The 42,055-nt window shown below is 35.3% G+C and carries 56 protein-coding genes (1 of these 56 cut by a window edge); 39 read left to right on the top strand and 17 right to left on the bottom strand.

The window, feature by feature from the left end; all coding sequences use genetic code 11:
- The 3 genes from ACX9YW_RS10360 to ACX9YW_RS10350 all read right to left on the bottom strand — a co-directional run.
- Positions 1 to 221: hypothetical protein (locus tag ACX9YW_RS10360; protein ID WP_460345880.1), on the bottom strand; the 221-nt coding region annotated here is incomplete at its 3' end.
- Positions 222 to 299: 78 nt separating this feature from the next.
- Positions 300 to 1,211: a nuclease-related domain-containing protein gene (locus ACX9YW_RS10355; protein ID WP_460345876.1), complete on the bottom strand. Its 912-nt coding sequence runs from the start codon at positions 1,209 to 1,211 to the stop codon at positions 300 to 302.
- Between the two features lie 123 nt (positions 1,212 to 1,334).
- The gene (locus ACX9YW_RS10350; RefSeq protein ID WP_460345873.1) at positions 1,335 to 1,706 is read right to left on the bottom strand and encodes a small peptidoglycan-associated lipoprotein; all 372 of its coding nucleotides are present in this window, start codon (positions 1,704 to 1,706) and stop codon (positions 1,335 to 1,337) included.
- Between the two features lie 199 nt (positions 1,707 to 1,905).
- Between ACX9YW_RS10350 and ACX9YW_RS10345 the strand changes: the two genes are divergently transcribed.
- Complete coding sequence (locus ACX9YW_RS10345) at positions 1,906 to 2,145, top strand: hypothetical protein (protein ID WP_460345870.1); 240 nt, start codon at positions 1,906 to 1,908, stop codon at positions 2,143 to 2,145.
- Positions 2,146 to 2,166: 21 nt separating this feature from the next.
- Here the strand turns inward: ACX9YW_RS10345 and ACX9YW_RS10340 are convergent, their stop codons facing one another.
- Positions 2,167 to 2,601 (bottom strand): DUF1885 family protein, encoded by a 435-nt coding sequence (locus tag ACX9YW_RS10340; RefSeq protein WP_460345867.1) that lies wholly within the window; start codon positions 2,599 to 2,601, stop codon positions 2,167 to 2,169.
- Positions 2,602 to 2,759: 158 nt separating this feature from the next.
- On the opposite strand from ACX9YW_RS10340, the gene ACX9YW_RS10335 reads away from it, so the two are divergent.
- Together ACX9YW_RS10335 and ACX9YW_RS10330 are read left to right on the top strand one after the other, a co-directional pair.
- Complete coding sequence (locus ACX9YW_RS10335; protein WP_460345864.1) at positions 2,760 to 3,062, top strand: DUF3055 domain-containing protein; 303 nt, start codon at positions 2,760 to 2,762, stop codon at positions 3,060 to 3,062.
- 188 nt (positions 3,063 to 3,250) lie between these two features.
- Positions 3,251 to 3,373 carry a GapA-binding peptide SR1P gene (locus tag ACX9YW_RS10330; RefSeq protein WP_460345861.1) on the top strand — a complete coding sequence of 41 codons (123 nt, stop codon included), beginning with the start codon at positions 3,251 to 3,253 and terminating at the stop codon, positions 3,371 to 3,373.
- Between the two features lie 53 nt (positions 3,374 to 3,426).
- On the opposite strand, the gene ACX9YW_RS10325 is transcribed toward ACX9YW_RS10330, so the two are convergent.
- The gene (locus tag ACX9YW_RS10325) at positions 3,427 to 4,896 is read right to left on the bottom strand and encodes an aminotransferase class I/II-fold pyridoxal phosphate-dependent enzyme (RefSeq protein ID WP_460345858.1); all 1,470 of its coding nucleotides are present in this window, start codon (positions 4,894 to 4,896) and stop codon (positions 3,427 to 3,429) included.
- A gap of 202 nt (positions 4,897 to 5,098) precedes the next feature.
- Here ACX9YW_RS10325 and ACX9YW_RS10320 point away from each other — a divergent pair, with 202 nt between their 5' ends.
- The gene (locus ACX9YW_RS10320; protein ID WP_460345855.1) at positions 5,099 to 6,061 is read left to right on the top strand and encodes an NAD(P)H-dependent flavin oxidoreductase; all 963 of its coding nucleotides are present in this window, start codon (positions 5,099 to 5,101) and stop codon (positions 6,059 to 6,061) included.
- A 10-nt stretch (positions 6,062 to 6,071) separates the two neighbouring features.
- Positions 6,072 to 6,344 carry a UPF0223 family protein gene (locus ACX9YW_RS10315; protein ID WP_460345852.1) on the top strand — a complete coding sequence of 91 codons (273 nt, stop codon included), beginning with the start codon at positions 6,072 to 6,074 and terminating at the stop codon, positions 6,342 to 6,344.
- Positions 6,345 to 6,386: 42 nt separating this feature from the next.
- On the opposite strand, the gene ACX9YW_RS10310 is transcribed toward ACX9YW_RS10315, so the two are convergent.
- Positions 6,387 to 7,007, bottom strand: a complete 621-nt coding sequence (locus tag ACX9YW_RS10310; protein ID WP_460345849.1) for a YktB family protein — start codon at positions 7,005 to 7,007, stop codon at positions 6,387 to 6,389.
- Positions 7,008 to 7,172: 165 nt separating this feature from the next.
- Here ACX9YW_RS10310 and ACX9YW_RS10305 point away from each other — a divergent pair, with 165 nt between their 5' ends.
- Both ACX9YW_RS10305 and ACX9YW_RS10300 read left to right on the top strand, forming a co-directional pair.
- On the top strand, positions 7,173 to 7,367 hold the full coding sequence (locus ACX9YW_RS10305) for a YkzI domain-containing protein (protein WP_460345846.1): 195 nt from the start codon (positions 7,173 to 7,175) through the stop codon (positions 7,365 to 7,367).
- Positions 7,368 to 7,495: 128 nt separating this feature from the next.
- Positions 7,496 to 8,287: an inositol monophosphatase family protein gene (locus ACX9YW_RS10300; RefSeq protein WP_460345843.1), complete on the top strand. Its 792-nt coding sequence runs from the start codon at positions 7,496 to 7,498 to the stop codon at positions 8,285 to 8,287.
- A gap of 45 nt (positions 8,288 to 8,332) precedes the next feature.
- Here the strand turns inward: ACX9YW_RS10300 and ACX9YW_RS10295 are convergent, their stop codons facing one another.
- Positions 8,333 to 8,518: a YlaF family protein gene (locus ACX9YW_RS10295; protein ID WP_460345839.1), complete on the bottom strand. Its 186-nt coding sequence runs from the start codon at positions 8,516 to 8,518 to the stop codon at positions 8,333 to 8,335.
- A gap of 152 nt (positions 8,519 to 8,670) precedes the next feature.
- Here ACX9YW_RS10295 and typA point away from each other — a divergent pair, with 152 nt between their 5' ends.
- From typA to ACX9YW_RS10280, 3 genes are read left to right on the top strand one after another with little or no spacing between them, the layout of a single operon-like run.
- Positions 8,671 to 10,509 (top strand): translational GTPase TypA, encoded by a 1,839-nt coding sequence (gene typA / locus ACX9YW_RS10290; RefSeq protein ID WP_460345836.1) that lies wholly within the window; start codon positions 8,671 to 8,673, stop codon positions 10,507 to 10,509.
- 20 nt (positions 10,510 to 10,529) lie between these two features.
- On the top strand, positions 10,530 to 10,862 hold the full coding sequence (locus ACX9YW_RS10285; RefSeq protein WP_460345833.1) for a YlaH-like family protein: 333 nt from the start codon (positions 10,530 to 10,532) through the stop codon (positions 10,860 to 10,862).
- A complete protein-coding gene (locus ACX9YW_RS10280) occupies positions 10,859 to 11,158 on the top strand; it encodes a hypothetical protein (RefSeq protein WP_460345830.1) in 300 nt (99 codons plus the stop codon). Before ACX9YW_RS10285 ends, ACX9YW_RS10280 begins: the two co-directional genes overlap by 4 nt.
- Positions 11,159 to 11,211: 53 nt before the next feature.
- On the opposite strand, the gene ACX9YW_RS10275 is transcribed toward ACX9YW_RS10280, so the two are convergent.
- Positions 11,212 to 11,412 (bottom strand): YlaI family protein, encoded by a 201-nt coding sequence (locus ACX9YW_RS10275; RefSeq protein ID WP_460345827.1) that lies wholly within the window; start codon positions 11,410 to 11,412, stop codon positions 11,212 to 11,214.
- A gap of 109 nt (positions 11,413 to 11,521) precedes the next feature.
- Between ACX9YW_RS10275 and ACX9YW_RS10270 the strand changes: the two genes are divergently transcribed.
- The gene (locus ACX9YW_RS10270; protein ID WP_460345824.1) at positions 11,522 to 11,977 is read left to right on the top strand and encodes a pyridoxamine 5'-phosphate oxidase family protein; all 456 of its coding nucleotides are present in this window, start codon (positions 11,522 to 11,524) and stop codon (positions 11,975 to 11,977) included.
- An 18-nt stretch (positions 11,978 to 11,995) separates the two neighbouring features.
- On the opposite strand, the gene ACX9YW_RS10265 is transcribed toward ACX9YW_RS10270, so the two are convergent.
- Positions 11,996 to 12,586, bottom strand: coding sequence for a YhcN/YlaJ family sporulation lipoprotein (locus ACX9YW_RS10265; RefSeq protein WP_460345821.1), 591 nt, complete (start codon positions 12,584 to 12,586; stop codon positions 11,996 to 11,998).
- 172 nt (positions 12,587 to 12,758) lie between these two features.
- Here ACX9YW_RS10265 and ACX9YW_RS10260 point away from each other — a divergent pair, with 172 nt between their 5' ends.
- Positions 12,759 to 14,087, top strand: coding sequence for a PhoH family protein (locus ACX9YW_RS10260; RefSeq protein WP_460345818.1), 1,329 nt, complete (start codon positions 12,759 to 12,761; stop codon positions 14,085 to 14,087).
- Between the two features lie 27 nt (positions 14,088 to 14,114).
- Here the strand turns inward: ACX9YW_RS10260 and ACX9YW_RS10255 are convergent, their stop codons facing one another.
- Complete coding sequence (locus ACX9YW_RS10255; RefSeq protein WP_460345815.1) at positions 14,115 to 14,612, bottom strand: peptidyl-prolyl cis-trans isomerase; 498 nt, start codon at positions 14,610 to 14,612, stop codon at positions 14,115 to 14,117.
- A gap of 177 nt (positions 14,613 to 14,789) precedes the next feature.
- Between ACX9YW_RS10255 and ACX9YW_RS10250 the strand changes: the two genes are divergently transcribed.
- Positions 14,790 to 15,071, top strand: coding sequence for an Fpa/YlaN family protein (locus tag ACX9YW_RS10250; protein ID WP_460345919.1), 282 nt, complete (start codon positions 14,790 to 14,792; stop codon positions 15,069 to 15,071).
- Between the two features lie 96 nt (positions 15,072 to 15,167).
- Entirely contained in the window at positions 15,168 to 16,373 is a 1,206-nt protein-coding gene (locus ACX9YW_RS10245; RefSeq protein ID WP_460345812.1) for an FtsW/RodA/SpoVE family cell cycle protein, read from the top strand.
- A 29-nt stretch (positions 16,374 to 16,402) separates the two neighbouring features.
- Here the strand turns inward: ACX9YW_RS10245 and ACX9YW_RS10240 are convergent, their stop codons facing one another.
- Positions 16,403 to 17,308 (bottom strand): COX15/CtaA family protein, encoded by a 906-nt coding sequence (locus tag ACX9YW_RS10240; RefSeq protein ID WP_460345916.1) that lies wholly within the window; start codon positions 17,306 to 17,308, stop codon positions 16,403 to 16,405.
- Between the two features lie 615 nt (positions 17,309 to 17,923).
- Between ACX9YW_RS10240 and cyoE the strand changes: the two genes are divergently transcribed.
- The 7 genes from cyoE (at position 17,924) to ACX9YW_RS10205 (ending at position 24,511) form a co-directional block, all read left to right on the top strand.
- A complete protein-coding gene (gene cyoE, locus ACX9YW_RS10235) occupies positions 17,924 to 18,835 on the top strand; it encodes a heme o synthase (RefSeq protein WP_460345913.1) in 912 nt (303 codons plus the stop codon).
- A gap of 118 nt (positions 18,836 to 18,953) precedes the next feature.
- Entirely contained in the window at positions 18,954 to 20,024 is a 1,071-nt protein-coding gene (gene coxB, locus ACX9YW_RS10230) for a cytochrome c oxidase subunit II (RefSeq protein WP_460345807.1), read from the top strand.
- 36 nt (positions 20,025 to 20,060) lie between these two features.
- Entirely contained in the window at positions 20,061 to 21,929 is a 1,869-nt protein-coding gene (gene ctaD / locus ACX9YW_RS10225) for a cytochrome c oxidase subunit I (RefSeq protein ID WP_460345799.1), read from the top strand.
- Positions 21,929 to 22,558: a cytochrome (ubi)quinol oxidase subunit III gene (locus tag ACX9YW_RS10220; protein ID WP_460345796.1), complete on the top strand. Its 630-nt coding sequence runs from the start codon at positions 21,929 to 21,931 to the stop codon at positions 22,556 to 22,558. The genes ctaD and ACX9YW_RS10220 overlap by 1 nt, the downstream gene beginning before the upstream one ends.
- A gap of 4 nt (positions 22,559 to 22,562) precedes the next feature.
- Positions 22,563 to 22,895: a cytochrome c oxidase subunit IVB gene (ctaF, locus tag ACX9YW_RS10215; RefSeq protein WP_460345793.1), complete on the top strand. Its 333-nt coding sequence runs from the start codon at positions 22,563 to 22,565 to the stop codon at positions 22,893 to 22,895.
- Positions 22,896 to 23,039: 144 nt separating this feature from the next.
- Positions 23,040 to 23,945 carry a cytochrome c oxidase assembly factor CtaG gene (ctaG, locus tag ACX9YW_RS10210; protein ID WP_460345790.1) on the top strand — a complete coding sequence of 302 codons (906 nt, stop codon included), beginning with the start codon at positions 23,040 to 23,042 and terminating at the stop codon, positions 23,943 to 23,945.
- A 104-nt stretch (positions 23,946 to 24,049) separates the two neighbouring features.
- A complete protein-coding gene (locus ACX9YW_RS10205; RefSeq protein WP_460345788.1) occupies positions 24,050 to 24,511 on the top strand; it encodes a DUF420 domain-containing protein in 462 nt (153 codons plus the stop codon).
- Positions 24,512 to 24,534: 23 nt separating this feature from the next.
- Here ACX9YW_RS10205 and ytvI read toward each other — a convergent pair whose 3' ends face one another.
- Both ytvI and ACX9YW_RS10195 read right to left on the bottom strand, forming a co-directional pair.
- Positions 24,535 to 25,593, bottom strand: coding sequence for a sporulation integral membrane protein YtvI (gene ytvI / locus ACX9YW_RS10200; protein WP_460345785.1), 1,059 nt, complete (start codon positions 25,591 to 25,593; stop codon positions 24,535 to 24,537).
- 136 nt (positions 25,594 to 25,729) lie between these two features.
- Positions 25,730 to 26,089 carry a YugN family protein gene (locus ACX9YW_RS10195; protein WP_460345783.1) on the bottom strand — a complete coding sequence of 120 codons (360 nt, stop codon included), beginning with the start codon at positions 26,087 to 26,089 and terminating at the stop codon, positions 25,730 to 25,732.
- A gap of 181 nt (positions 26,090 to 26,270) precedes the next feature.
- On the opposite strand from ACX9YW_RS10195, the gene ACX9YW_RS10190 reads away from it, so the two are divergent.
- Positions 26,271 to 26,702, top strand: coding sequence for a CBS domain-containing protein (locus ACX9YW_RS10190; RefSeq protein ID WP_460345780.1), 432 nt, complete (start codon positions 26,271 to 26,273; stop codon positions 26,700 to 26,702).
- A gap of 174 nt (positions 26,703 to 26,876) precedes the next feature.
- Positions 26,877 to 27,887 (top strand): CAP domain-containing protein, encoded by a 1,011-nt coding sequence (locus ACX9YW_RS10185; RefSeq protein WP_460345777.1) that lies wholly within the window; start codon positions 26,877 to 26,879, stop codon positions 27,885 to 27,887.
- Between the two features lie 8 nt (positions 27,888 to 27,895).
- Here ACX9YW_RS10185 and ACX9YW_RS10180 read toward each other — a convergent pair whose 3' ends face one another.
- Positions 27,896 to 28,264 (bottom strand): hypothetical protein, encoded by a 369-nt coding sequence (locus ACX9YW_RS10180; protein ID WP_460345774.1) that lies wholly within the window; start codon positions 28,262 to 28,264, stop codon positions 27,896 to 27,898.
- A gap of 123 nt (positions 28,265 to 28,387) precedes the next feature.
- Here ACX9YW_RS10180 and ACX9YW_RS10175 point away from each other — a divergent pair, with 123 nt between their 5' ends.
- The 7 genes from ACX9YW_RS10175 to coaD all read left to right on the top strand — a co-directional run bounded on the left by ACX9YW_RS10175 (position 28,388) and on the right by coaD (position 31,868).
- Positions 28,388 to 28,798, top strand: coding sequence for a YlbD family protein (locus tag ACX9YW_RS10175; RefSeq protein WP_460345771.1), 411 nt, complete (start codon positions 28,388 to 28,390; stop codon positions 28,796 to 28,798).
- Positions 28,799 to 28,827: 29 nt separating this feature from the next.
- Positions 28,828 to 29,070, top strand: a complete 243-nt coding sequence (locus ACX9YW_RS10170) for a YlbE-like family protein (protein ID WP_460345768.1) — start codon at positions 28,828 to 28,830, stop codon at positions 29,068 to 29,070.
- A gap of 80 nt (positions 29,071 to 29,150) precedes the next feature.
- Entirely contained in the window at positions 29,151 to 29,564 is a 414-nt protein-coding gene (locus ACX9YW_RS10165) for a hypothetical protein (RefSeq protein WP_460345765.1), read from the top strand.
- Positions 29,565 to 29,626: 62 nt separating this feature from the next.
- Positions 29,627 to 30,073, top strand: a complete 447-nt coding sequence (locus tag ACX9YW_RS10160; RefSeq protein WP_460345762.1) for a YlbF/YmcA family competence regulator — start codon at positions 29,627 to 29,629, stop codon at positions 30,071 to 30,073.
- 115 nt (positions 30,074 to 30,188) lie between these two features.
- Positions 30,189 to 30,464 carry a YlbG family protein gene (locus ACX9YW_RS10155; protein WP_460345759.1) on the top strand — a complete coding sequence of 92 codons (276 nt, stop codon included), beginning with the start codon at positions 30,189 to 30,191 and terminating at the stop codon, positions 30,462 to 30,464.
- A 348-nt stretch (positions 30,465 to 30,812) separates the two neighbouring features.
- Complete coding sequence (gene rsmD / locus ACX9YW_RS10150; RefSeq protein ID WP_460345909.1) at positions 30,813 to 31,370, top strand: 16S rRNA (guanine(966)-N(2))-methyltransferase RsmD; 558 nt, start codon at positions 30,813 to 30,815, stop codon at positions 31,368 to 31,370.
- 15 nt (positions 31,371 to 31,385) lie between these two features.
- Positions 31,386 to 31,868: a pantetheine-phosphate adenylyltransferase gene (gene coaD, locus ACX9YW_RS10145; RefSeq protein WP_460345756.1), complete on the top strand. Its 483-nt coding sequence runs from the start codon at positions 31,386 to 31,388 to the stop codon at positions 31,866 to 31,868.
- A gap of 56 nt (positions 31,869 to 31,924) precedes the next feature.
- Here the strand turns inward: coaD and ylbJ are convergent, their stop codons facing one another.
- Complete coding sequence (ylbJ, locus tag ACX9YW_RS10140; protein WP_460345753.1) at positions 31,925 to 33,148, bottom strand: sporulation integral membrane protein YlbJ; 1,224 nt, start codon at positions 33,146 to 33,148, stop codon at positions 31,925 to 31,927.
- 219 nt (positions 33,149 to 33,367) lie between these two features.
- Between ylbJ and ACX9YW_RS10135 the strand changes: the two genes are divergently transcribed.
- The 4 genes from ACX9YW_RS10135 to ACX9YW_RS10120 all read left to right on the top strand — a co-directional run bounded on the left by ACX9YW_RS10135 (position 33,368) and on the right by ACX9YW_RS10120 (position 36,781).
- Positions 33,368 to 34,156 (top strand): patatin-like phospholipase family protein, encoded by a 789-nt coding sequence (locus tag ACX9YW_RS10135; RefSeq protein WP_460345750.1) that lies wholly within the window; start codon positions 33,368 to 33,370, stop codon positions 34,154 to 34,156.
- Positions 34,157 to 35,179 carry a SepM family pheromone-processing serine protease gene (locus ACX9YW_RS10130; protein WP_460345747.1) on the top strand — a complete coding sequence of 341 codons (1,023 nt, stop codon included), beginning with the start codon at positions 34,157 to 34,159 and terminating at the stop codon, positions 35,177 to 35,179. It begins immediately after the preceding gene.
- A 231-nt stretch (positions 35,180 to 35,410) separates the two neighbouring features.
- On the top strand, positions 35,411 to 36,634 hold the full coding sequence (locus ACX9YW_RS10125) for a helix-turn-helix domain-containing protein (protein ID WP_460345744.1): 1,224 nt from the start codon (positions 35,411 to 35,413) through the stop codon (positions 36,632 to 36,634).
- A 12-nt stretch (positions 36,635 to 36,646) separates the two neighbouring features.
- Complete coding sequence (locus ACX9YW_RS10120; RefSeq protein WP_460345741.1) at positions 36,647 to 36,781, top strand: hypothetical protein; 135 nt, start codon at positions 36,647 to 36,649, stop codon at positions 36,779 to 36,781.
- 39 nt (positions 36,782 to 36,820) lie between these two features.
- On the opposite strand, the gene ACX9YW_RS10115 is transcribed toward ACX9YW_RS10120, so the two are convergent.
- Positions 36,821 to 38,038: a nucleotidyltransferase gene (locus tag ACX9YW_RS10115; RefSeq protein WP_460345738.1), complete on the bottom strand. Its 1,218-nt coding sequence runs from the start codon at positions 38,036 to 38,038 to the stop codon at positions 36,821 to 36,823.
- Positions 38,039 to 38,205: 167 nt separating this feature from the next.
- On the opposite strand from ACX9YW_RS10115, the gene ACX9YW_RS10110 reads away from it, so the two are divergent.
- From ACX9YW_RS10110 to ACX9YW_RS10095, 4 genes are all read left to right on the top strand, one after another.
- On the top strand, positions 38,206 to 38,730 hold the full coding sequence (locus ACX9YW_RS10110; protein ID WP_460345735.1) for a YceD family protein: 525 nt from the start codon (positions 38,206 to 38,208) through the stop codon (positions 38,728 to 38,730).
- 83 nt (positions 38,731 to 38,813) lie between these two features.
- A complete protein-coding gene (gene rpmF / locus ACX9YW_RS10105; RefSeq protein WP_040204800.1) occupies positions 38,814 to 38,987 on the top strand; it encodes a 50S ribosomal protein L32 in 174 nt (57 codons plus the stop codon).
- Between the two features lie 81 nt (positions 38,988 to 39,068).
- Positions 39,069 to 39,830 carry an enoyl-CoA hydratase/isomerase family protein gene (locus ACX9YW_RS10100; RefSeq protein WP_460345732.1) on the top strand — a complete coding sequence of 254 codons (762 nt, stop codon included), beginning with the start codon at positions 39,069 to 39,071 and terminating at the stop codon, positions 39,828 to 39,830.
- An 87-nt stretch (positions 39,831 to 39,917) separates the two neighbouring features.
- Complete coding sequence (locus tag ACX9YW_RS10095) at positions 39,918 to 40,544, top strand: RsfA family transcriptional regulator (protein WP_460345906.1); 627 nt, start codon at positions 39,918 to 39,920, stop codon at positions 40,542 to 40,544.
- 40 nt (positions 40,545 to 40,584) lie between these two features.
- Here ACX9YW_RS10095 and ACX9YW_RS10090 read toward each other — a convergent pair whose 3' ends face one another.
- Positions 40,585 to 41,034, bottom strand: coding sequence for an N-acetyltransferase (locus ACX9YW_RS10090; RefSeq protein WP_460345729.1), 450 nt, complete (start codon positions 41,032 to 41,034; stop codon positions 40,585 to 40,587).
- A gap of 171 nt (positions 41,035 to 41,205) precedes the next feature.
- Between ACX9YW_RS10090 and ACX9YW_RS10085 the strand changes: the two genes are divergently transcribed.
- On the top strand, positions 41,206 to 42,055 hold the 5' portion of the coding sequence (locus ACX9YW_RS10085) for an acetyl-CoA carboxylase biotin carboxylase subunit (RefSeq protein ID WP_460345727.1). The gene runs 497 nt beyond the window's last position; only the first 850 of its 1,347 coding nucleotides appear in the window; the start codon lies at positions 41,206 to 41,208; its stop codon lies beyond the right edge, outside the window.

Here is a 42,055-nt window from a genome sequence, read left to right as displayed (position 1 = left end):
AAGTGGGAGAGTCGAAATCGGTAGCCAAGAGCCAATCTTGTCGCCCGATTTTTGTGTGAAGAGCTGAAATCGGTAGCTAAGAACCAGTCTTGTCGCCCGATTTTAAGTGGGAGAGTCGAAATCGGTAGCCAAGAGCCAATCTTGTCGCCCGATTTTTGTGTGAAGAGCTGAAATCGGTAGCTAAGAACCAGTCTTGTCGCCCGATTTCCGAAGAAGAACATAATACGGTCACCAAGAACTACTCTAGGTGACCGATAAATACAATGAAAGCCCAGTGATCTGGACTATCTCTCAAGAAATTATTTTTTGACATAATAAGTATGCATCCCATGTCCCTTTTTCTCAAAATTTCTATCCAAGATCTTCTGAATTGTTTTTGTGGATTGTATTACACCACACCATTCATAGATTAGCTTTGTAGTAATTTTCATATTAGGGAAAAGAAGAATCAATTCATTTACACTCCGTAAAACGCCGGATACTACTGTCTCGACCGAGCCACACTGACACATTAATTTGTTGCTTATTTCACACATCACCGAATGGCACTTTGGACACAATATCAATTTTTTTAGCTGGGCATAGTCATATTTAGGTAGCTTCGAATAAGGCGATTCCTTTATGTTTAATGACATCAGTTTTTCGGATAAATGAACATTATGTGGTCTAATAACCGTTCCGCTGTTATTTAATTTGTTTACAAAGCGCCAAAGTTGTGATGGAAGAATGTATGGGAAGTTCAAAGGAGCTTGAAATAATGCAAATTGAGGGTTGATAAAAACAATATAGGCTTTCAGCTTGTAGTTAAGTCCGTGGTCTTGAAGCAGTCTTCTTAGTAAGGATTCACAGCGATTCAATTGTAAAAAAGGATTCTTAACTTCAATCTTTGATGGGTATGCACGCCATATGTCGCCGTCTACAAAGTAATCACCTTCACTGTTTTTTACATCAAATACATGAATTGTTTCACCAGAGTGAAGAGCAGAGTCAATCTGAAAATGATTATTGTTACTTTCAAGAAGTAAATCATTTAAGATATGGCAGTCCATCTTTAAATTTTGCTCTAGAAATAAATCAAAATTCTTTTCACCGTCGAACCCTTTTTCTAGATTGTGATAGTAATTTTTTTGCTCTGGAGTTAATCTCAACCGTTGGTTTAGTATTCGATAAATAATCAATTCGAGTGACTCAAATCGTGGTTTTATGATCATATAAGCAATTCTCCTATCATAATATTCTCCTCCTATTACAGTTTACTAAAAAAACCATTATGCATTTGTGTCGAAAATCGGACAAAATAAAAATCACCCGGTAAAAAGGGTGATTAAGGAAATTTATTGTAAGACTTTTGTAATGGGCTCCAAGATTTGGTCCTTTGAGGCCATACCATTAATACTAGCAACTACTTTATTGTTGTAAACTACGATCATCGCAGGTGATTTTTTTACTTGTAAACTGTCAAAATATTTTTTTCCTTCTTCTTTTGTTAATACCATCATGTTTTCAACTTCATTAGGGAAGTCCTTTTTCAATTCGATAATGGCATCGTAGTAAGCCGCTTCCTGTTGTACATTTGTTTCATCCGAAACGAAAATGATTTGCTTTACATTTTCTTTTATTACTAAGGAATCAACAGAATTATGTTTTTGACAAGAGGCTATAAAAAATAATAAGGAAAATATGGAAACAGTAGCTAATCCCTTCATTTCATTGCCTCGCTTTTTAATGAAATATAACACCTACAATTTACCTATATTCTATCATACAAATTTTATGAACAATGGCTTGTCACTTAAATGTTACATAAATGAAAAATATGCTGATAAAAAACTCAAAACGAGGTGCCTAACTGACTGTTTTTATTCATATATTAGTGAATAAGACAAGTTGAATGCGAGGGGTATTATGAAGGTATATGTAGTGATTTTGTTACAATTAATCATTTGGAGTGGGTATACCCTTTTAGAGTGGCTTTCGAAACATGATCAATTAATCTACAACGTATTAATGTTTTTTATATTTTTTTATTTAGCCATTCAAATCGGGAACACCATTATGAAATCGGCAAAAAAAACAATTTTTATTACCACTTTTAGCCTGTCGCTGTATGCAACCGTTCACTTTACTTTAAACATGATAAAATAAAGAGACCACCCATGGTGGTCTCTATTTTCTAGGATAAAAATACATGATTCGCTCATTAAATAAGTGGAGTTCTGCTTGCAACTTTTTGGCCAAAAATCTACAAAATTCATTAGCCTTTCCCTTGTCACCATAGGTTGAAACTTCAGGTAATGTTACTTGAATATAGGTTTGTGTTCTGGTTGTTCCATCCTCATTCTCAACGGATTCTTCGTCAATTCCGATAAGAATTGTCTTATAGCGATCATGTGTTGAGTACAGGTAAAACCATTTTCCTTTCCCAGACTGTTCTTCCTTTAATTCATAAGGAAAAGCGGATTCTTGATAAGACCAATTTAATTGGTTTCCTGTTTTGGAAGTGATTTCTTTATAATAAGTAAATAATTCTTTTAACTCTTCAGTCGAGATTGATTGTTTTGCAGAAGAAGGTACTAATTTTATGTACGCATTACTAGCCATGTTAACTCCCCCTATTTACCATGTTCTCTCTTATTCTAGCTTGAAAAAAATTTTATGACAACTCTAATAGGGAAGTTTTTTTCCAAAATGGGTTGTCATTAAACAAAAAACAATTTATAATAATATTCTAAATATTCAAATTTAAAAGGAGGAGTCTTATGGATTTGTTTGAAAAACTGTATGATGAGCATGAACGTGTTGGTGTACGTTTTGTTGGTTTTACAACTGAACATACACGATACGATTTCGGTATCATTTATACCAACATGTTTTTTGGAAAACCTCTAGTCGTATGTATGCAAACCGGCCGTTCAACTCTCCTCGATACCCATGATATTGAAAATATAGAACACCTACAACAAGTATTCCGAATTTCCGACAAAAAACAAGCCACAGATTTAGCTGATTTTTTTAGAGAATCCATCCCATTCATTCCTTCTTTAGAAGCTCAATACGATTAGAATAAACAATAAGGAACAGGCCGTAATTTGGTCTGTTCTTTTTGTTAATAGGATTAATAATTCTAAAAAAAATACATATATGTTATACAAATTAGGCTTGTAATTTTAAATGTGTTATATTATTATCTTATTAAGGTTAAATAAAACGCTTTCAAAATACACTCGAATGAAAAGGGAGAATGAGAACGATGGGTACAATTATTTGCCAAGCTTGTAATTCCACTATCGATCATTTTGAAGATGAAAAAGTAACAGTATTGTATTCAAAATGTAGTGACAGCTGCGAATGTGACCACGTTATTGAAGACTAAGATATACCATTTCTAAAATAAAAACAGCATTCAAACATGAATGCTGTTTCTTTTTATTGGATCGCAGTATGCTCTTTAATAACCCTCAAAGTCTGGATAGTGTCATCCTCTGGTCCTTGAACAGGAAGACCAACCTCGATATTTTTTTGGATGTATTCTAAATTATCCTTCGTAATAATTTCCCCTGGAATAAAGATAGGTATTCCGGGTGGATAAACCATGACAAACTCGGCTATTATTCGCCCAACTGCGTCATTTATAGAAACAACTTCAGTATCAGAATAAAAGGCGTCACGAGGGGTTAAAGCAAGTTTCGGAATGTCAGGTAATAAAACCTGTACAGCCATTTTCCCGGAAAGATGGCTAAATTCTAATGACAGTTCCTTCAAAGCTTCGATTAATAAATCGGCTTCTCTTTTGGTGTCACCAGGTGTGATAATACACAAAATATTGTATAAATCGGACATTTCTACTTCGATGTTGTGCTTCTCTCTTAACCATTTTTCTGCATCATAGCCGGTAATCCCTAAATCTCTAACCGAAATGATTAATTTGGTTGGGTCGTAACCAAAGGTAGCTTTAGTTCCTAAAATTTCTTTACCAACACAGTATAAATCCTCAATTTGATTTATTTCATTACGGATATATTGGGATAACTCAATGGCTTGATCGATTAACTCTCTACCTTCCGTTACCAATCGTTTTCTTGCTACATCCAATGATGCTAGTAAAAGATAAGAAGTGGAGGTAGTTGTTAGCATACTTAAAATCGTTTGAACATGTTTAGAAGATACAAGACCTTCGCGAACGTTAAGTATAGAGCTTTGTGTCATTGAACCGCCCAGTTTATGAACACTTGTTGCTGCCATATCAGCTCCAGCTTGCATAGCGGATACAGGCAAATCTTCATGAAAATGAATATGAACACCATGTGCTTCATCTACTAACACAGGTATATTATAGGAATGGGCAACTTCAACAATTCTCTTTAAGTCAGCGACAATTCCGAAATAGGTCGGATTAATAACGAGCACACCCTTTGCATCGGGATGCTGTTCTAAAGCCCGTTCTACTGCATCAACGGTTATTCCATGGGATATCCCCAGGTTCTCATCTACTTCTGGATGGATAAAAATCGGGATAGCTCCAGAAAATACAATGCCTGACATTACCGATTTGTGTACATTTCTTGGTACAATAATTTTATCACCAGGTCCACAAACGGCCATCACCATCGTCATAATTGCGCCACTAGTACCTTGGACAGAGAAAAAAGTGTGGTCAGCCCCAAATGCTTCGGCGGCTAAATCCTGGGCTTTCTTAATCATACCTTTGGGACTATGAAGATCATCTAAAGGTCCGATATTTATTAAATCAATGGAAAGGACATTATCACCGATAAAATTCCGGAACTCAGTATCAATACCAGCACCTTTTTTATGACCAGGGATATGAAATTGAACAGGGTTCTTTTTTGCGTGCGCTACTAAACCACTAAAAAGCGGAGTTTCTTTTTGGGACAATTTATTCTCACACCTCTTTAATTGAAATACTTATACAACAAATTGTATATTAAAAAACATAAAACAAATGAATTATAGCACTTATCGATTTGCTTGCATAGAAAAATTTCAAAGTGTTGCCGTTTATAGTTTTTGAAGAAGAAAGGAAAATTACCCTATTTAATCGAACATATTTTTAGATGTGAAATGGTGGAGGTAAAATATGAGGATGGATACAAGGGTTACGAGGTTATTAAATATTGAATATCCGATTATACAAGGAGGACTTGCCTATTTAGCCTATTCTGATTTAGCCGCAGCAGTCTCTAACGCTGGAGGTTTGGGGCAAATTACAGCGATGTCGTTAGAGCAGCCTGAAATGCTCCGCAATGAAATAAAAAAGGTGAGGTTAAAAACATCTAAGCCGTTTGGAGTCAATTTCGCAATCGGCCAACATGGCCGTCCGTATGAGCATTTTTTGGAGGTTGCGATAGAAGAGCAGGTACCTGTGATTACGATGACAGGTGGTAATCCGACTTCCTTTTTTAAACAATTAGAGGGTGTTAATTCGAAAAAATTAGTATTAGTTGCCGCAAAAAGACAAGCTCAAAAGGCAGAAGAATTGGGAGCAGATGCAGTCATGGTTGTTGGGCAAGAAGGGGGAGGACATTTAGGCAAGCATGATATCGGAACTTTTGTGTTGGTACCCCAGGTAGTGGATGCGGTTAATATTCCAGTGATTGCCTCAGGTGGTATTGGTGATGGACGAGGGTTAATGGCGGCACTTTGTCTAGGAGCAGAAGGAATTGAAATGGGGACAAGGTTTATTGCCACAAAAGAATGTGTACATGCATCAGAACTTTACAAACGAAAGCTCCTCGAAGGTACCGAAAATGATACCGTTGTTATTAAACGCTCGATAGGAGCCCCAGCAAGAGTAATCTTTAACCCGTTGACAGAAAAAATTCTTGAGCTTGAGTCTAAACGGGCTGATTACGAGCAATTAAAAGATTTTATTAGTGGAAAGACTAATAAGAAGTTTATTTATGAAGGTGATTTTGATCATGGATTTGGTTGGGCAGGTCAAGTGATGGGAATGATTCATGATATTCCATCAGTAGAAGAACTAATCAATCGAATGATTATGGAAACAAACGAAATTAGACAAAAATGGACAAGAAGTTAAGGAGAGTATAATGGAATATCAATACCCGATTGATCATACATGGAAAACCAATGAGATTGTTGATGTCATTAAATTTTTCGAATGCATCGAGCAAGCTTACGAAAAAGGAATAGAGCGGGAAATTCTTATGGATGTGTATCGCAGATTTAAAGAAATTGTCCCAAGTAAAGCGGAAGAAAAGAAGTTATGCAGTGAATTTGAAGAACAAAGTGGTTATTCACCGTATCGTACGATGCAAAAAGTAAAAAATGCTTCACTGGGTGATCGAATCCGTATGAGATAATTATGAAATAGGAGTTTCCGCTGCGGAGACTCCTATTATTGTTTAAGAAAGCTCATATAGTGGTATAAGTGTCTTAAAGGTTTTGGTGAAAGTATCCACTAGTTGTTCTCCTGACATTTGTATGACTTCCTCATTACTGATTTGAACTCCACATAATAGTTCCGCTTTTTTTACCGATTGAACCTTTTGAAATATCTCTTTTAAACCTTTTTTTCCAAGTTCACTATGCTTAGTAGCGTCCGGTTTCATATGGTCGCTGGACCATACGAAATCAGCAGGTATTTGTTTTTGAATGGATGCTAGTTTTTTTTCGAATTTGGCGGCAATTTCTGCTTTTTTAGGGGCCTCATAAATAACGGCATACCAAATAAAAAGATGAGTTTCCCATAAGCCAATTTGGAAATGAGGAAGCATTTTATAGCCTCTATTATTAGCTGCGAAAGCGACCCATGTATCTTTGGGTGGATTAATTGTCCGCCGTGCGTGTTTTGCTACATGTGGAAACATTTCTTCTCCTGTTAACGTTGTGAGTGATGGCGCAAGAATATTTCCGATTTGTTCAAGTTTTGGTCGAACCGTAGATTTAAGTGCTTCCATCCGAGCTTCAAATCCTTGGGTTGAAAAAACTTCAAAATCTTCTTTTGTAAATCCACTAAATCCCATACGAATCCCCCAGATCTTTTTACGTTATTTTACCATAACGATTGATTTATGGGTAATAGTCTATTTTAGTTACGCTTAACCGATTTATTCATAAGATAGTAGTAAAAATAATCAGATAATAAGATGGCCATTTGAAAAAAGTTAATAGTTGGAAGGGGTGTTATCATGAAACAATTAATGAATCAGGGAAGAAAGAAAGCAGCAGTTAGAGAGAGAACCGCTGTTCTAAGGCTGGAAATGGACTATGAGTTAGCGACTTTGTATGATGCGATGATTGAACATAATGAAGAGCAAAAAGCGAAAAGTAAAGTGAAACTAGAAAAAATACGTCAAGAATTACTCAGCCTGCAATCCTTATAAAAGTAAAAGAACGAATTTCTAAGAAATTCGTTCATTTTATTGAAGGTTTTCAGGGACACTATACTTGAAACCTCAAATTGTTTAAATTAAGCTAAACATAGCAAGAGTATGCAACTGGAGGAATTGAAATGGCGTGGGATGATGATATTTTTACATATGCAAAACAATGGACAAAGGAAGCCGGGGAAAAAATACGATCCTCCTTTTCTACAACTTTAAATATTTCAGCAAAATCAAATGCTAATGACTTAGTAACGAATATTGACAGGGAAATTGAAATATTTTTCATCGCAAAAATTAAAGAACAATTTCCTACCCATCGAATATTAGGAGAAGAAGGCTTTGGCGATAACTTATCTTCCATGGAAGGAATTGTATGGATTTTAGACCCTATAGATGGAACCTTAAACTTTATCCATCAACAACGAAATTTTGCCGTCTCGATCGGTATTTACGAAAATGGCATAGGGAAAATCGGAATTATTTATGATCCTGTTCATGATGAACTTTACTATGCTTGTAAAGGTAAAGGGGCCTTTATCAATGATAAACCGTTGCCAGTATTAAAAGAGGTTGGTGTGAAAGAGGCAATCATTGGAGTTAATGCTACCTGGGTAATTGAAAATAAGCGAATCGATTATCAAAAAGTAGCATCTCTTGTTCAAGATGCGCGGGGTACAAGGTCCTACGGTTCAGCAGCGTTAGAAATGGTTTATGTGGCTACAGGGAGAATGGATGCTTATCTAAGTATGCGCCTTGCACCCTGGGATTTTGCTGCAGGAATCATTATTATCGAAGAACTAGGTGGGAGAGCATCTAATATTAAAGGTGAAAAATTAAACCTACTTGAAAAAAGCACGGTCTTTGTCGCAAAACCGGGCTTGCATCAGGAGATTTTATTGGATTACTTATTAAAATAATGAAAAAGGCAGACTAATTTAGAAAAATAAGTCTGCCTTTTTGTATTAAAGTTTTCCAGCCTCACGAAGTTTCTTTTTAGTTTTGAAGCCAAAGCCCATTATAAATATTAACCCAACAATACATAAAAGGATTCCAATCAAGCTTCTTTCAGCAATAGCAATCCCTATTCCCATAATGGCAGCTGCTGCTAAAATAGCAATCAAAAGCATTGGCCATTTAATTTCTTTCATATTACTTGCCCCCAAGATTTTTTTGTTCGTATATAAAACATACTATTAATAATACACAAATTTCTTGTTGGATTCTACATTAATTGTGGTATAATATTTGAGTTATAAAAGTGAACAATTTATGAACATACCTCATTAGGAGTTGACCATATTTGAAAATTAGAGAAAATATACGTAATATCGCTATCATTGCCCACGTTGACCATGGAAAAACAACTTTAGTTGACCAGTTATTAAAGCAGGCTGGAACCTTCCGTACAAATGAACATGTAGAAGAAAGAGCAATGGATTCAAATGATATTGAAAGAGAACGTGGAATTACCATTCTGGCAAAAAATACTGCAATCCAGTATAAAGATACAAAAATTAATATTCTAGATACCCCTGGCCATGCTGATTTTGGCGGAGAAGTAGAACGAATTATGAAAATGGTAGATGGCGTTTTACTAGTAGTTGATGCCTATGAAGGCTGTATGCCCCAAACAAGATTCGTGTTAAAGAAGGCACTAGAGCAAAATCTGACCCCTATTGTAGTTGTTAATAAAATTGACCGAGATGCGGCTAGACCAGCTGAAGTTGTTGATGAAGTAATTGATTTATTTATCGAATTAGACGCAAACGAAGAACAACTGGAGTTTCCGGTTGTTTATGCATCAGGAATAAATGGAACTGCGAGCTCAAATCCTGAGCAACAAGACGACAATATGGAAGTTTTATACGAAACAATAATCGAGCATATTCCTGCTCCGGTTGATAATCGCGAAGAACCATTACAATTTCAAGTTTCCCTACTTGACTATAATGATTATGTCGGACGAATTGGAATTGGACGGGTGTTCCGTGGTACAATGAATGTTGGACAACAGGTAGCATTAATGAAACTGGACGGTACCATTAAACAATTCCGTGTTACTAAAATCTTTGGCTTCTTCGGTTTAAAGCGTCAAGAAATTCAAGAGGCATTTCCAGGAGATTTAATAGCCGTATCCGGAATGGATGATATCAACGTGGGTGAAACGGTTTGTCCAATTGAACATCCTGATGCTTTGCCGGTTTTAAGAATTGATGAACCGACATTACAAATGACCTTCCTTGTTAATAACAGCCCATTTGCCGGAAAAGAAGGAAAGTTTGTGACTGCGCGTAAAATTGAAGAGCGCTTACGTTCACAACTGGAAACAGATGTAAGTTTAAGAGTAGAAAATACTGATTCACCAGATGAATGGATTGTTTCTGGACGAGGTGAATTGCATCTCTCTATCTTAATTGAGAATATGCGTCGGGAAGGCTATGAATTACAAGTTTCGAAGCCGGAAGTTATTGTAAAAGAAATCGATGGAGTTCGTTGTGAACCAGTCGAGAGAGTTCAGATTGATATTCCGGAAGAGCATACAGGTGCAGTAATGGAATCAATTGGCGAGCGTAAAGGTGAAATGCTCGACATGGTTAATAATGGTAATGGACAAGTCCGATTAATCTTTATGGTTCCTGCCCGTGGTTTAATTGGATATACGACAGAGTTTTTAACATTAACTAGAGGATACGGTATTTTAAACCATTCTTTTGATAGTTATCAACCAATGGCACAAGGCCAGGTTGGTGGCAGACGACAAGGTGTGTTAGTGTCGATGGAATCTGGAAAAGCCTCTACCTATGGAATTCTACAAATTGAAGATCGTGGAACTATTTTTGTTGAACCTGGAACCGATATTTATGAAGGTATGATTGTCGGTGAACACACCCGTGAAAATGATTTAACCGTTAATATCACGAAGGTGAAAGCCGCAACCAACATTCGTTCGGCGAATAAAGATCAGACACAATCAATGAAAAAACCAAGAATTATGACGCTTGAGCAATCTTTAGAGTATTTAAATGATGATGAATATTGCGAGGTTACTCCAGTATCAATTCGCCTACGAAAGAAACTACTAGATAAAAATGAACGTGAGCGGATTGCGAAAAAGAAAAAATATGCTGAAATGAGCTAACGAAAGGGGGAGAATTCAAGATGGATGTTTCCGGCCGATTATCATTTTTTGCTGCGCTCTTCCGTGTTGATGAAAACCCAGAAATAGGCATGTGGTGGCTTTACATTACTACGATTATCTTGTCAATTATTGTTTATAAACTCGGGTTTGCCAAAAAATTACGTCTTGCACAGTCTATTGTCATTTACATTTTCTTAATTTTAGGCTGTACAATACTTACATTCTTTGGCGTCTTCTTACCGGTTGCTGAGGGACTAGTTGTTGCCGCTTTAATATTAATCATATATAAGATTCGCCTTAGACAGTCAAAAAAGCTTGAAGCAAATGCGAATTCTTCGGAGGGAAAACTTTGAAGTCTTTACAAGATGCCTTATATAATTGGCTTACTATAAAAGTAGTTTGTGATGAGCGACCGGATGATACAGCGGCAATTGAGACAAAGGAACTGTTTGATACGATTTTAAAGGATGAACATGATGTATCTGATATAAAAGTAACAACTGATTCAGTCATGTATTACATTGAGTATCAACATCAAAACGAACTCAAAAAAGGCCGGTATCCAAGAGAGTTAATCGAAATTATGATTACACAAATTAACAATGAACCAGAAAAATACGAAAACTACCCATTTGAAGAAGACGAATAATGACAACAAAAAACTCGCTGCCAATGCAGCGAGTTTTTTGTTCCCTTTTCGATTCACCAATCATCATCATTCGTTTTAGGACGATTAAATTGAAATTTTCCTGATGCTAATCTGGCATTTGTTCGTTCTGTTATTCGTTCTTCACATACTTTGCACATAAAAGTATGAATGGGGCGATTTCGTAATCGTTTAGCAAGCAGGGATTCGTTTTCAATACTTTCTACTTTATCGCAAATGACACACTTAACTCTCATTATCCACCTCGGGTATTAGGTTCTCTTTCATCGAATATTTAATTTAGTTATGGTATAGTATATCATTGTTGGACTGTATGTTAAAGATTGTTATCAAGGAGGAACAAAAATGCCAAACCAAGTAGAACCAAAATTAATTCCTGCCCTGTTTGAAGCACTTCAAAAAGAACGTTTTGTGACGCTCTCAACAGTTGATTTTGAATCAGGATGGCCGAATGTTAGTGCCATTTCATGGGTACTGGCAAAGGATGAAGAAACCATTTATTTTGCCGTAGATAATCGTTCCAGAATTATTCAAAACGTTACCAATAGTAATAAGGCTGTCATTAATATTATTGCTAATGAATCTACCTATTCTATTAGCGGCGATGCCAACGTCAAGAACGAAAGATTAAGCGACGTTCCATTAAAATTAGCACTAGTTGAACTGAAAATTAATGAGGTACGTGATGTTATGTTTTATGGTTCAAAAATTATCGCAGAGCCTGCATACGATAAAACGTACGACAAGGATGCTGCGGAGAGGTTAGATAGACAAGTAATGGAAGCAATGAAAAAAGCTTAGTCAAATTCTGACTAAGCTTTATTTATGGTAATTTGAATGTTCATCTTGTTTGTTTTCTAGTTTATGTTTATCTTTAGTGTTTAACTGTTTCTTAGGATCTTCCACACCTCTCTTAGTATTTTTATCGATAATATCAGCAGGGATCTCTGGCATGAGTCGTCCGGATATATCGGCTAACTCATTCATGATACCTTGGATAGGCTTTCCGTTTTTAATATCCTCTTGTACTTCTTTTAATCTTGCAGTTATATCGGGATCTGCTACCACAACAGCCCTAGCTCCATGTGGATCTTTTTTCAGGCTTTCTGCAACGGTGTATTTGATTGAGCCAACTTGAGAACGCTCGACATTGGCGTTAACATCGATTCCTACAATCGCAAATGGGCCAAGTACAACTGCTGTTGCGTCATTTACATTTGGTAAACTTGTTGTTAATTCAACTAAATGTTTAGCAATATCTTGACCTGTAACACGATCGACCTCAGGAATATTAGTATTTTTAACTTTTATAATGTCTTGGTTCAAGTTATTGTTTTGAGCAACATCATTCTTATTACCCCCGTTACATCCAACCAATAGCAGTAGGGCGATTATATACCATATTTTCATTTATGACTCCTCCTTAAAAAAATTCCAAGCGCTAAAAAAAATATGATGTCTAATGCGTTTGTATATTATTGTGCAAAATTTCTTCTATCTTTATTCGAGTAAACATATATTTTAACCAAAGTCCCATCAATTAGTTTTCCGAAAAAAAGATATAAGATCAGGAGGTAACAGCTTGAACAAAATATATGTTCTGGATACTAACGTTTTATTGCAGGACCCTTATTCAATCTTTTCATTTGAAGATAATGAAGTGGTTATTCCAGCTGTAGTGTTGGAAGAAGTGGACTCAAAAAAGCGTTACATGGACGAAGTAGGGAGAAATGCAAGAAAGGTTTCAAAATTAATAGATGGGCTAAGAGAAATAGGAAGATTACATGAAAAAATCCAATTAGAAAACGGTGGTTTTTTAAGAATAGAATTAAATCATCGATCCTTTCATCAACTACAAGAGATCTTTGTTGAAAAAACAAATGACAATCGAATTCTGGCGGTAGCAAAAAACCTTTCTTTAGAAGAAGAAGCAAAGGAAAATGGCAAGAAAGTCATTCTAGTTAGTAAAGATACCTTGGTAAGAGTAAAAGCGGATGCGCTTGGTCTATTTACAGAGGATTTCTTAAGCGATCGGGTAATCGAAGATGATTCCATCTATTTGGGATTTTTGGAAGTGTATATTCCATTAGAAGTAATGGGTAAATTTTATGAAAAAGGGGAACTTTTGCTTACCGAAATTCCTAATCAAGCTTTTTATCCAAATCAATTTATCCTGATGAAGGATGTACTAGGAAGTTCATCATCTGCACTAGGTATGGTGGACAGGATGGGGAAGAAGGTAAAAAAATTAGTGACCAACCATGAGCATGTATGGGGGATACATCCAAGAAATGTTCAGCAAACAATGGCAATTGAACTGTTGTTAAGAAAAGATGTTCCGCTGATTACTTTGATTGGTAAAGCAGGTACTGGAAAAACATTATTGGCACTTGCGGCTGGATTAATGCAGACAGAGGATTTTCATGAATATAAAAAACTATTAGTGGCAAGGCCAATTATCCCGGTGGGCAAAGATCTCGGTTATCTTCCTGGAGAAAAGCAAGAAAAGTTACGTCCGTGGATGCAGCCGATTTATGATAATTTGGAGTACCTTTTTAATACGAAAAAGCCAGGTGAATTAGATGCAATTTTGGCAGGGATGGGTTCGATTGAGGTTGAGGCATTGACCTATATAAGAGGAAGAAGTATTCCGGATCAATTTATTATTATTGATGAGGCACAGAATCTTACTAAACATGAGGTGAAGACAATCCTGACTAGGGTGGGAGAGGGAAGTAAGGTGGTTTTAATGGGTGACCCTGAACAAATTGACCATCCATACCTAGATGCCTTTAATAATGGCTTGACGTACGTTGTTGAAAAATTTAAAGAACAAATGGTCGCTGGACATGTTAAACTGCTAAAAGGAGAAAGGTCAGGACTAGCCCGCTTGGCAGCAGAATTGCTTTAATAAAAAAAGAGGCTTTTCATAGCCTCTTTATTCTATGATAAAACCTTTAACATTTGATAGGGGGTTTTCTAGATTCGTACCATCCCCGAAATAAACATAAATTGGACCATTTTCCTTTAAAGGCTTTCCATCTTTTGAAAATCCTAGAACAAATTCATTAGCTAATGCTAAGTCAAATTTAAGTTCACCTGATTTCGTTAATACGATTAAAGTAGTTGCCTCTTTTAACGGTTCCGCATTTTTCAAAAACGGTTTAAACGGTATCACAAAAGTTCCAGTTAATAGTTTTTGTTTTTTAAAGGTTTTTTCCGTCTTAATTGTAGGGGAAAGGATGGCTCCTTCGATAATTTCCCGGTCCCAATGGGCAGATATATCCTTTGTATATTCTTCTAACTCATTCCTAGCCTTTTTACCTTCCTCAAAATAAGAAGCTAATTCAATCTTACGGTCATCAAAAATCCAGACACCTGGATCTAAAGTAATTTGGTAACGAACCTTTCCTCCAATGGTGATGATATTTTCCAACTAGATTACCTCCTAAAGTTTTTCGTTATATCTTAGTATAGCGATTCAATATATAAAAGTCATATAGTAGAATTATTTCAATGAATAGGAATAAAGAATTGTTGCTTTTTTTATAGAATAAAGTTAAACTTTATAGATAAGAAAAGGTAATTGTGTCTCGAAATGGGGGGATCAATGTTGGCGTCTGAAATGATGATAAATCACCAGGAAAAAGCTTTTGCCCTTTTAAAGGCTGACGCTGATAAAATTCTAAAGTTGATCAAAGTACAGATGGAAAACTTAACTATGCCACAATGCCCTCTTTATGAAGAGGTATTGGATACTCAAATGTTCGGTTTATCTAGGGAAATTGATTTTGCAGTTCGGCTGGGATTAGTCGATGAAAAAGAAGGTAAAGCCCTATTAGGTAGTCTTGAACAAGAGTTATCTGTACTCCATGAGGCTTCTTTAAAAAAATAACAATCAAAACTCAAACGATTATAAAATTGTTTGAGTTTTTTTGTAATAGGATTGGGCCAAAAAGAGGTTTAATTAGAAGATAAGGAAGATGTATGTATGATCAAAAAAATGCTTAAATCCTATGACTTTTCACTATTGATTACCATTATTCTATTATCTTTGTTTAGTCTTGTGATGATATATAGTGCGAGCATGGTTTCGACTATCCAAAGATATGGTTACCCAAGTGATTTTTATTTTGAAAAACAAAAATTTATATTAGTGGGTGCGGTATTTGTTTTCTTATTCTTTGCGATAATACCCTATCGCTGGTGGGCAAAAAGAATCATGTTGATTGCTAATGTTATCGCTTCACTCGGATTACTAATTTTAGTCTTCTTTATTGGTGATATTAGGGGTGGGGCACAAAGTTGGATTGATGTAGGACCGGTTAGTATTCAACCTTCGGAGTTTATTAAGACATCAGTCATTATTTATCTTTCTGCGGTATATGCGAAAAAGCAATCTTATATTAACGAATTTAATCGCGGAATTGCACCGCCATTATTATTCCTTATTATTGCGATATTTTTAATTGTCAAACAACCTGACTATGGTACAGCAGGAATTATTGGATTGATCGCGGCATCAATTATCCTTTCTTCAGGTATGAATATGAAAAATATGGCCAAGCTTTTTGTAATAGGTGGAATAGGTATTTTCTTGTTACTGTTTATAACAAATAGCTCCATTTTAACAGAAGAACAGATGAGTAGATTTACATCCCGAAGCAATCCGTTTGCAGATGCTGGTAATGATGGATGGCATCTTGTTAACTCCTATATTGCGATAGGGTCGGGTGGTGTAAATGGAGTAGGATTAGGGAAAAGTGTTCAAAAGCTTGGTTATTTACCTGAGTCACATACCGATTTTATTATTGCTGTAATTGCTGAAGAACTTGGGCTTTGGGGAGTAGGATTTGTGATCCTTTCCCTCGGATATATCGTTTTAAGAGGTTTAAGGCTTGCGATGAGGTGTCAGGATCCGTTTGGCAGTTTATTGGCTATTGGTGTTTCTAGTATGATAGGGATTCAAACCTTTATTAATCTAGGGGGAGTTTCAGGATTAATACCACTTACTGGTGTCCCATTACCATTTATAAGCTATGGAGGCTCCTCTTTCTGGCAATTATCGATTGCTGCAGGTTTGCTCTTGAATGTTTCAAGGTATGTAAATTATGATCGCAAATATAAAAATCCACAAACAGATTGGAATAAATCGACTAAAAAAAATCTATCATCCAATAAGACGATATCATATTGAACATTAAAAAAGATCTGTAAGTATTATACTTACAGATCTTTTTTTGAACGAGTTGCCAATAATATTAAGTAGCTCAATACACCAAACAAACATGAAATAAAAAAGGCGTGAGCCAAGGCAACATACAGATTTAATTTTGTAAAAATAATGATGGCGCCGGAAGTAACCTGTAAGGAAACTAATATAAATGAAGCCAACCATCCCCAATAAAGAACCTTTTGATTTTTATATTTCTTAAATGCTAAATAGAAACAATAGCTAATCCAAATGAATATTGCTGCTGCGGCTAAACGATGTCCCATTTGTACCCATTGATGAAAATTAATCGGTAAGGAAAATGGATCGTTTGTGCAGAAAGGCCAGCTGGGACATACTAAACTAGCATCAATATGACGAACTAAAGCTCCCGAATATATGACAATGTAACTATAAATGGTAACCCCGTAAATATGTGTTTTCATATGTTTATCGATGACTAGCTTCTCAGCATCGAACTTCTTGTCAACCTCAAATATTAGCAAAGTTAGCAAAAATACCGCCGCAAAAGAAATGAGGGATATTCCAAAATGAAGAGCTAGGACAAAATCTGATTGTCCCCAAATAACAGCTGCAGCACCGATTAAGCCTTGCAATAAAAGGAATAAAAAGGAAAGTGACGATAAGAACCTAGTTTCTCTAATATGCCCAATTGATTTCCACGTCCAGACCGACAAAATTAAAACCATAAAGCCAACTACACCTGAGACAACTCGATGAGCTAATTCTATTACTAATTCGATTGTTATTTCGGTGGGAATTAGTTCACCGTTACACAGAGGCCAAGATCTGCCACACCCCATTCCGGAGTTTGTTTTTGTAACTAGTGCACCACCTAATAAAATAAATAGCATACCAATTGTTGTTAAAACAGCAAACCATTTTAAAGCTCGTTGCATTTTCATTACACACCTTCTTTGAAACAATAATTTCAATCATTTGTTTTTTCATCCTATAGACATATATAATGGATAGGGTTATAAATAAATAAGTAAACTACCTTCTCCATAATAGCCGAAAAAGAAGAAAATGAACAGGAATGAATACATAAAATACAAAATTTCTAAAATTAGAATAATTCGTAACTAATTAACACTATTATTATATTAAAAAGTATTGAAACTTCCGTTTTCTTCTGTTAGAAATAAAATAGGTGAAAAATGGTATAGTTAAACCCATGTTTTTTTGTCTTTTTTAACAATATGGAGTTATTTTGAAAATTTTTTCTTTAGGTGAATGACAGCTTAAATCAAATGCCATACTAAGTTAATTATGGCAAGACACAAAAAAGTCAAAAATTGTTCAAAAAAAGTTCACAAAAATGCCCAAAAGTGTGATTTAATATATTGAGAAGAAAATTATTTTTCTACACAAATATTATAACTACCTTGATAGTGGAAACTTAAATTGATTTCCATTCTATTTTTATGTCTAGGGCTAAGGTTAGTAGTTGTTTTTTTGAGTAACTTAGAAAGAGGAGGTTCATTATGGCTAATCTAAAGCCTTTCGATGAAATGGCTTTAAACCAGGGAGAAAATACTGTCGAACAAGTTGATTCACAGTCTAGTTTTATAAAAAGTTTTTTAGCCACCATTAAAATTGGAATTGTTAATTCTAATTTAATCACAACCTTCACAGGTTTATGGTTAGCTTTACATTTTAGCAACAGCCGACTTTTGGAAAACTTAGACATTGTATTTTTCACATTATTAGGCTCCTCGCTAATTATTGCGGGTTCTTGTAGTATCAATAACTATATTGATCGAGATATTGATCATTTAATGGAAAGAACTAAAGATAGACCGACAGTAACTGGGAAATTTAATCCATCAAAAGTGTTAGTTTTAGGTTTATTTTTAGTTGTTTTAGGTACTTTGCTGCTAGCGTTAACCACTTGGACAGCAACAGTAATTGGAATCATCGGGGTTTTTAGTTATGTTGTCTTATATACTCTTTGGTCAAAAAGACAATATGTTTCAAATACCATCGTAGGAAGTGTTTCAGGGGCTGTACCACCATTGATTGGTTGGGCTGCTGTCGATGGAAACCTTGACTTGATTGCATGGTGTTTATTCATTATTATGTTTGTTTGGCAACCTCCACATTTTTATGCTTTAGCGATGAGAAGGGTGGAAGAATATCGGGCAGCAAATGTTCCGATGCTTCCAGTAGTAAAGGGTTTTAAAACGACAAGAAACCATATTAATTTATGGGTAGTAGCTTTACTACCGATACCGTTTTTTTTAACTTCTTTAGGAATTCCTTTTGTAATATTGGCAACCATCTTAAACATAGGTTGGTTAGTTTTAGGATTATCTGGTTACAAAATGAAAGATGATATAAAATGGGCAAAGCTAATGTTCGTTTACTCACTGCAATATTTGACTATTCTATTTGTAGCGATGGTAATCGTAACATTAATATAATCAAGTCACTTTTATTTAGGTACCAAATTCCTTTTTTACATAAAAACGGAATTTATTTATATTTTTTTGATCAAACATTTCAAAAAGAAACTTAACGAAAGAGGGGTTTGATTAAGCTATGAAAAGGCTTACGAAATGGCGTCTACTAGCATTGTTCACAATGCTGACGCTTATCCTTGCTGGCTGTGGTGAACCGTTTTTATCAACGCTTAAACCAGCTGGTGAAGTTGCACAAATGCAGTATGATTTAATGGTACTTAGTACCGCAATAATGGTAGGGGTAATTGCAGTTGTTACAATCATCTTTATTATCGTTGTGTTGAAATTCCGTAGAAAGGATGACCGAATTCCTAAACAGGTTGAAGGAAACCATACTTTGGAAATCATCTGGACTACAATCCCAATTCTTTTACTTCTTATCTTAGCTATCCCAACTGTTGCTGCTACATTTAAGCTGGCAGATGTAGAGGAAATGGATAAGAAAAACGAGGAAGGTAAACGTGATGCACTTGTTGTAAACGTAAGAGCCAATCTTTATTGGTGGGAATTTGAATATCCTGATTTAGGAATCGTTACAAGCCAAGACTTAATTGTTCCTACAGATGAAAAAGTTTACTTTAGTCTGAAAGCTTCAGATGTGAAACATTCATTCTGGATTCCTGCTGTTGGCGGAAAAATGGATAATAACGTAGATAACATCAATAAGTTCTGGTTAGAATTTGATTCGAAAAAAGCGGAAGAAGCCGGCGGAGTTTTCTACGGAAAATGTGCCGAGCTGTGTGGTCCTTCCCATGCCTTAATGGACTTTAAAGTAAAAGCTGTCTCTAGAGACGAATTTAATAAATGGGCTACCGCTATGCAAAACGTTAAAGAAGCTGAAACTCCTACTTCAGATTTAGCAAAAGAAGGCCAAGAAATCTTTAATAAAAGCTGTATTGGCTGTCACGCAGTTACACCTGCAAATAATACGCCAGAAGCAGCCAGAATGGGTCCGAACTTAACAACGTTTGGTGAAAGAGAACGCGTTGCTGGTGTATTAGATCATACAAAAGAAGATTTAAAAGCTTGGATTAAGGACCCTGATACGTATAAGCCAGGTAACAAAATGACTGGAGCATATGGGAAATTATCCGATGATCAAATTGACGCTCTAACTGAATATTTAATGAATCTAAAAGTAATGGATTAAAATTAGGGGAAATTAGTTTAAAAGGGAGGTAAAAAGGTGAGTACCTTAGCTCAGAAAAAAGGGTTTGGCGCAACTTTATGGGACTATTTAACAACCGTTGACCATAAAAAAATTGCCATCCTTTACCTTATAGCTGGAGGCTTTTTCTTCTTAGTCGGTGGACTAGAAGCAATGGTCATCCGTATTCAACTTGCAATACCAAATAATGATTTTGTGAGTGCTGGATTTTACAACGAAGTTTTAACCATGCACGGAACTACCATGATTTTCTTAGCGGCGATGCCACTGGTTTTTGCCTTTATGAACGCTGTTATGCCATTGCAAATTGGTGCACGTGACGTTGCGTTCCCATTCCTAAATGCCTTAGGATTTTGGTTATTCTTTTTTGGTGGACTTTTCTTAAACCTTTCTTGGTTTTTTGGAGGAGCACCTGATGCTGGATGGACTTCATATGCATCACTATCATTAGAATCACCAGGTCATGGTATTGACTTCTATGCACTGGGATTACAGATATCAGGAGCTGGAACATTAATCGGGGGGATTAACTTCCTAGTTACGATTATTAATATGCGGGCTCCAGGAATGACGTTTATGCGTATGCCAATGTTCACTTGGTCTACATTTGTAACTTCTGCATTAATTTTATTTGCTTTCCCGCCATTAACAGTTGGTCTTTTCTTAATGATTTTTGATCGTATGTTTGGGGCAAATTTCTTTGATGCTGCAATGGGTGGTAATACGATTATCTGGGAGCATTTCTTCTGGATTTTCGGGCATCCTGAGGTATATATACTAATTTTACCTGCATTTGGTATTTTTTCTGAAATTATTGCGATTTTCTCACGTAAACGTTTATTTGGATATTCATCAATGGTATTTGCAACTGTATTAATCGGGTTTTTAGGTTTTATGGTATGGGCTCACCATATGTTTACAGTTGGTTTAGGACCTATTGCTAATGCTATCTTCGCTGTAGCAACGATGGCCATTGCGGTTCCAACAGGTATTAAAATCTTTAACTGGTTATTTACGATGTGGGGCGGTAGTATTAAGTTTACTACACCAATGCTTTATGCTGTTGCCTTTATTCCTTCCTTCGTAATGGGTGGAGTAACAGGGATCATGCTTGCTTCTGCAGCGGCTGACTATCAGTTCCATGACTCTTATTTCGTAGTTGCTCACTTCCACTATGTAATCGTTGGTGGGGTAGTATTTGCTTTATTAGCGGGGGCACATTTATATTGGCCAAAAATGTTTGGTACAATGTTAAATGAATTTTTAGGGAAATGTACTTTCTGGTTATTCCTAATAGGTTTCCATTTAACGTTCTTTATCCAGCATTTCCTTGGTATTTGGGGAATGCCACGCCGTATTTTCACTTATTTACCAAATCACGGGTTTGAAACAAGTAACTTGGTAAGTACGATTGGTGCATTTTTCATGGCAGTTGCAACGATTATTTTATTAATCAACATCGTTATGACAACAATTAAGAATAAAAAAGTAGGTAACGATCCATGGGGCGATGGCCGTACTTTAGAATGGACACTAAGTTCACCACCTCCATTCTATAATTTTAAACAGTTACCACTTGTTCGTGGATTAGATGCTTACTGGATTGAAAAAATGGAAGGTAAAAAGGGTATGACACCAGCTGAACCACTTGGTGATATCCATATGCCAAATTCTTCTTTCGTTCCAGTCGTTATTTCATTCGGATTGTTCGTTGCAGCATTTGGAGCAATGTATCGCGTTGAAAAACCTTGGGGTCTAGCAGTGTTAATCCTTGGTTTTGTGATAACTTTTGGAGCAATGCTATATCGTTCACTTAAAGATGATCATGGATTCCATATTCATAAAGAAGATTTAATGAAAGATGATGAAAAAGGAGGGAAAGCATAATGCACGCAGAAGAAAAATTCACATATGAAACTTGGCCTGCTGCGCCTGAAAAAGCTACCCTCGAAGCGAAAAATAAATTTTTAGGTTTTTGGTTATTCTTAGCTGGAGAGACTGTCCTATTTGCCTCTCTCTTTGCAACGTATTTAGCATTAAAGAATAAAGTTCCAAGTGCAGATCATAAGCTTGCTGAGGATATTTTTAGTTTGCCATTAGTATTTTTGGCAACCATGTTGTTATTAACTAGCTCCTTAACAAGTGTTTATGCTATCTACCATATGAAAAACTTTAACTTCAAGAAAATGCAACTTTGGTTAGGGATTACGGTTCTATTAGGTGCAGGGTTCTTAGGATTGGAAATTTATGAGTTTTATCATTATACTCATGAATTCGGGCACACATTTACGAGTAGTGCATTTGGATCAGCCTTTTATACACTAACTGGGTTCCATGGGGCTCACGTAGCGTTTGGTTTGGTATGGATTACAGCGTTAATGATTCGTAATTCAAAACGTGGATTGAACCTTTACAACGCGCCAAAGTTCTATGTAGCAAGCCTTTACTGGCACTTTATTGACGTTGTTTGGGTATTCATCTTCACAGTAGTATATTTAATGGGAATGGTGGGATAAACTGATGGCAAATCAACAAATTACTTCAGGTAACCCAAGAGTTGACATTGAATACCGTCGTAAAAAAAGCAAAGAGGAAATGAGACATCAAATTACCTCATTTTCTATGATGATTTTTCTTACATTGATTGCCTTTTTTGCAGTAGGCTATGGTTTTTCACATTGGTTCATAATACCATTTATCTTATTGTTAGCCGTTGTTCAGGTCGTTTTTCAATTATATTACTTCATGCACATGAGTCATAAAGGGCATGAGGCACCAACATTATTCCTGTATTCAGGTGTATTAATTGCTTTTGTTACCGTATTAGCTTTTACAACAATTATTTGGTGGTAAAATATATTTGACATTTTAAAAGGAAATCAGTAAATCTGATTTCCTTTTTCTATCTCATCAGTTGTATAGGTCAATTCCATTCATTGCAGTAAAACCTTTATAGCGATATAATAGGAATATGCAAAAAATACTGAGGTGAATAAAATGCTTTCACTTAATATGTTTGGATTTCGAGCATTATGGAGTCCATTCTTTCTTTTATTTATGATGATGATATTAGCCTTATATTTCGTCATAACAGTCTACCGTCGGGAGCGTTTTTCCCATAGTGAACCATTAAAGCGTTCAGAGGCGATTTTTTTTACAACTGCTATTATTTTATTATATTTCACTAAGGGCGGTCCGCTTGATTTAATGGGTCATTTAATGTTTTATGCACATATGATTCAAATGGCGGTGCTTTACTTAATTATTCCTCCAATACTTATTATTGGTGTTCCAGTCTGGTTCTGGAGGAAAATGATAAATTTATCCTATGTGAAACCAGTATTTAATTTTTTTTCAAAGCCATTGATTGCGATTGTCTTGTTTAATGGGATGTTTTCGTTTTACCATATTCCGAAAATTTTTGATGCTATTAAGATGAGTATGCTACTACATGCAAGCTACACTACCTTATTATTTGTCTTTGCTATTTTCATGTGGTGGCCATTAATCAACCGTTTACCTGAATATGAATCGTTAAGCGGTTTAAAGAAAATAGCTTATGTTTTTGCGGATGGTGTTCTTTTAACACCAGCATGTGCGTTAATCATTTTTGCTGATACTCCAATGTACACTACCTTCTCTGATCCAACTGCTTGGATGCAAGCATTAAAATTATGTGTTCCTACCACAACATTAGCTAATCTAAATTTAAGTGGTCCTGAGGTTTTCAGCCATATGTCACTCATTCATGATCAACAGCTTGGTGGTGTGTTGATGAAGGTTATTCAGGAGATTGTTTATGGTGTTGTTTTAGGATATATCTTCTTCAGTTGGTATCGGAAAGAACAGAAGGATTCAATTGATGAACAAAACAATTTAATGAATCCACGTTATGTTGAGTAAATCTTAACTCCCAAATTCTTTGGGAGTTTTTTATTGAAAAGAAATAGTATCTACAATAAAATTAATGATAGAAAAATATATTGAAAATTGAGAGGAAGAAATATATGTCATTGCCCATCTTGCCGACAATTAGTACAACTTTTATTGTTCTTTCAGCCATTACTGTAGGAATAGGCTTAAGTCAAATTAAACAAAGAAAACTGGAAGCCCACCAAAAAACAATGAATCTTGCAGCGATATTTGCGCTAATATTTTTTATTATTTATGCGTCAAGAACGATATTTATTGGAAATACATCTTTTGGTGGTCCAGAAAATATTAAAATCTTTTATACCATTTTTTTAGTATTTCATATTTTCCTCTCTACAACTGGGGCGATCCTTGGAATTATCTCCCTATGGACAGGATATAAAAAACAATTAGTTAAACATCGAAAAATTGGACCTGTTACGAGTATCGTTTGGTTTTTTACCGCGATTACGGGTGTAGCTGTTTATTTACTTCTATATGTGCTTTACAAGGGGGGAGAAACTACTTCCGTAATAAAAGCAATTCTAGGCTACTAAAAAAGAGGCATATGCCTCTTTTTTTATATTTTGAAATTTAATTTGATGATTCCAGCTTCTTTTGCTGAATGATAGGCAATTAAAATTAAAGGTCCAATGATTAATCCGAGTAATCCCAATAATTTTATACCCAAATACATGGAAATAAGAGTAGAAAGGGGAGATAATCCAATTTGGCTACCCATTACCTTAGGTTCGATGGAGCGTCTTATTATTAATAGGATTGCCCCTAAAACGGCTAATTGAATGCCTAAGCCAATATCCCCTGTTATGAGATGAAACAATGCCCAAGGGCCAATTATCACAATTGATCCAATAATAGGAATGAAATCGATAATCCAGATGGTTAATGCCATTACAAGAGCTACATCGGGAGTAATAATCATTAAACCAATTAAGGCAACAATAAAGATAATGACGCTGACTAGATATTGGGCTTTAAGAAATCCAAAAACGACATAGGATAATCTCGAACCCATAAATTTCACTTTATCAGCAGTATTTTCTGTTAGACGCAGATAGAGTCCTTTTCTTAGCCTTGGTAAATCAACTAAAAATAAAAATAAAGCAATTAAATAAACTAAAAAGCTTACAAGATAGTTCGGGATATTCGTTAATATTGCCTTAACATTGTTAATGTTTAAGTATGCAACTAAATCTTCTTTTATTTTATTGAGAAATCCACTAATTTGTTTGCTAATTTCGTCAACCACTTCAACAGGTAAATCTTTTGCCGCTGAAGCATATTTTTCCTGCGCCTTTAACCAAACATTAGAAATTTCCGTAATATAAAGCGGTGTGTTTTGGAGAATCTCAATTGCTTCCGTAATCACCTTTGTTGTTATGAAATATCCAAGGATACCAATAAAGAGAAGAAAACTGATAAAAGTAATTAACACAGATAGGCGATCATTGAGTTTTAAACGTTTTTGCAGCATTAATACCATTGGCTCTAAAAAAAGGGCCGTGACAAAAGCAATGATAATGGGAACTGAAACGGGTAAAATTAAATATCCTGCCAGTACTATAAAAATGACGCAAATAATTATTAAAATTTTTTTTCGGTTAAAAAAGGAAAGCACGGCTTTACCCCTTTCGTATCAAATAGTTGAATCGTTAGTTATTTAGTCAAAAAATTCAACATTTAAATTATAGTATGGCTTAAATAGAATAAACAACAAAAAAAGACGCATTTCCTGCGTCTTTTTTATTTATTTTCTAAATTGCAAACTTTTCTATCTCGGCTTTCATCTCTGTAAGGAGTTTCTCGCACTGACTAACCAGTGATTTAGGGAAGTTTTCCCCTTCACCATATTCTACTCCGTGAGGATAATAATGTTTTCCAAGTAAAGGTTTCATTAATTGAATGAGTGCTTTACCAGAATCGATATCACCTTCAACGGCATAACCCATTACACGAAGATAAAAAGTACCTTCTTTTAATTCAAATTTGCGATCGTATGTAACACGTTCATAATCCCATTGGCCTTCACGCACAAGGCCATAATTAAGCATGACGTCATCAAGACGTACTAATTCAGCTTTGATGCTTTCATAGCCAGAATTTTCAAATTTCATAAATGTCCCTCCATCATACTCGCTTTTCTATGAAAGCGAACACTTTTGTATCTCAAACTTAATAATAGTAGAAAAATGTTGAACTTGCAATCAGCGGATAAGATTTTTTAAGTAGGGAATTCTATTTTAATGATAAGAGAACTTATCCTTCATGGAATAATCATTTTTAGGAGGGAAAAAGATGGAAAAGATTCGTGACATTATGACAGACGATGTTGAATGTTGTACGCTTTTGGATAATGTATTCGAGGTTGCTAATAAAATGAAGGAGTGGAATGTAGGGGCAATTCCGATTGTTGACGGTGAGAAACTAGTAGGCATGATTACAGACCGGGATATAGTTGTTCGCGGTGTTGCAGAAAAACATCCAGGTTCAACTAAAGTTGAGGATGTTATGAGCGATACCTTAGTTACCGTATCACCTGATACAGGTACGAGAGAAGCTGCACAGCTTATGGCTAAAAACCAAATTAGACGCTTACCAGTCGTGGAGAATGACCGTTTGGTCGGAATCGTATCACTTGGTGATTTAGCCATTAGGGATTTAACAGACGACCAAGCTGGGGACGCTTTATCAGAAATCTCAGAGCCGGGATATAATGGACTTCAATAACAAAAAGGCGCCAATTGGCGTCTTATTTATTTTTATAATTTCTCAAAATTATGGTTAATAATGTTATAATATTCTTATCATAGGCTTGCATCTATTTGGAGAGGAGGCAAGGCGCTGCGGGGACTTATTCGGATATTAATTTTATTAGCTGTTTTTTTTACGATAGGTTTTTATATGAATTTTTTCCAAGATAAAGAAAATGAAATTCTAATTCAAAATGAATTAATCCCTTCCAAAAATCATCAATCAAATCTAATAGACAAAAAGAATACAAATTATTCGACGTCAAGTAGACCGAAGCAAGGAATCTCAACTCTTATAGGTAAAAATATTAATGAATTACAAAAACAACTCGGTAGCCCTTCGAGAATTGACCCATCTTACTTTGGATATAAATGGTATATTTACCATTCTGACGACAGTCATTATCTACAGGTAGGTGTTGAAAATGGAAAAGTGGTTAACGCTTATGTTATCGGAAACGAAATTGATATTTCTCCTTTTAAAATTGGACAACCGATAGAAGAAATTTTTTCGACTGTCTTTATTGAAACAGAAATTGATATTGAGTTGGATGATAGTTCTTATCGTTTTGAATTAAATGACACAGATGTAAATATGAGGCCGCTTATTCAATTTGAAAATATTTTTGCAGAATTATATTTTGATAAATTTTCCGGGACACTTTCGAGTATTCGTTTTTTAGATGCAGAAAGTCTAATTAAACATCGACCTTATGAACTAATTTATCGTGGAGAATTACTCCAACCTGAAGAAATTCAAGATGACCAATGGGAGAAAATTGAACAAGCGACAGAGCAACAAATATTTGACTTGACTAATATCCTAAGGGAAAGGCACGAAATCAATAAGCTCCAATGGGATGTAGAACTTTCAAGAGTTGCCAAAGGGCATAGTCTAGATATGTATGAAACGAAAACTTTTTCACACACCTCTGAAAATTATGGAGAGCTAAAAGATCGTTTAGAGGCTGCTAATGTTTTTTACCAGCTCGCTGGTGAAAATATTGCTGCTCATTACCTTGACGGTCCCTCTGTGGTAGTAGGCTGGCTAAATAGTAAAGGCCATCGGGAAACAATGCTTCATAAGGATTATACCCATCTAGGTGTTGGAGTATATCACAAATATTATACCCAAAATTTTATACAAAAACAGGACGAATAAAGGAGCTATCAATGCTCCTTTATTTTAATAGGTTCAAATCTTAAAAAGTGAAATTCATTTTCCTTCCAATTTCCATAAAGCTTAACATTATCGCCTGTCCTTAATGGAACCGATTCAATCGGCTTTATATAAGGAGTTATCCTTTTAACGTTTAGAATTTTAGTCTCCGTTTGTAATTTTATATCTATTACGCGAATGTATCGATGGTAATAAAATCGCTTTTTATATTCATCTATTTGGATGATCTTTCCGTTTAGAATAGCTTCCTCGACTATTTCATTTAAATTCAACCATTTCTGCTCGTTTTCTTTTATCTCCTTTTTCGATAGCCAATAAAAATAAAAACAAATGATGGGTATTAAAATAGCTGTTACCATATCGTTACCTCATTTAACCTTTTCTGAATGTTATTTTATCATTAATGGATTGTTTTTTCACCATTCTAAGCAGGGTGTCATATTCTAATATAGGCAAATGAACGAAAAAAAGAGGTGATACCTTTGACCGAAAAAAAACTCCATCCAACCGTGATTAAATTTAAGGAATTTGTAAAAAAACATCCAAAAATAAGTAATGAAGTTACAAGTGGGAAATTCACCTGGCAGCAGTTATATGAGGAATGGTATCTCCTTGGAGAAGAAGATCCGAGATGGGAACCCTTTAGGGAGGGATTAAAATCTCCAAAAAATGAAAATAAAACAGACAATGAAAAATCTCCTGAATTAATGACAAAAATATTTGATTATATAAAAACCATGGACATGAACCAAATTCAACAACATATTTACCAAGCAAGTCAAGCGCTAGGTGCTATTCAGGGAATCCTATCACAATTCCAGTCTTCACCGCCGCCTCAGACACCGAAGCCATCATCAGGACCAGCAAACCCATTTTCCTTCCGCAAAGACTGATAGGAACCGCAAAAAGGGGAGTGTAATAGGTGCGAAAAGAGATTATTGAATATCTACAAGAGAGAAAGGACTTAAGGGAATATATTAGGCAACAACCAGACTGGTATCGGAAACTTTCTAGGAACCCAAATGAACTAGAAGCATTTGAAATTGCATCTTTACAATTTTTCCGTAAGACCATTCCCGATCAGGTCGAAAAATTTTCTAATGGTGTACAAATGGCATCAATGATGATGCACATGTTTCAAGCAATGAATAATCAATCTTCTTAGGTACCCAGTTGAATGGGGCCTTTTTATTTTCATAAAATCCTTTATTAAAGAAAAGAATAACCTCATAAGGAGTGATGGCGATGAAGGGGATTCGATTTCTTTTAGCTTTAGTGTTAACCAGTGTTATTGTGGCATGTCAGAAGGATATCCCTGAACCGGAAACAAAACCGTTAACCGTATCAGCGGCACAACTTTCTAATAAACCTAATAAAAACCTCACTGGAATCTTTATAGTTAGGCCCTATGTTAGAGGAAACGACGTTCAAATTGAATGTATGATTCGCAATTTCACCTTCCAAGATAAAGAAGGAAGTAGAGCGGAATCCGGTACACTACTTATTTATCTTGATGGAAAATTGTATAAGGAAGTATCCACTGCTGCGTTTGTTCTGAAAAATCTTAAGAGCGGGACTCATCGAATTTTTTTACAAATCGTTGACGAAAATGGACATAAGACATCTTTTAAAAGGGAAATCATTGTTAATATTCCGTAGAAAAGGTTGCTACACTTTCGCTTTTTTTTTCATCGTGTTAAAATATTGATGGAGGTGGGCAAATGCTTGCTACAAGCGAAAGAATCTTACTGCTTGACGAAGCAGAAGAATTATCTAAAATGATTCTCCAGTCTGATATTGTCGAGCAATATCAAATTTCTCTATATAAAATAAATGCCAACAAGGAGTCGCAACATAAAATTAAAACTTTTGTTAAAGTTAAAGAGCAATATGATGAACTTCAAAGGTTTGGAAAATATCATCCAGATTATAACAGGCTGATGCGTCAAATTAGGGATGCAAAACGGGAAATGGACTTGGATGCAAATGTTGCCGCGTTTAAAAGGGCAGAAAATGATTTACAGGACTTATTAGATCAAGTCAGTATGATTATTGCTAAATCAGTTTCAGAGCATGTGAAAGTTCCTTCCGGTAATCCTTTTTTTGAATCAGGGTCAGGCTGCACTACTGGAGGTTGTGGCTCTGGTGGTAGTTGTGGATGTTCGTAGCTACATGGATCCCTTATCAAATTGATAAGGGATTTTTTGGTTGTCATAGTTATTGCCTAAATCTAAAATAATGTGCTAGACTAAATTAAAAAATCGGATTTAAAGGAGTATGTCAATGTTTGGTCAACGTCAAGGATTGATTGTTTGGCTTCATTCGTTAAAACAAGCTAAGATGCTTAGAAAATTTGGGAATGTTCATTTTATTTCAAAACGATTAAAGTATGTTGTGATTTATTGCAATCAGGTCGATATTGATCAAAATATCGAAAAACTAAACGGCTATTCTTTTGTGAAAAAAGTCGAGCCTTCATATAAACCATTTTTAAAAATGGAATATGAAAACAAATCTCCGGATAAAGCAAAGGAGTACGACTATAAAATGGGGATTTAAGATGGGGACTCCCCATCTTTTCTTTTTATAAAGCATTTTATAAAGAAAAAACCCTGTAACCTTTCGGAAACAGGGCCCTTCTATATCCTTCTTCAATAAGGATAGAAGGCAAAGGGAGAGGAGAAACCGGAGGAAGAACTTATGGGGAAACGTAAGTCTTCTCCGCGGTTGGCAACAACATCCTCGATAGATGCTGTTACTAACATTATTTCCATAAAATGATTGTCTATACATGTAGAGCCATTTTTTATCAAAATTAATGTTCTTTTCTTCGATTTGTCTGAAAAAGACCTGTTGTGGTAGGATATTGGTGAAAGAAAATTGTCGAATAGTAAGTGGTGATAAATGATGAGGGTGGTTTCTGGTATTTATAAAGGTAGAACTTTAAAAGCAGTTCCAGGAAATAATACAAGACCGACAACAGATAAAGTAAAGGAAGCTATATTTAATATGATTGGACCTTATTTCGATGGTGGATTAGGGTTAGATTTATTTGCTGGTAGTGGTTCTTTAGGAATCGAATCCTTAAGTCGAGGGCTTGATAAGGTTATTTTTGTTGATAAAGATAAGCAAGCATTACAAATTATTAAAGAAAATATTGCTTTATTTGATTTAGAAGAAAAAACCGAGGTTTATCGAAATGACGCGGATCGAGCTTTGAAGGCAATTGTGAAAAGAGACATCAAGTTTGACTTTATTTTTCTTGACCCGCCATATAAAAAACAACAATTAATCAAACTATTAGAGGTAATTAGTCAGGAACATATTTTGTCTGATAGTGGAATGGTCGTTTGTGAGCATTCTGCAGATGTGATTCTTCCGAATGAAGTAGGTTCATTAAACATGGTTAGGAAGGAACAATATGGAGTTATTGGGGTTTCAATCTATCAATTTAACAGCATATAAAAGGGGATAAGAAAAATGGCAAGTATTGCTGTATGTCCGGGAAGTTTTGATCCGATTACACTTGGACATCTAGATATTATTAAACGAGGTGCCAAGGTTTTTGATCAAGTATATGTAGTGGTTTTAAATAATTCATCAAAAAATCCACTTTTTAACGTGGATGAAAGAATGGAATTAATTGTTGAATCAACAAAGAATATCCCAAACGTAAAGGTCGATTCTTTTCAGGGATTGTTAGTGGATTATGCCAAAAGTGTAAATGCAAATGCCATTTTACGGGGATTAAGGGCAGTGTCTGATTTTGAGTATGAAATGCAAATTACCTCTATGAACCGTGTGTTAAATGAGGAGATTGAAACGTTTTTTGTTATGACAAACAATCAATATTCTTTTTTGAGTTCAAGTATTGTTAAAGAAGTAGCAAAATATAATGGAAATATTTCGGAATTAGTACCAGTACCGGTTCAAAACGCATTGAAACAGAAATTTAATAATTAAAAGTAAAATGAACAATAACCTTAATTTTGGTTATTGTTCATTTTTTATATCCAGTTTTATCTTTGGTCAATCAATCTTTTTGTTAAAATCAGAATGTAAAAGCTCATACAGATTAGCGTAAATAATGGTCCAAATTTATTTAATAAATAGACACAACTATGAATCCATGATCCATCTCCGTAGAAGGTAACCGGAATTGCATGTGAAGGCTTTTCGATATGATAAAAACGTTCATATATGGTCTTCCAAAATACAATCGTAAAAATACTAGCAAATATTCCATGGATTATTCGTGCAATAAAAAATGGTTGGAAACGTATATCCGTTTGAGCAAGAATGCTCGCCACCTGTGCCTGAACACTAAATCCACTAAAGGCAAGTATAAAACTTGTGATAACAGCCATATGCATTAAGGAAGCATCCTGAACTTGGCTAGCTAATTGGCTGCCCTGGGTGATTTCAAACAGGCCGGATATGAGTGGTATGCTTAATGAATCAGGTATAGATAAGGTTTTTAATACAATTTCAAATAAATTCGCGAAAAAGGCTGTAAAGTGAAGATTAAATAAAATCTTGTTAACGACAGAAAACAAGATGATAAATCCGCCAATCATTAACAATGTTTGAATCGACGATGTTACAGCATCACCTAGTAGTTTTCCAATAGGGCGATTGTCTTTAATTCGAGTTCGGTGCAAGGCAATGATGGCCGTCCGAATCGGAAATTTTGATTTATTCTTTTCGTTTTTCTGTTCCTCAATATCGTTCCGCCCATAAAATCGCATGATTAATCCGACACAAATATTCCCGATATAATGAGAAAGTGCTAAAATAATTCCTAACTGAGCATTATTAAAAAAACCCACTGATACAGCACCAAATATAAATAGAGGATTTGAGGAATTTGTGAATGCAACTAATCGCTCAGCTTCTATCCGACTAATTTGTTTTTCCTCTCGGAGTCTTGCGGTGATCTTTGCGCCAGCCGGAAAACCTGATGCCATCCCCATCGCCCAGACAAAACCACCAACACCTGGAACCCTAAATAATGGCCTCATAAAGGGCTCCAAGAGAACCCCGATGAATTTTACAATACCAAAGCCAATTAACATTTCTGATATGATAAAAAAAGGTAATAAAGAGGGGAAAACAATTTCCCACCACATATTTAATCCTCTAATGGAGGCTTTAAAGGATTCATCCGGGTAAACGATTAGCGATGCAGCCATGATTGTGACTGAAACGGCTAAAAATAAAGTCTTAAGTCTTGAACGCCACAATATAAAAGCCCTCCTTGATTCCACTCATAAATTATGCATTAAATCGAAAAGAATGTTAAAATATGAGATATTAAAAAATGATTGACTCCTTCGAATTCCCGCTTAATATAAACACCTTGTCCCTACATCACAATATACTCATAGAAATGAAATTTAGACCATAAGATTGTTCTAAACCTAATCTCTATAAGGGTATAACAAAAAAAGGAGGGGAACTCCTTGCAACGGCCAAAAATTGGGTTAGCGCTTGGTTCAGGAGGGGCGCGGGGATTCGCCCACTTAGGAGTTATTAAAGTGTTAAAGGATGAGGGTATTCCAATTGATATGATTGCAGGTAGCAGTATGGGGGCATTAGTTGCAGCATTCTATGGAGCTGGGATTGAATTAGAACAACTCTATCGGTTATCCACGGCATTTCGCCGCAAATATTATCTAGATTTTACTGTTCCCAAAATGGGTTTTATAGCGGGGAAAAAGGTAAAAGAATTAGTAAGGATTTTTACACAAAATAAAAATATTGAACAATTGGATATTCCTGTTTCGATTGTAGCTACAGATTTAATAACTGGTGAAAAAGTAGTTTTCAAAACGGGACCAGTTGCAGATGCGGTTCGTGCTAGTATTGCCATACCTGGTATCTTTGTACCTGAAAAATGGAATAACCGTATTTTAGTTGATGGTGGAGTATCCGATCGTGTCCCTGTATCAGTGGTAAAAGAAATGGGAGCAGATATTATTATTGCCGTTGATGTTTCACAAGTAAAGCGCGATGCAGAAATTACTTCGATATTTGATGTGATTATGCAAAGTATCGATATCATGCAAAAGGAATTAGTGAGTTACCGTGAGATTGCCTCCGATGTCATGATTCAACCACAGGTTCAAATGTACAGCTCCAAATCTTTTACCAATATTGAAGAAATAATTGGCATAGGGGAACAAGAGGCAAAAAATCAACTGCCATTGATCAGAAGTGTTTTGAAAAATTGGAAGGGGCAAACCTTATAAATGAAAAAGATTTTTAGATTACGTCCACTCATTTTAATTATCATTTTACTTTTTGCAAGTTCTTTTTATACTTTACCGTACTATATATCTAAACCAGGTATGGCGAAGGAACTACATCCTATTATTAAGGTCGAAAATGGCTACCCCGAAAATGGGTCTTTTATGCTGACAACTGTCCGGATGGGTAAGGCTAATATTTATTCTTATTTATTAGCCAAGGTGGGAAAATACCAAGAGATTTACCCGGAAAAAATGATTAGAGGAAACAATGAAACGGATGAGGAATACAATCTACGACAGCTGCATCTAATGGAAGGTTCAAAATTAAATGCCATCGAGGTTGCGTATAAACATGCGGGATTACCTATAGATTACCATTATAAAGGTGTGTTTGTGTTAAATGTTTTTCCGAATATGCCAGCTGAAGGTAAACTATTACCAGGTGACCGAATTACCCAAATTGATGGAACTAGCTTTCAATCATCAACTGAATTCATTGATTACGTAAATAAAAGAAATGTAGGAGATTCAATTGACCTCACGATCAAACGTGACAATCAAACGAAAAACATCACTTTAACTATCCAAAAATATGCTAAAATTCCAAACAAAAAAGGCATCGGGATTGAATTAGTGGAAGATAAGGAAATTAAAGTAAAGCCAAAGGTAACTGTGAATACTGAAGAAATCGGTGGGCCATCTGCTGGATTGATGTTTTCACTTGAAATATATAATCAATTAACAGTAGAAGATTTAACAAAAGGATATGCGATTGCCGGAACAGGTACCATTTCAAACGATGGAATCGTTGGCCCGATTGGTGGAATTGAGCAAAAAATTGTTGCAGCAGATAAGGTAGGTGCAGAAATTTTCTTTGCACCGAACGAAAATGGTGAAGAGGATTCAAATTATCAGGCTGCTGTTAAAACGGCTAAGGATATAAAGTCTAAAATGAAAATTGTTCCAGTCGATACCTTTGAGGAAGCCGTAACCTATTTAGAAAAACTCCCAACAAAAAAATAATTTTATTAAAATGGAGCTAGTGAGCTCCATTTTTTTATTGAAAATTTTCCTCTAATAAATTTTCCCAACTAGTAAATATAGATATTCGATTGATTTTATTAAACCCAATATGATTAAAATCCAGTTGTTGGAATTTGTTGTTTTTATATAGGCAAAAGAACCTATTTTCTAAATTTTCTATAAATGGTATCATTTACTATTATTAGTAAATCGCTAGAAAAAGTTGGTGAAATGATGGAGTATGGTCCGCTTATTAAATATTTCCGAACGCAATTAGGGCTTACACAAAGGGACTTAGCAGCGGGCATCTGTTCAATCTCTCATTTAAGTAAAATCGAAAACAACGGTAAAGATGCCAATATTGAAACAATTGCATTATTACTAGAAAAACTAAATATTGACCCTGCTGAAATTCATGAAAAAGAGGAACAAATTAAAAATCTATTATTGGATTTGAATGAAAAAATCCTCTTCTACCAAAAAAATCAGGTTGATCAAATATTTGCTAAATTAATGGAAATGGAGGATATCGTTCCGTTTTCAAATTCTCTTTATACTTACGAATTATATAAATACAGATACTACTTATTTAAAGGGAATATGCAGGCTGCTGACAGACAAGAAAATATTTTAAATAAGCAGAAGAAAAATTTTTCCCAACATGAAACCTATTTATTTCATTACTATAATGCGGTATGTTTAATTATGAAGGGGCAATACCCAAAAGCTGACATTGCCTTAGAAAAGCTTTCTTTAATTAATAATCACCAGTTTGAAACAGGCGAACTTCTCTATCATCGGGCATTAGTAAAAAGCTCTTTAGAGAAATCCGATCACGCTATTTATTTTGGAAAGAAAGCACTACAATCCTTTATGAACGAACATAATTTTATTCGTATTTTACATACGCTAATGCTATTAGGGATTAATTACACCCATACCAAAATTTACGAAGAGGCTTTAGGTTGTTTTCAACATTTAATTCGAAACGCTGAGCTCTTAAATGAAACGCATTTTATGCCAAATGTTTACCATAACATGGGTTATCTTAAGTCAAAAATGGGATATTATCAGGATGCGATTCATTACTTTCAAAAGAGTCTATCGCTCCAATCCAGTGAAGATATACATTATCTGTTTACCTTGTTCTCTATCGCTGAAACTCACTTTTTAAGAGATGATCAATCCTTAGCAGCTAACGTTTTTGATCAGGTCTTACTATTATCGAAAAAATTATCAAATCAAAAATATACTCTATTGGCGACTTATTATCTGAAAGCTATTTATAGTTATGAAGAATCCATTCCTTATCTTGAACAAAAGGTAGTTCCATTCCTGGAAGAAATGAAAGAGCATCCAGACTATCTCAATCGCTTCTATAGACTGCTCTCAACTCACTATCGAAAGATCGAGCGATTTGAAACAGCAGTAAAATATATAGAAAAAATTTATTAAGGAGGAGTTAAGATGAAAAAGTTAATACTTACTGTTTTCGTCATTGGTGCATTTACATTAGGCGTCATGGGGAGTGTCGCTTACAATCCAACCGTTTTAACTGCCGAAGAGACTAACGGTGGATTTCCAATCCAACCTCCAGTTTGATAAAAAATCAAAAAGCACCTTATAGGTGCTTTTTGATTTTTAACTATTCAAAATGATTGGTGCGTGTTTATATTCGATATCAAGAAGTTCTGATTGATATGGTTCATTCAGCCCGAAGGCATACAACTGGGATGCCTTAATATCAAGTGCTAAATCAAAATGATCCTTTTCACTTGAAACCCTAGTAATCAAGGGAACGTTGAAAGATTTTTTTTTGTGGTTTAAATAAGTTTGTCCCTTGACTGTCATACCAAGTAAACGCAAGTATGTTGGGAATTCTTTTTGCTCGTTAATAGCTTGTTTCTTTGTATTGGTTAAAATATGTAAACATGCTCGTTGAAGTCTAGTCCAAGTATATCGTTTCGTTTTGATTGCATGCATGAAATCCAAAAATGATTTTGCATGAATGGCTGCTTTTTTGAGTCGATTCTCCAAACCTTCTTCTATTTCATAAATTTCCTTTAATTCGGAGGTGGTTGCTTGAACTATCCGGTATTTTAATAACGGCCAATAATTTTCCCATTGGTGAAAATTTTTATAAGTAAAATAATACTGTTGCAATAGCTCTCTAGTTGAAGCCGGTATAAACTGACCGATATCTGATTGATGTATATTCGATAATAATGCTTTCCGAATGCTAGTCGCACTTGCGATTGTTTCAGAAGTAAAATGTTCATCATGGTATTCAGCATTTTTTCTTTTAATCGTAAATGCTTTCATCTTGCTGCCAATCTTATCAATTGCCTCTATGTAGTGATATCCTAAAATATTATTAGGTTTGGTAAGGTCAACTGTATTTTCGGCTGTTTCTAATCTTTGAAAAGCAACTTTTAATGCAGTCGGATAACTTACACCCTGCGAAATCGTTTCTTTTATTGCTTTTTGATATTTTATTTGATTTTCTTCAATTATCAGTCTCGTTTTTTGAAAGGCATCAATTTCCCCATCTTCACTTCCGAAGCATACTGTTTCACAATGAATAGAGTTTAAAATTGAAACTGCTCCTAAAGCAAAGGTCTCTGCTTTTTGGGTGGCAAAACGATATGGTAGTTCAAGAACTATGTCAACACCACCTAGCAGTGCCATCTTTGTTCTATACCATTTATTGACTAAAGCTGGTTCACCTCTTTGTAGAAAATTTCCGCTCATAACTGCGATGGTAACATCGGGATTAAGGTCTCTCTTAGCCGTCTCTAGATGAAAAAGATGGCCATTGTGAAAAGGGTTATATTCAACAATTACTCCGAGTGCCCTCATGTTTATCCTCCTTCCATAAGGTTTATTTATTTGGGAGAGACTAGCTTTTAACAAGATAATCAGTTAAGATTCATAGTAATAATAAACAAATTATAGTGTAAAGAAAAAATATTGACAAATATTTATATGAAAGCTATAATTACCTTTGTTGCCTTGGGGTGATTCAATTGAAATGGACAGTAAGTCAGTTACAAAAATATCGAAACAAGGAATTAATAATTGATGAAACCATTAATATGGAGGGTCTCAAAAACGATGACCCGAACATTGTTAATGTTTCACCAATCCACGTTAAAGGTCGTGGGGATATTAGTTCGACAAAGATAACTTTTCATTTAACGATTGAAGGTTACTTAGTTCTACCTTGTTCTCGTACTTTAGTTGATGTGAATTATCCAATTCATGTTGAAACAACGGAAACCTTCCTTTTAACCGGACATGGTTTTGATTCGGATGAGGAAGTTCATCAAGTAAATGGAGAAATGATTGACCTAAATCCGGTCATTCGGGAAATCCTCTTGCTTGAGATTCCGATGCAAGTATTTTGCGACGATATTTCTAATGAAAAAGGTGCTCCTCAATCCGGTAAGGATTGGGAAGTTATCTCTGAAATAGATCAACAAAATAAAATTGACCCTCGTTTAGCAGAGCTTGCAAAATTTTTTGATAAAAATAATTCTTCCGATACATAATCGGTTGAACCAAAAGCAAAGTGAAGAACCAGTATTACTGGCCTTCATACTTTCTTAAAACACTCTTTAAGGAGGTGGGAATAATGGCTGTACCTTTTAGAAGAACTTCTAAAACTGCAAAAAGAAAACGTCGTACCCATTTTAAATTAAATGTTCCAGGTATGGTAAGTTGCCCAAACTGTGGTGAAATGAAATTAGCTCACCGTGTATGTAAAGCTTGCGGAACATACAAAGGAAAAGAAGTCGTAAACGACTAATTTTTCGTTAGGATATAAAGCACAAGGAGCCTTTGCCCTTGTGCTTTTCCCATTTAAAGAGAAAAATACGTAGGTGATAATATGGAGCCATATTTAATAGAAGAATATAATGAGTGTTTAACTTTTACAATTAATCGACCAAAATATCGAAATGCCATCAATTATGAAGTCATGGAAGGTTTAGATAAATTTCTTCACTTAGGGCTGCATTCGAATATAAAAGCTTTAATAGTAACAGGTGCTGGTGAAAAGGCTTTTTGTTCGGGTGGTGATCTATCTGTTTTTCATCAATTAATTTCCGAGGACGAGGCTTTTCAAATGTTGTCCAAAATGTCTAGCATTTTATATCGTTTATTGATATTTCCTAAACCGACCATTGCCATTTTAAATGGTTCTGCTGTTGGTGGTGGCTGTGAATTAGCTAGTGCCTGCGATTTTCGAATAGGGAAAAAAGGAATGAAAGCGGGTTTTATTCAAGGAAAATTGGCTATTACCACAGGGTGGGGCGGTGGTTCAATGCTTCTTGAAAAACTCGAAGCGTCCAAGGCACTAAAACTATTGATGAGTGCAAACATATTTGAGGATAAGCAATTATTATCATTTGGTTTTTTAGATGGACTCTATGATGATGGGACTCCTCTCGAAAATGGTGTGAAGTTTTTAGAAGATATGTTAACGCTTGAAGCAGATGTCCTAACCTCCTACAAGAACATTTTAATTAAGAAATGGGAGGCAACCAATATAAAGGCACGTATGTCTGACGAGGTGCGTAATTGTGCCAAACTCTGGGAAACGGATGTGCATCATCAAAAAGTGGCTAGTTTTTTAGAAAAAAATCAATAATTTATACATAAATGGTAGAAGATACAGTCTATCTTTTCTAGTAAGTGCATATGTATGAGTATTAATGTACTTTAGGAGGGATAAATGATGTCTTCGACACGTCAGGATGCATGGAATCAAGATGAGGATTTGTTATTAGCAGAAGTAGTGCTAAGGCATATTCGTGAGGGCAGCACCCAGCTTCAAGCCTTTGAAGAGGTAGGTAAGCAATTATCGAGAACTTCCGCAGCCTGTGGTTTTCGCTGGAACTCATATGTGCGTAAACAATATAAATCAGGTATCGAAATAGCCAAGAAGCAAAGGAAGGAATTAAAAAAGCCATTAAATTCTCTTGTGGAAACAACTGATGACTTGGAGGTAACACAAGAAGCACCAAAAATAGAACCGAGCACTCATGAGTTTAATATTACATTTAAGCAAGTACTGGAGTATTTAACACTATTATATGAAAGAGCAGAAAATTATCAATTAGAGTCCGAAGAAAAGAAAAAACAGCATAATAATATTAAGGAATTAGAAAAAAAAATCTACCATTTAGCTGCTGAAAATGAAAAACTTACCTTAGAGTTAAAAACAATTGAAAATGATTATCGATCGTTAATTGAAATTATGGAACGGGCAAGGAAGATGGTTGTTCTTCAAGAAGAAGACCGTCAACCAAAAGTGAAGTTTCAAATGGATAAAAACGGAAACTTAGAACGAATAGAGAAATAAAAAAGGGTCTGTAATTTTAGACCCTTTTTAGATTATTATCTTATTTACACCAAATGAGAGGGTTTTCACTTAAATCGCGTCCTACTTCATAATGAACCGAAGTAAAGCCTTGCTTCTCCCAAAATTCTTTCGATTTAACTCTAGGATTCGTCTTAATTGGCAGTCCAAAACTTTTAGCAAAATCAACAAGTGCCTTTCCATAACCTCTTCCTTGATAATCTGGTAAGACTTCTAATTTCCATAATTCCAAATAATCTTGAGGCGGGTTAAAGTAGCGATCAAATCGTGCTTCTACCTGATATAAGCTCATTCGAGCAACCAGTTTATTACCAAAATAGATTCCGTAGAAAGGAGAATCACTATCATTTTCAATAATATTTGCTTCTAAATCCTCGAGCATTGAAAGTTCTTGAAGACCATATTCTTTAAATTTTTTAAATTCCTCTAAGGTTTTATAATTTACTTTTAATTTTTTTACATCAAAAGACATCTTACATCCCCCTTTTCTTTTACTTTTTATCCTCTTTTATCATTATAATACAATTAAAACAAAAATTCTTCTGATAATTATTTGGAAGCGTTTTCGATGAAAGAAGGAAATTTGGGGAACTTTGTAGAAATTTAATAAAGTGAAAATTATGTCTTTAGAAAGGGGTATTTAATGCAACGAATTTTGGTAGCAAATCGTGGAGAAATTGCGCTAAGAATTATTCAGACATGTAAAAAAATGAATATAGAAACAATCGCTATTTATTCAGACGCAGATGCGGAAATGCCTTTTGTTAAAGATGCAACTAAAGCGGTTCGCGTTGGTGAATCTCCAGTAAATAAATCTTATACACGAACTGATTTAATATTGGAAATCGCAAAAACAGAAAACGTCGATGCGATACATCCGGGCTATGGATTCCTTTCAGAAAATGCTGATTTTGCACGGCAAGTTCAAGAGGCAGGAATTACTTTTATCGGTCCTGACGCACAGACAATTGAATTAATGGGTGACAAAATCGTATCGCGTACGACGATGCAAAAAGCAGGTGTTCCAGTGGTACCTGGGAGTAGCGTTGGAGTAGTGAATGAAGATGAGGCCTGCGAGTTAGCTAAAACAATTGGGTATCCTGTTATGTTAAAAGCAAGCGGCGGCGGTGGTGGAATCGGTATGGTTCGCTGTGAAAATGAGCAAGCGCTCGTTAAGTCATTTTCGTCGACTAAAACACGGGCAAAAACCTATTTCGGTTCTGATGAAGTTTTTATCGAGAAGTGTATTGAAAATGCTCGTCACATTGAGGTTCAGGTATTTGGTGATCGATTGGGCAATATTGTTCACCTCTTTGAACGGGATTGCTCAATCCAACGGAGAAATCAAAAGGTGATTGAAGAATCGCCTTCACCATTTTTGTCGGAATCGACGAAAGAAAAAATGTTTGCTACAGCCGTGATGGCTGCAGGGTCAGTTGATTATGTAAATGCAGGTACGATTGAATTTATTGTTGATGAAGAGGAGAATTTCT

This window comes from Pseudoneobacillus rhizolycopersici, from assembly GCF_054786815.1.
Note: the sequence above shows the minus strand (reverse complement) of the source record. Positions and strands in the feature narration are given on the sequence as shown.

What these genes read in the sequence shown, in the direction of transcription:
- ACX9YW_RS10355 (WP_460345876.1), bottom strand. Translation starts at nt 1,211, where the DNA reads ATGATCATAAAACCACGATTTGAGTCACTCGAATTGATTATTTATCGA.
- ACX9YW_RS10350 (WP_460345873.1), bottom strand. Translation starts at nt 1,706, where the DNA reads ATGAAGGGATTAGCTACTGTTTCCATATTTTCCTTATTATTTTTTATA.
- ACX9YW_RS10345 (WP_460345870.1), top strand. Translation starts at nt 1,906, where the DNA reads ATGAAGGTATATGTAGTGATTTTGTTACAATTAATCATTTGGAGTGGG.
- ACX9YW_RS10340 (WP_460345867.1), bottom strand. Translation starts at nt 2,601, where the DNA reads ATGGCTAGTAATGCGTACATAAAATTAGTACCTTCTTCTGCAAAACAA.
- ACX9YW_RS10335 (WP_460345864.1), top strand. Translation starts at nt 2,760, where the DNA reads ATGGATTTGTTTGAAAAACTGTATGATGAGCATGAACGTGTTGGTGTA.
- ACX9YW_RS10330 (WP_460345861.1), top strand. Translation starts at nt 3,251, where the DNA reads ATGGGTACAATTATTTGCCAAGCTTGTAATTCCACTATCGATCATTTT.
- ACX9YW_RS10320 (WP_460345855.1), top strand. Translation starts at nt 5,099, where the DNA reads ATGAGGATGGATACAAGGGTTACGAGGTTATTAAATATTGAATATCCG.
- ACX9YW_RS10315 (WP_460345852.1), top strand. Translation starts at nt 6,072, where the DNA reads ATGGAATATCAATACCCGATTGATCATACATGGAAAACCAATGAGATT.
- ACX9YW_RS10310 (WP_460345849.1), bottom strand. Translation starts at nt 7,007, where the DNA reads ATGGGATTTAGTGGATTTACAAAAGAAGATTTTGAAGTTTTTTCAACC.
- ACX9YW_RS10305 (WP_460345846.1), top strand. Translation starts at nt 7,173, where the DNA reads ATGAAACAATTAATGAATCAGGGAAGAAAGAAAGCAGCAGTTAGAGAG.
- ACX9YW_RS10300 (WP_460345843.1), top strand. Translation starts at nt 7,496, where the DNA reads ATGGCGTGGGATGATGATATTTTTACATATGCAAAACAATGGACAAAG.
- ACX9YW_RS10295 (WP_460345839.1), bottom strand. Translation starts at nt 8,518, where the DNA reads ATGAAAGAAATTAAATGGCCAATGCTTTTGATTGCTATTTTAGCAGCA.
- ACX9YW_RS10285 (WP_460345833.1), top strand. Translation starts at nt 10,530, where the DNA reads ATGGATGTTTCCGGCCGATTATCATTTTTTGCTGCGCTCTTCCGTGTT.
- ACX9YW_RS10275 (WP_460345827.1), bottom strand. Translation starts at nt 11,412, where the DNA reads ATGAGAGTTAAGTGTGTCATTTGCGATAAAGTAGAAAGTATTGAAAAC.
- ACX9YW_RS10270 (WP_460345824.1), top strand. Translation starts at nt 11,522, where the DNA reads ATGCCAAACCAAGTAGAACCAAAATTAATTCCTGCCCTGTTTGAAGCA.
- ACX9YW_RS10265 (WP_460345821.1), bottom strand. Translation starts at nt 12,586, where the DNA reads ATGAAAATATGGTATATAATCGCCCTACTGCTATTGGTTGGATGTAAC.
- ACX9YW_RS10245 (WP_460345812.1), top strand. Translation starts at nt 15,168, where the DNA reads ATGATCAAAAAAATGCTTAAATCCTATGACTTTTCACTATTGATTACC.
- ACX9YW_RS10240 (WP_460345916.1), bottom strand. Translation starts at nt 17,308, where the DNA reads ATGCAACGAGCTTTAAAATGGTTTGCTGTTTTAACAACAATTGGTATG.
- cyoE (WP_460345913.1), top strand. Translation starts at nt 17,924, where the DNA reads ATGGCTTTAAACCAGGGAGAAAATACTGTCGAACAAGTTGATTCACAG.
- coxB (WP_460345807.1), top strand. Translation starts at nt 18,954, where the DNA reads ATGAAAAGGCTTACGAAATGGCGTCTACTAGCATTGTTCACAATGCTG.
- ACX9YW_RS10220 (WP_460345796.1), top strand. Translation starts at nt 21,929, where the DNA reads ATGCACGCAGAAGAAAAATTCACATATGAAACTTGGCCTGCTGCGCCT.
- ctaF (WP_460345793.1), top strand. Translation starts at nt 22,563, where the DNA reads ATGGCAAATCAACAAATTACTTCAGGTAACCCAAGAGTTGACATTGAA.
- ctaG (WP_460345790.1), top strand. Translation starts at nt 23,040, where the DNA reads ATGCTTTCACTTAATATGTTTGGATTTCGAGCATTATGGAGTCCATTC.
- ACX9YW_RS10205 (WP_460345788.1), top strand. Translation starts at nt 24,050, where the DNA reads ATGTCATTGCCCATCTTGCCGACAATTAGTACAACTTTTATTGTTCTT.
- ACX9YW_RS10195 (WP_460345783.1), bottom strand. Translation starts at nt 26,089, where the DNA reads ATGAAATTTGAAAATTCTGGCTATGAAAGCATCAAAGCTGAATTAGTA.
- ACX9YW_RS10190 (WP_460345780.1), top strand. Translation starts at nt 26,271, where the DNA reads ATGGAAAAGATTCGTGACATTATGACAGACGATGTTGAATGTTGTACG.
- ACX9YW_RS10185 (WP_460345777.1), top strand. Translation starts at nt 26,877, where the DNA reads ATGAATTTTTTCCAAGATAAAGAAAATGAAATTCTAATTCAAAATGAA.
- ACX9YW_RS10180 (WP_460345774.1), bottom strand. Translation starts at nt 28,264, where the DNA reads ATGGTAACAGCTATTTTAATACCCATCATTTGTTTTTATTTTTATTGG.
- ACX9YW_RS10165 (WP_460345765.1), top strand. Translation starts at nt 29,151, where the DNA reads ATGAAGGGGATTCGATTTCTTTTAGCTTTAGTGTTAACCAGTGTTATT.
- ACX9YW_RS10160 (WP_460345762.1), top strand. Translation starts at nt 29,627, where the DNA reads ATGCTTGCTACAAGCGAAAGAATCTTACTGCTTGACGAAGCAGAAGAA.
- ACX9YW_RS10155 (WP_460345759.1), top strand. Translation starts at nt 30,189, where the DNA reads ATGTTTGGTCAACGTCAAGGATTGATTGTTTGGCTTCATTCGTTAAAA.
- rsmD (WP_460345909.1), top strand. Translation starts at nt 30,813, where the DNA reads ATGAGGGTGGTTTCTGGTATTTATAAAGGTAGAACTTTAAAAGCAGTT.
- coaD (WP_460345756.1), top strand. Translation starts at nt 31,386, where the DNA reads ATGGCAAGTATTGCTGTATGTCCGGGAAGTTTTGATCCGATTACACTT.
- ACX9YW_RS10130 (WP_460345747.1), top strand. Translation starts at nt 34,157, where the DNA reads ATGAAAAAGATTTTTAGATTACGTCCACTCATTTTAATTATCATTTTA.
- ACX9YW_RS10125 (WP_460345744.1), top strand. Translation starts at nt 35,411, where the DNA reads ATGATGGAGTATGGTCCGCTTATTAAATATTTCCGAACGCAATTAGGG.
- ACX9YW_RS10120 (WP_460345741.1), top strand. Translation starts at nt 36,647, where the DNA reads ATGAAAAAGTTAATACTTACTGTTTTCGTCATTGGTGCATTTACATTA.
- ACX9YW_RS10115 (WP_460345738.1), bottom strand. Translation starts at nt 38,038, where the DNA reads ATGAGGGCACTCGGAGTAATTGTTGAATATAACCCTTTTCACAATGGC.
- rpmF (WP_040204800.1), top strand. Translation starts at nt 38,814, where the DNA reads ATGGCTGTACCTTTTAGAAGAACTTCTAAAACTGCAAAAAGAAAACGT.
- ACX9YW_RS10100 (WP_460345732.1), top strand. Translation starts at nt 39,069, where the DNA reads ATGGAGCCATATTTAATAGAAGAATATAATGAGTGTTTAACTTTTACA.
- ACX9YW_RS10095 (WP_460345906.1), top strand. Translation starts at nt 39,918, where the DNA reads ATGTCTTCGACACGTCAGGATGCATGGAATCAAGATGAGGATTTGTTA.
- ACX9YW_RS10090 (WP_460345729.1), bottom strand. Translation starts at nt 41,034, where the DNA reads ATGTCTTTTGATGTAAAAAAATTAAAAGTAAATTATAAAACCTTAGAG.